The following is a 55974-nucleotide window of genomic DNA, read 5'->3' as shown; positions in this document are numbered from 1 at the left end:
TGAGGATATCGCTGATGTCGCCCATGCGGTGACCGCGCACAGCTTCTCGGCGAACGTGCCGCCGGAAACGCTGGAGGCGAAAATCCTGCAGGATGCCGACCGGCTGGATGCCATCGGCATGGTCGGCGCGGCGCGCTGTTTCTATATTGCAGGTCGGCTCGGATCGGGCCTCTACGATCCTTTCGATCCGGCTTCCGAGGACCGGCCGCTCGATGACAAGCGTTATGCGATTGACCATTTCCAGACGAAGCTGTTCAAACTGGCGGATGGTTTCCAGACCCGGACCGGCCGCGAACTGGCCGCAGCCCGCGACAGGAGCCTGCGCGACTTCCTCGCGGCATTTATGGATGAAATCTAGGAGCCTATGATGCGTGTCAGCGATCTCTTCATCTACCCGCTCAAGAGCGCCCGCGGCATCGCCCTGCCCTTTACCGAGATCGATGCCTATGGCCTGCCCGGCGACCGGCGCGCCATGGTGACGGACGCGGACGGACATTTCATTACGCAGCGCGAGCTCCCGACCCTTGCCCGCATCGACGTACGGCCCGAGGCCGGCGCCTTCCGGTTGATGATGCAGGGCGAGCCTGACATCGCCGTACCGCCGCCGCATCCGGACCGGCGGCTCGATGTCACGGTCTGGAAATCGGTCGTCAGCGCTGCCGTTGCCGACGATGACAGCAATGCCAGACTTTCGGAATGGCTCGGCCGCGCGGTGAAACTCGTCTTCTTCGACGGTGCTGCCAAACGAACGGCCAATGCCGAATGGGCAGGCGAAAACACACCGGTCACCTTTACCGACGGCTACCAGATCCTGGTGACGACGACGGGATCGCTGACGGCGCTGAACGCCGATCTCTCGGCCCATGCCGAAGGCGGCATCGGCATGGAGCGCTTCCGGCCGAATATCGTCATAGACACGGACGAGGCCTGGGCCGAGGACCGCTGGGCTGCGATCGAGATCGCGGGCATCCGCTTCGACCTCGTCAAGCCCTGCGCCCGCTGCATCATGACGACACAGGACCAGTTGACGGGTTCACGCGAGGTGGCGAACCCCATGCCCGCCATGGGCCGCATCCGCATGTCGGGAGACCGGCGCGTGCCTGGTCCGCTTTTCGGCTGGAACGTGACCCCGCGCGGTACCGGCAGGGTCGCGATCGGCGACGAGGTGAAGATCATCGATGCGCGGCCGGAAGGCTGGACCTTCAAGGTTCGTGCCCGAGCCTGAACCCGGTCTCAGACACCGGCAAGTGCCGCGTCGATCTCCGCCATCACATCGGCCGGCAATGGACCCTTTTCCAGTGCGCCGGCATTTTCCTCGACCTGGGCCACGGTCCGGAAACCGGGAATGGGCAGGGTGCGCAGCGAGCGCGCCCAGAGCCAGGCGAGCGCGCCCTGCGTCAGCGTGCGTCCCTCAGATGTGAGCAGACTGCGCACGGCGTCGAGCCTTGCGGCGAATTCGGGCGCGATACGCCCATCCTTGAAATAGATCATCCATTCGAGTGCTGCGCCGCGCACGTCCTTGGCGCCCACGGCCTTGTCCGGCGTGAACTTGCCTGTCAGCAGGCCCATGGCCAGCGGACCGCGATTGATGGAGATGAGGCCGTTCTTCTCGACGACATCGATCATCTGGGGCACGGGCTCGAAGACGTTCATCGTATGCTGGATCGAGACGAAGCCGGGGCGGCGGGCATGGCGGGCAGCGCGATCGGGGAAATCCGTGCTCCAGCCGAATGCATCGATCTTGCCCTCCGTCCGCAGGGCCTGCAGCGTATCGAAGACCTCGTCGGACTGATCCAGCGGAAAATCATTGATGTGGAATTGCAGGAGGTCGAGGCGCTCCCGTGTCAGCCGGCGGAGCGACGTCTCGACGGACTGGCGGATGAAGGCCGGATCGGCAAAGGCACCGGTCGCCTGCTTCGTCTCCGGATTGGTGGCAAAGCCGAACTTGGTGGCGATGACGATGTCGGCGCGATTGCCGATCGCCTGTCCCAGAACCTCTTCCGAATGGCCGGCGCCGTAATTCGAGGCCGTATCGAAAAAGCGAATGCCAAGGTCGATCGCGCGGTTGATCGCGGCGATGGATTCATTGTCGTCCACCTCGCCCCAGCCGAGCGGCGTATCGCCCGCGAAGAACGGACCGCCGATCGCCCAGCAGCCCATGCCGAGGCGGGGAACCTCCTGCCCGTTCCAGAGCGTGATGGTGGTCGATGTATCGGGCCTGGTCAGCATGGCTTCCTCCTTGAGCGCATAGACTTTCCGTTGCCGGAGAGATAGGGATGCGGCGCGTGGGGGTAAACCGCCAAAACTGAAGACCGTTTTGCAGGGATGAAAAGCCGTTCAGGCAGAAAGTTCATCCGGCCGTAGAAGCGTCCGCGCAGCCGGATTCAGCGCTTTGAGTGCCGCTTGAACGAAACCTTCACGCGCTGCCGAAGCCTCCAGACCACGCGGTTCATAGACATGGCGATGCAGAAAGAATCCAGTCAGACGGAATGCTGCCGTGAGGCTTTCGAAATCGGCCGCATGGTTTTCCTGCACACTCAGGAATGCCGGCAAAACCAGCATCTTGTCGGCCCAAGGCTCTCCGGCACCACGGCTCACGGCACGGCCGGATTTCGGCGAGACATAGGCGAGATCGGCGCGGGTCCCTGTCGCCGCACATTCGGTAAGATCGAGCCCGAAGCCGAGGTCGTTCAGCACCGCAAGCTCGAAACGTACGAAAAGCTCACCGGCATCGGTGGGATTGTGGAGATGATCGAGGATGACTTCCAAAGCCTCGAAGAGATGCGGATGCGGATCGCGCTCCGGCAGCAGGCGCAGAAGGGCGCCCATGGCCTGCACGCCGTAAACGGCGGTCGCCGTCTCCATCAGCCGTGCGGCGCGCAGCTTTACCGGTTCGAGGCGGAATTCACCGAGATGTTCATCCAGCCGGGCACGCCAGGTGACTTCCACCTCATTGCCGGGCTGCAGCACCGGCTGCATGGTGCGCGAACGGCCGGAGCGAACGAGACCGAGATGACGGCCGCGCTCACGTGTCATCACCTCGGCGATGACACTCGTCTCGCCGTGGCGCTTGACGCCAAGAATGATCGCCTGGTCCTGCCATTGCATCGGAAAACCGTCCTTCAGCCTGCCGATCCATTTTAAACCACGGCTCGAACTATGTCATTCCGCCGGCGACGGGAAAAGCTTCTGGAGGAAGTCGCGCATCGCATTCTCATCGAAAGGCTTGACGAGAAGGGGCACATCCTGAAGGTCGGTCGGGAAATCCTGCGTATCGGAATAGCCGCTAACGAAGCCGAACGGAATATTGGCCAGCGACAGATCGCGCGCGAAATCGAAGCTCATCGCCTCTCCCAGATTCACGTCGAGAAGCGCGAAATCGTAATCCGCGACCTGGATTGCGTCCCTGGCCTGATCGACGCTATTGGCAATATCGATGGTATCAGCACCAACGAGGCGCAGGATGTCCTCCGCCTCCATCGCGATGATCAGACTGTCTTCCAGGACCAGAACACGGGTTCTTGCGTTCATGATCTCCATGCCCCTCGTGAAGCGCAAACATTGCAGCGCTTCGGCCTTTTTGCAAACATCATTCCGTCGGTACCCCGCCTGGACCGTTGACGGTGGTTGCCCACCATAACTGAATAGCCACATTTTTGTCTCCGGTCGATAAAAACGAAAGTCGGAGGAAAGATGACGTGACTCTAGTTTCCCTGACGCCAATTTGCATTTAAAAAAGACATCAAGGTTGACCAATCCGACCGGGAGAGATTCTAAAGCGTGTCGCGATCTTTCAGATCCGCTCGCAACGCTTTAAGTTATTGTTTGGCGCATGTCGTTGTCGCAAAACCGCTGCACAGTTTTGTGCGACATGCTTTAGATGAAAGGGCGCTTTCCTTCGCGCAGTCCTTCCCAGCCGGCCATCTGCATCAGCCCCTCCCCGTCCAGCACGTCGCAGCCGCGCTCCTGCCAACGGATCAGGTTGCGTCCTGCAAGCTTTTTCAGGGTCTTGTTGGTGTGAACGATCGAAAGACCAAGCGTGTCGGCAATATGCTGCTGCGTGATCGGGATAACATTGCGGCCGTTGAAAAGGTTGAGCTTCCTTGCGCGTTCAAACAGGAAGGCGATGAGATAGGCGGCTCTTTCGAGTGCCGTACGACGGCCGATGCTCAACAGGTGCTCGTCGAGAATGCGCTCCTCCTGCGCCGCGATCCAGGTAATATCGAAGGCAAGCGAAGGGTGCTTGTTATAAAGGGTCATCAGCTTGTCGCGCTCGAAGACGCAGAGCGTCACCGGCGACAGGGCCTCCACCGAATGCTGCATCTCGCCCATGATCGTACCCTGCAAGCCGATCAGGTCGCCCGGCATGATGTAGTTCAGGATCTGCCGGCGGCCATCCTCCAACATCTTGTAGCGGAAGCCCCAGCCTGAGAGCACTGTAAAGAGATGGGCGCTGTGGGCACCTTCGACCAGGACGGTCGCACCGGCATCGACGGCCAGTTCGCCCCTTTTGAATGTCGAAACGAATTCCAGCTCGTCGCGGCTGAACTCCCGGAAATGCGGCAATGGCCGCAACGGACACTGCTCGCAGGGCGTCTTGAAGGAATGGGTGGGTTTTGCCGTCGCCATCTTGTCCCTGCTGTCGCAAAAACCGGCGCTGCAGGGTGCAGCGCCGTTGGCAGATCAATGCGCAGGCAGGCCGATTTGTTCCTTGGAACAGGCAGCGATTTTTATAGAAAAACAAAGGACTGAGTGCCCCTTGTCAGTTTTCTCGTCAAACTAAAGCGCGTCGCGATCTTTCAGATTCGCTTGTCGCGCTCCAGGTTCTTGTTTTCGCATGTTGTTATCGCAAAACCGCTGTACACTTTGCGCGATATGCCTTAGCGCGGAAATTCGAGGCCCATTTCACGGAAGCGCTCGGGATCATCGCCCCAGTTCTCACGCACCTTGACGAACAGGAAGAGATGGACTGGCTGTTCAAGGATTTCCGCCAGCTCGCGGCGCGACGCCGATGAGATCGCCTTGATCGTTTCGCCGCCCTTGCCGAGTGCGATCTTCTTCTGGCTGTCGCGCTCGACATAAATGACCTGTTCGATGCGCACGGAGCCATCCTTGCGCTCTTCCCATTTTTCCGTCTCGACATGCGAGGAATAGGGAAGCTCCTGATGCAGGCGCAGGAAAAGCTTCTCGCGGGTGATTTCGGCGGCGAGCTGGCGCATCGGCAGATCGGAGATCTGGTCTTCCGGATAATACCAGGGGCCTTCCGGCAGGGTCTTTGCCAGATAATCCATCACATCGTCGCAGCCTGAACCGTTCTCTGCCGAGATCATGAAGGTCTGCTCGAACTCAACCTTCTGGTTTGCAGTTGCGGCAATCGCCAGAAGCAGCTCGCGATTGACGCGGTCGATCTTGTTGAGAACGAGGATCTTCCTCTGGGGAACATCCTTCAGGCCTTCGAGAATCGCTTCGGCATCACCACGCAGACCGCGTTCGCTGTCGATCAGCAGCATGATGAGATCGGCATCCTTGGCACCACCCCAAGCGGATGTGACCATGGCGCGATCGAGGCGGCGGCGCGGCTTGAAGATGCCGGGCGTGTCCATAAAGACGATCTGCGCGTTGTTGTGGATGGCAATGCCACGCACGATGGCGCGCGTCGTCTGCACCTTGTGGCTGACGATCGACACCTTGGCGCCGACGAGGCGGTTGACCAGCGTCGACTTGCCGGCGTTGGTCGGGCCGATCAGGGCGACGAAGCCGGAATGCGTCGGATTGCTTTCAGCGGAGCTTTCGGCCGCCATTTCGTTTTCTTCTGTCATTGATCCCGTCAATTTCCGGCAGATGTCGACTGCCAAATGCCTTCGCGCTCGAGCATTCTCGTCGCGGCGACCTGTTCTGCGGCGCGCTTAGAGCGCTCTATGCCTGTTTCCGGTGCAACGCCAGCGACTTCTACAGTCACCTTGAAGCGCGGATCATGATCCGGTCCGCTGCGTTCTTCAACCCGGTAGACGGGCGTGACGCCATATTTGGCGTGCGACCATTCCTGCAACTCGGTCTTCGCATCACGGCGGGCGCCATCGGCACGCACCGCCCTGCCCTCCCAATAGCGCAGAATGAAGCGGCGGGCGACCTCCAGGCCGCCATCAAGATAGAGCGCGGCGATCAGGCTTTCGACGACATCGGCGCGCACGTTCATCATGCGCTTGCCGGTCAGTTTCTTTACGTCGGCACCGGTGCGGATATAGAGGTGGAGATTGAGTTCGTCGGCAACTGCCGCGCAGGTTTCGGCGCTGACGAGCTGGTTCAGGCGCACCGAAAGCTCGCCTTCGGTCGCGGCACCGAAGGTGCGAAACAACAACTCGGCGATACAGAGCCCGAGAACCCTGTCGCCGAGAAATTCAAGCCGCTCGTAATTGCCCTTGTCGGTGCGCGCGCTGGCGTGGGTCAGCGCGCGGTCAAGACGTTCCTTCTCGGCAAATTCATGCCCGATCAGGGTTTCAAGCTTTGCGCGGTCCGCCGCTGAGAGCGCCTGCGCCTTGCTCATTCAACAACCTTGAAGAGACGGTCCCAGCGCATGTTGGTCGGCCATTTCCAGATTTCGCGGAAGGACGTATCGTTGCCCAGCGAGAAGAAGATGACGCTGGCGCGGCCGACAAGGTTTTCCGCCGGGACAAAGCCGACGTCGAAGCGGCTGTCGAGCGAGTTGTCGCGATTATCGCCCATCATGAAGTAATGGCCTTCCGGAACGATGAACTCGCGGGTGTTGTCGCCGCGAGAAACCGGCGACTGGTCGAGCGTATCATAGGTCTTGCCATCATCCAGCGTCTCGCGGAACACCGGCACGTCCTGGCCCGGATCGAGCTTGTAGTCGGAGTTGAAAGTGCCATCGGGCACCTTCGGAACCGGCTTGCCGTTGATGTAGAGAATACCCTCGGTGACCTGGATATGATCGCCCGGAAGGCCGACGACGCGCTTGATGTAATCGACCTCAGGATTCGGCGGGAAACGGAAAACGACGATATCGCCGCGCTTCGGATCGGAACCAAAAATGCGGCCGCTGAAAATGTCAGGCGAGAAAGGCAGCGAATATTTCGAATAGCCGTAAGCAAATTTGTTGACGAAGATATAGTCACCGACCAGCAAGGTCGGCATCATCGAGCCTGAGGGAATGGTAAAGGGCTGGAACAGGACAGTTCTGATAATCATTGCCAGGACGAGAGCCTGGATGATGACCTTGATATTTTCCCAGAGGGCATTCGGCTTGGCTTCGACTTTTTCGGACACGCAGTCTTATTCCTTCAAGACGCCATGAAGGCGCATTTCTTTCTGATGTTCTCTCTAGCGGCTTCGGCCGGTGGCGGCAATAACGACAGCATTAAAAGCGACGAGACGTCGCTATCATACGGCATTCGGCAGCGCTTCGATGATCACAAAAGCCTGAGCCAAGGGATAATCATCCGTTATTGTCAAATGAATGGCGGCCTTATGGCCGGCCGGCAGCATGGCCTCAAGGACGGTGGCGGCACCGCCCGTCAACTGCATCGTTGGCTTACCGCTCGGCAGGTTGACGACGCCCATATCCTTCCAGAAAACGCCCTGCGAAAGCCCGGTGCCGAGTGCCTTGGAGCAGGCCTCCTTGGCGGCGAAGCGCTTGGCATAGGATTCGGCGCGGTTGGCGCGGCGATCCGAGCGCGCACGCTCGATCTCGGTGAAACAGCGATGCGTGAAGCGCTCACCAAAGCGCTCGATGGATTTCTCCACGCGCCTGATGTCGATGAGGTCGCTGCCAATGCCGATGATCATGCGAGAGGCCTTTCGGGATAGAACTGCTTCGGGCTCAGACGGTCGGCATCTCGGTGGCGGGATCGCCGAGCCTGAGACGCGCACGTTCCATCAGCCGGGCGCGGCGACGCGCCTGAAAGCCCCTCACGGTGTAGAATGTCAGTACATAAAGCGCAACCGAGGTGATAGCCGCCGGCGGGATGGCGCCGATCAGCATCGGCTCCAGCACCGGTTTCCAGAGTTCCGTGAATTGCAGCTTGTGGAAGAGCTCAGCAAGATCGATCGTCTGTCCGGCCATCTGGTCCTGCCGGCTGAGCAGCAGGTGGCCGACTTCCCAGGTAATGCCCCAGATGAAGGGATAGGTCAGCGGATTACCGAAGGCCGCGCAGCCAAGTGCCGCCGCCACCATATTGCCCGACAGGAAATAGGTGATCACGAAGGCCATGACGAAATGCACGCCGATAAAGGGTGTCCACGAAACGAAGACACCCGCAGCGACGCCCACCGCAACGGCATGCGGCGAGGCAGTCAGGCGCAGGACGCGCATCATGAGATATTTTGGCGGGCGCAGAAAACCCTTGCGAGGCCATACGAGCTCTCGCAGCTTTTCCTTAAATCCCGCAGGCTTGCGACGGCGAAACAACATGGCGCGTATTTAGTGCAGTGCACACCGCCATGACAAGAGCGGCAAATGGAACCGCTTCACAAACAGGCCGTCTATTCTTCTTTTCTTCCAAGGGGCGTGGACCATGCATAACGCCCCCTTCCTTACGTCAAGTATATCTCAGTGATTAGCGATTACGGAAGATGCCGCGATCGACCTGACGCTGACGATATTCAAGATCAATACGGTCATGCGAGCCATTGAGATATGCCATTTCACGTTCCTGAGCGGTCGGAGCGCGAAGGGCGCGGGCGAATTTCCTGATCGGTTCAAACATTGCTTTGCCTCATCTTCGTTTCATTTCTTGATGACCAGAAGATAGTCGCGGCAACGGTTAATTACTACCGCTGTAACCGGAGCACAGCCATGCAGAGGGCGCATGGCTTGCCTTTTCAATATGCCGATTCGGCCATTAAATGATCACAAAATATGCAAAGCGCAATTTTGCGATCGGCAAAACTTTAATAAATTCCTACTCGTAGAGGCGCCGGACCGTCGCGATGCAGTCCAGGTCCTTGAGCTGAGAGAGAAGCTGGTTCAGCTGACGCAGGTCCCAGACTTCCACTTCCAGCACCATTTCGGTGAAGTCGGCGGCCACACGTACCGTGTTCAGCATGCGGATATTGACGTCGAGGCTTGCGACCGTCTGCGCCACCTTAGCCAGCGTGCCGGGCTCGTTCAGCGCGTTGACCATGATGCGAGCCATGAACCGGGATTTGTTGGCCTCATCGAGATCCCAGCGTACGTCGATCCAGCGATCCGGCTGATCATCGAAGCGCTGCAGCGATGGCGACTGGATGGGATAGATGGTGATGCCCTTGCCCTTTTCCATGATGCCGACGATGCGATCGCCGGGCACGGCGCCGGTCGGCGAGAACTTGACGTCGACATTGCCGGAGAGGCCGCGGATCGGCACGATATCGGGATCGCTCTCGGTGGAGGCGCGCTCGCCATCGAGATCGGCCTTGGTCTTGCCGGGGATCTTGAAGATCATGCCCGCGGCGCTGCGGACATTGAACCAGCCCTCGTCGCCGGCCGGCTTGACGGTGACGCGCTCGTCCTGATGATCGGGATAGACGGCGCGCAGCACGTCGAGCGAAGACATTTCGCCGCGGCCGACGGCAGCGATCGCATCTTCCACATCCTTCTGCCCCAGCCGGTGGAGGGCCGGCTTCATGGCGTCACGCGAGAAGATCTTGCCGGCGCGCTCGAAGGTGCGCTCCAGGATGCGGTGGCCGAGACCGGCATATTGTTTGCGGATCGCCATGCGCGTCGCGCGGCGGATGGCTGCGCGCGCCTTGCCTGTCACGACGATCTCTTCCCAGGCGGCCGGCGGCACCTGCACGCCGGAGCGGATGATCTCCACTTCGTCGCCATTGTTGAGGCGGGTCACCAGCGGCATGATGCGGCCATTGATCTTGGCGCCGACGGTCGTGTCGCCGATGTTGGTATGAACGGCATAGGCAAAGTCGATCGGTGTCGCACCGCGCGGCAGGGCAATCAGCTTGCCCTTCGGCGTGAAACAGAAGACCTGATCCTGAAACAGCTCGAGCTTGGTGTGCTCGAGGAACTCTTCGGGGCTGTCACCTTCGGCGAGCGCCTCGATCGTGTGCCGGAGCCAGGAATAGGCATTGCTTTCGCGCGAGAGGATATCGCCATCGGCATTGGTGGCGCCGTCCTTATAGAGCGTATGAGCGGCAATACCGAACTCGGCGATCTCATGCATGCGCTTGGTGCGGATCTGCAGTTCGATGCGCTGCATCGACGGGCCGACGATGGTGGTGTGCAGCGACCGGTAGTCGTTCTGCTTCGGGGTCGAGATATAATCCTTGAAGCGGCCGGGCACGACGCGCCAGCGCGTATGCACGATGCCGAGCGCACGGTAGCAGGAGGGAATATCCTCGACGATGAGGCGGAAACCGTAGACATCGGAAAGCTGCTCGAAGGAGAGCGACTTCGACTGCATCTTGCGGAACACCGAATAGGGCTTCTTCTGCCGACCCTTGACATAGGCAGTCGCCAATCCATTGGCGATCAGCAGGTCGCGCAGTTCGGCCTCGATCTTCTTGACCAGACCTTCATTGCGCTTCGACAGTTCCTCGAGGCGCTTGGTGACAGTCTCGTAGGCTTCCGGGTTCATGTGCCGGAAGGAGAGCTCCTCCAGCTCCTCGCGCATGTCCTGCATACCCATGCGGCCGGCGAGCGGCGCATAGATTTCCATCGTCTCTTCAGAAATGCGCGCGCGCTTTTCCTGGGACATATGGTCGAGAGTGCGCATGTTGTGGAGACGATCGGCAAGCTTGACCAGCAGGACGCGTACATCATCGGAAATGGCAAGCAGCAGCTTACGCAGATTTTCCGCCTGCTTGGCCTTCTTGGTGACGAGATCGAGCTTCTTGATCTTCGTCAGGCCCTCGACCAAGCGGCCGATATCCTCGCCGAAGAGTTCGTCGATCTCGGCGCGGGTCGCCGTCGTATCCTCGATCGTGTCATGCAGAAGGGCGACTGCAATCGTCGATTCATCGAGATGCATGTCGGTCAGGATGGCGGCCACTTCGAGCGGATGCGAGATGTAAGGGTCGCCGCTCGCTCGCTTCTGCTGCCCATGCTTCTGCATGGCGTAGACATAGGCTTTGTTCAGCAGAGCTTCGTTGGCATCGGGCTTGTATTTCTGAACCCGCTCCACGAGCTCGTACTGCCGCATCATTCCAAAGCCACTCCAATAAAATAAAAGCGCGCCAATCGCAGATTGGCGCACACATGGGCAATATTATGCCTAAGCTTTACAGGCGCAAGATTGATGATTGGTAATCGTCGATCTTTTGCCGCGCAGGAAGCCCCGGCCGTTCAAGGGCCAGGGATGCGCTTAGTAATCGTCGCTCTTTTCCGGCGGGACGAGACCTTCGATACCGGCCAGAAGCTCCTCTTCCGACATCTGGTCGAAGGTGATCGTTTCCGGCAGGTCGTCCTGCTCTTCGCTGTCGGCATTAGCCGTTGCACCGGCGGCGATCAGGCTTGCCGGATCGGGCTCGGGCTCGTCCACTTCCACATGCTTCTGCAGCGAATGGATCAGGTCTTCCTTCAGATCGTCAGGAGACAGGGTCTCATCAGCGATTTCTCGCAGAGCCACAACCGGATTCTTGTCGTTGTCGCGGTCGATGGTAATCGACGCACCCTGGGAAATCAGCCGGGCGCGATGGCTGGCGAGCAGAACCAGCTCGAAGCGGTTCTCTACCTTGTCAATGCAATCTTCTACTGTGACACGGGCCATTGCCTGTCCTTTGCGGTCGTCTTTTCGGGATTAACACGCCCGATACAATTAAAACCGGGCAAATTCAAGTTTTTCGTTAGGGTCCCCTCGCCTTTATCCGCAGCCGGTCTAAATTTCCATGCACAATATGACATTTCCACCGGGGGTTGCTTGGAATATCCCGAATCGTGCCCTAAATCTTTCATATATGAATAATTCATAAAGTACGGAACAGCTCGACGCCACATCCGCAAGCCGCTGTTTTTATTAGGCTTAGTGGCTTATGGATTTCGATTACTCTCTTTGGATTGGTAAGCGATGTTTGACCCACGCGAAAAAATTGCACTATTCATAGACGGCGCCAACCTTTACGCTGCATCCAAGAGTCTGGGCTTTGATATCGATTACCGCAAGCTATTGAAAGCATTTCAGAAACGTGGATATCTGCTGCGCGCATACTACTATACCGCGCTTATCGAAGACCAGGAATATTCCTCGATCCGTCCTCTCATCGACTGGCTTGATTATAACGGCTACAAGGTCGTGACGAAGCCCGCCAAGGAGTTTACCGACTCCATGGGACGGCGCAAGATCAAGGGCAATATGGATATCGAGCTCGCAATCGATGCCATGGAACAGTCCGAAACGGTCGACCATCTCGTCATCTTCTCCGGCGACGGCGATTTCACCAATCTGGTCGAAGCGCTGCAACGCAAGGGACGCAAGGTTTCGGTCATTTCGACCATGTCGACCCAGCCGCCGATGATCGCCGACGATCTGCGCCGCCAGGCCGATCACTTCATCGATCTTCTGTCGCTGAAAGCCGAGATCGGCCGAGATCCTTCCGAACGCCCGCCGCGTCCTGCCGAAGTAGCACCGGCCAGCGATTTCGAAGACTGAATCTTCATTCACGAATAGCATGATGCTGCAGGCAAAGAGTCAGCCGTTGTCTTTCAACAGACGACTCTTCTGCCTGTTCCAATCGCGCTCCTTCTCGGATTCGCGCTTGTCGTGAAGCTTCTTGCCCTTCGCGAGCGCCAGCTCGATCTTGGCGCGGCCCTGATCGTTGAAGTAGATCTTCATCGGGATCAGTGTCATGCCTTCGCGATTGATGCCCGCGCGCAAACGGTTAATCTCACGCCCGGACAAAAGCAGCTTGCGGCGGCGACGCGGCTCATGGTTGAAGCGGTTCGCCTGCAGATATTCCGGCAGATAGGAATTGATCAGCCAGATCTCACCATCCTCATCGGAAGCGTAGGATTCGGCGATATTGGCCTTGCCTTCGCGCAATGACTTGACCTCGGTGCCCATCAGCACCAAGCCCGCCTCATAGGTATCGATGATCTCGTAGTTGAAGCGGGCCTTGCGGTTTTCCGCAACGACCTTCTTCACGATACGCTGGCTGCCTTTGGGGGCCATGACGATAATTCCATTAGAGGGGCGCGAATGCCGCGCCCTCATTTCCTGTTATCTATGTAGGAGAACGGCCCGGTCTTGTGAAGACGGGCCGGGTTTACGCTTAAGGCATGTCGTTATCGCAAAACCGCTGCACAGTTTTGCGCGACATGCTTTAGTTCAGCAGGCCGGCGTGACGCATAGCGGCGTCGATCGCCGCTTCCGTCGAGGGCTCGAGCGATGACATCAGCGGCGAGCGCACGCTGCGGCTCATGCGGCCGAGCTTTGCGAGGCCGTATTTCGCGCCACAGACGCCGGGTTCCATGAAGACTGCCTTATGCAGCGGCATCAGCCGGTCCTGCAGCTCCAGCGCCTTGGTGTAATTTCCTGCGGTCGTCGCTGCCTGGAACTCGGCACAAAGGCGCGGCGCGATGTTGGCCGTCACCGAGATGCAGCCAACGCCGCCATGGGCGTTGAAGCCGAGAGCCGTCGCGTCCTCGCCGGAAAGCTGCTGGAACTCCTTGCCGCAGGTGATGCGCTGCTCGGAGACACGCTCGATCTTGCCGGTCGCATCCTTGACGCCGACGATATTCTTGTGCGCCTTGGCAAGCGCACCCATCGTCTCCGGCGTCATGTCGACGACCGAACGGCCGGGGATGTTGTAGATATAGATCGGCAGCTTCACGGCCTCGGCGATCGCCGAATAGTGAGCGATCAGCCCCTTTTGCGTCGGCTTGTTGTAATAGGGCGTGACGACCAGAACGGCGTCCGCCCCGACCTTCTCGGCATGCTGGGCAAGTTCGATCGCTTCACGCGTATTGTTCGAGCCGGCGCCGGCCATGACGGGCACGCGTTTGCCGGCAACTTCGATGCAGAGCTCCACCACACGTTTGTGCTCGGCATGCGACAGCGTCGGCGACTCACCAGTCGTGCCGACCGGAACGAGGCCGCTGCTGCCCTCCCCGATCTGCCAGGCGACATGGGCGGCGAAGCTGTCTTCGTCGATCAGGCCGGCATCGGTGAAGGGGGTTACGAGCGCGGGGATGGACCCATTGAACATGCAAAGCTCCTCACGGCCGATATCCTTGCTTCAGCCGCATTCCATGAATAAGAGTTGCGCACCATAGAGCGGCGAAAAGGCTGCGACAAGCGCGCATAGGTCGGTTAGGGCAAATTCCGATAGCAAATGTGAATGAATTTTACCCGAGACGGTAAGGTTTCATTAAGATGCCTCCAGCCAAATGGAGGGGCATGGTTTCGTTGCGAGTAATCCGGATGAAGAGAGCCGTTCTGATCCTGTCCGTCTTCGGCCTGGTGGCCGCGGCATGGGGCAGCGTTGCATCGCCGCTCCCCGGCGAGGGCGCCCCTGCGCCGGCCGTCAAGCCGCTGGGTTTCGTGCCGGAAACCGCGTCTTTCCCCGAAGCGATCACGACCGGGTCCATTCCGCGCAATGCGGCGATCGCCCCCGTCAACAGCGATCTGAAGGCTGGCCTCGATGCGCTCTCCAACAAGGATCCGCAACAGGCGCTTGCCATCCGCAATACGATGGCGGCAGGTACACTCGACCGCCATATCCTGACCTGGGCAATCGCCACTTCCGGCCTGAAAGGCGTTCCCTCCTATGAGATCGCCAGTGCTTCGGACGAGCTGAATGGCTGGCCAGGTCTGGAACGTCTACGCGGCAATTCCGAGCGTGCGCTTTATGACGAGAACCCAGCCCCAGCCGCCGTGCTGAACGCCTTCGGCGATACGGCGCCCGAGACGTGGCAGGGCGCGATCATTATGTCGCGCGCGCTCGTAGCAACCGGCAAGTCTGCGCAGGCGGCAAAATATATCGGCAAGATCTGGCACGGACAGGCGCTCGACAAAGCAACCGAAGACAAGATCCTGGCCGAATTTGCCGGCCTGCTGACCGCCGCCGACCACAAGACGCGGATGGACTACCTGATGTATCGCGGCCGCGTGGCACAGGCCAAGCGCTTCGGCGACATGGGCCAGGCGCAATCGCTCTACAAGGCCTGGGCTGCCGTCGACAACAATGCTGGCAATGCCGGCGCATTGCTGAATGGGATCGATGCGAAATGGCGCAGCGATCCGGGCTTTCTCTTCGCGCGCATCGAATATCTGCGCAAGCAGGACAAGTATCTCGACGCCGCCAAGCTCTTGCAGCAGATACCGCGCGACCGAAGCGAGCTGATGAACTCGGGCGAGTGGTGGAACGAGCAGCGGATCATCAGCCGCGGCCTCGTGGACCAGGGACAGTTCAAGGCGGCTTATCAGATCGTCGCCGCCTCCGTCGCGACGGTGCCGACGGATATCGTCGAAGCGCAGTTCCATGCCGGCTGGTATGCGCTGCGCGGACTGCAGGACCCGACGACGGCCGAGACGCATTTCCACAAGATCCTGCAGGTTTCGAACGGCCCGCTTTCCGTTTCCCGTGCCTGGTACTGGCTCGGGCGATCGGCGGAAGCCGGCGGGCCGGGCAAGGCCAGCGAATTTTTCACCAAGGCTGCGAATTTTCCGGGCACCTTCTACGGCCAGCTTGCGGCCGAGCGGCTTGGACGGAAGACACTGAATGTCACCTATCCGTCGCCGACGGCGGCCGACCGACAGAGCCTGCAGCAGCGCGAGGCCGTGCAGGCGATCGGGCGGCTCGAATCGGCCGGTCATGGCTGGCGTGCGGCAGCCATTTACCTGGCACTGGCCGAGCAGCTTCAAAGCCCTGGCGAGCTCGCAATCCTGACGGCCAAAGCCGAGCAGGCGGGCGACCATCATCTTTCACTGCAGATCGGCAAGATCGCCTATGGGCGCGGTATCGATGTCGCGGCGCTGGCCTTTCCGGTTGGCGTCATTCCCGCCAACGCCAATATATCCGGCTCCGGCAAGGCGCTCGCCTATGCGATCGCTCGACAGGAAAGCGCCTTCAATCCGGCCGCCGTTTCGGCCGCCAATGCCCGTGGCCTGCTGCAGCTCCTGCCGGGCACGGCCCAGGCCGTCGCCAAGCGGAACAACATCACCTATTCCAAGGACAAGCTGACAGCCGATGCCGGCTACAACGCAACGCTCGGCGCGCATTATCTCGGCGAGCAGATCGACGCCTTCGGCGGCTCCTATATCCTGACTTTCATCGCCTATAATGCGGGACCGAAGCGCGTGCCAGAATGGATCGGCCGCTATGGTGACCCTCGCGGCAAGCCTATCGACGAAATCGTCGACTGGATCGAGCGCATCCCCTTCCCCGAGACGCGCAACTATGTGCAGCGGGTGATGGAGAATTACGAGGTCTACAAGGCCCGCCTGGGTCAGACACCGGACATCGAGCGCGACCTCATCGGTGGCCGCGGCGCGACCTGAGGCCGATTGGCAGACTTGCCGAAAGCACGCTACATCTCGTTCTGGCGGACGGGATGGAGATGTCATGGCTGACGCAGTCACGAACGGGTTTACCGAAAAATTCTATGGATCAACCGATGGGCTGAGGCTTTACGCCCGTAACTACCAGCCGACCGGCGGAGATACCGACCGGTTGCCGGTCGTCTGCCTGCCGGGCCTTACGCGCAATGTCCGCGATTTCCACGAACTTGCATTGATTCTGTCGCGCGACGCAGCTTTCCCACGGCGTGTCATGGCATTGGACTATCGCGGACGTGGCCTGTCTGATCGGGATGATAACAAGGCGAATTACAATCTCGCTGTCGAATGCGGCGATGTGATTGCCGCCTGCGCTGCGTTCGGCATCGACCGCGCCATCTTCATTGGGACCTCGCGCGGCGGGCTAATCCTGCATCTGGTGGCGGCAATAAAGCCGGAACTGCTCGCAGGCGTCATCTTGAACGATATCGGCCCAGTCATCGAGCCCGCCGGGCTGATGGCGATCAGGGACTATCTCAACCGTCCTCGCAAACCTCAAAGCTGGAGTGAGGCGGTCGATATCCTCAAGGAGAATCACGGTGCTGCCTTTCCCGCACTTGGTCTCACCGACTGGGAGGGCATGGCGCACGCCATCTATCGGGAACAGAATGGCGTACCTGTCGCCGACTATGATCCGGCCATTGCCGAGCAGTTGAAAACAGTCGATTTCAGCAATCCCCTGCCCGACCTCTGGCAGCAATTCGAGGGGCTGCGATCTATACCGCTGCTGGTGATTAAAGGAGAGACCTCCAATCTGCTATCGCGGGAGACGATGGATGAAATGGCGAAGCGGCATCCGGGAATGGTGCAGACCTTGGCACAAGGCCAAGGCCACGCACCGCTTCTGCATCTCGGGGACATTCCGACGGTGATCCGAACGTTTATCAGTGAACTCGGCTAATTCCGCTCCAGCTCCCCACCTAAGTTTTCACCGACTTCCAGATCGCCCATATGCGTCGGCCTTCCGGCAGAAACGAAAAAGCCCGGCTCGAAAGCCGGGCTTCTCTGAATGACCGAAGTCAGATCAGATTAGAAAGCGCGCTGCAGGCGGAAGTAGCCCGAGGTAACGTCGTCAGCATGTTCCGGATCGAGGTACTGAACCGAAACCTTGGCAGAGAGGTTGTCGACGATCTGGTAATCGATCGTTACGCCAGCCTTCCAGGCATTGTTGTCCGAGAAATCAGCATCGGTCGCGGCGTTAACTACGCCGTAGTTGCCGTAGTACTGGACGCCCGGGGTGATCTTCAGCTTGTCGGTCGCCTTGATAGCGTACTCGGCAGCAACAGCCCATTCAGACTTGTTGTAGTAGGCGTTCGGGCCGCTGGAGTAGACAGCTGCGAGGCCGAGCGTGCCCGGGCCGATAGCAACGGTACCCATAGCGCGAACAGCGCCTTCTTCGTTGTCGGTGTCGTAACCAGCGGTGATCTGGTAGGTGAAGGCGCCAGCCTTGCCACCGAGGCCGATTGCTACGCCGAAGTTGTTCGGCTGTTCGCCGTTGTAGAACGGGCCGTCTTCCAGTTCGTCAACGCTGATGCCAGCGTAGAAGTCGCCGGTTTCGTACTGATAACGGATGGAGTTATGCAGCGTGACCGGGGAGCCGATGTCGTCCGTTTCGCCGGAGAGACCATCGTCCCACCAAGAGTAGAAGAGACCAGCGCGGAAGCCAGCGATGTCGAGGTAAGCAGAGTCAAGCTGCGTCTTCTGAGCCGAAGCGTTGTCAGCATTGGCCTGGATAACGATCACGCCGGTGAGCGGGCCGTATTCGGTGTCGCTCTTAGCCGTGAACTGAACCTGACCACGCGTACGAGCGTCCCAGTCCGAGTCGTTCGGAACAGAACCGCCGCCGCTGGCGCCGATCGAGCTTGCGTTCGGAGCAACGTCAACCTGGAAACGGATGTAACCGTTGATCTTCAGGCAGGTTTCCGTGCCCGGGATGTAGAAGTAGCCGGTGCCGTAAGCGTCGCAGACGCGAACGTATTCAACCGGTTCCGGCTCGGCAGCAACGATTGCGTCAGCTGCCTGAGCGCCGGATACTACTGCCATAGCAGCAGCGGAGCCGAGAAGAAGGCTCTTGATGTTCATAATGACCTCCAATTCAAGTTTCGATCGGAGATAGGATCACGCCTGGACAGCGTTTCCCTGCCCCATCTCCGGTGTTTGAAGAAGTCGGGCGGTCAAGCCCTTGCTTCCGAGAGTGAAAATACAAGACGAAAGCTGTCACGCAATCACCAACTTGTGTTCGGAAGGGGTTTACGAAAGCCTTACCGAAACCCTGTTGCTGAAAGGCCACAAGTTGGGCAACGGGGCCGCCGCTTGTTTAGGCTTTATTAAGAAAGTGCTTATTTTCCCGGTATTTATTGGGCTTTGTAAGAGGGCAGCGCGTCCCGCTGTGCCAAATCGGCACCATTTTTCTGCCAGATTCGGCCTTTTTGCGATAACCGGCTAGCGACTGGCGAAACTCGCCAATGCGAAAATCGAAACCGATTTCAGCTTTGGCCGACGAGAGACGATTGATTTCCGTATGCGATTCGCCCGGCGACCATCGCGATTCGGGAACGAGGCATGCGACAGGGAGAATTTCGAGCGGAGAAAATAGGCGGCGGAAACGAGAAGCCGCGCGCAAAGACCATAACACTATCAATGACGGAAAATGGCCCTCCAACACTGTGGCCGGCTGGCCGGCGATTCCAGGCCGCTCGATCGCTGAAGCCGTTCATCGGAGGTTCACGCCTGGGGGCTCAAGCTGAAAACCTGAGAGGATACGTCGATGAGAAAGCTATTATCAGCACTCGCAGCCGTGGTCCTGGCTGCATCTTTCGCCCCACCGCTAAACGCGGCTCCGATCTTCGTGCCGAGAGCAGAGCAAGTGCAGATCGGCAATGTCGAGCAGGTCAGACATCGGAGCTATCGGCATTGGCGTGCGGATCGCTACCGGAACCACCGGTACGCCTACCGTTCCTGCGGATATTATGGCAGATGCTACGGATATCCGCGCTACGGTTATAGATACCCGCGGTATTACGATCGCGATTATTACGGCTACCGCGATTATTACGGCTACCGTCCGCGGTCAGGAGTGACTTTGTATTTTCGTTTCTAGCCGGCGACACTTGTCCGCCATATCGCAGGGCGCGGCATTCAACGGCCGTCGCCCAGCCCGATTAAGGCAAGCGAAAATCGCGTTGCGGGTGGATTGCCACCGCTGCCATCTATCTGATTTCATTTAACAGAAAATAGATGGCGGAGAAGATGGGATTCGAACCCACGATACCCTCTCGGGTATACTCCCTTAGCAGGGGAGCGCCTTCGACCACTCGGCCACCTCTCCGGTGGGAGCCCTGATATGGGTATTCACCGGTGCGATCAAGCTTTTTTTGAAGTTTTCACACCTCCTTTATTTAGGCGGCAAGCGCGGTGGCGACAGTTCAAAACTGAAACTGCCTGCAGAGCCGGGCGAGCCGGCTCCACTTCAGCCCAGCAACTGCTTCAGGTCGGCCGCAGGATCGGCCAGAACTGCCCGGTCGGGGTTGATACCTGATTCCAGCATTTTCTTGCCCGTCACATAGGCTTTTGCATCGTTGATGGCGTCGACGGCGATCAGCCTGCCCTCGCGGAAATACCAGACGGAGCTCGCTCCTTCGCGGGTGCCGGGGCGCAGCAGCGTGTCGTCATAGCCCATATTGAAGCCGGCAATCTGCAGCTTCACATCATACTGATCCGACCAGAACCAGGGCTTCGGATCATAGGGTTCGTTGCCGCCGGCGATGACGGCGGCGGCGGCGTCCGCCTGATCGACGGCGTTCTGAACCGATTCGAGCCGGATGCGGCCGCCCTGCCAAGGCAGGCTCGCGCAATCGCCGGCCGCAAAGATCGACGGGTCGGATGTGCGGGCGAATTCGTCGACGATGATTCCATTGCCGACTTCAAGCTCTGCCTCTTTCGCCAGAAGGTCGTTCGGCACGACGCCGATGCCGACAATGACGAAATCCACGTCGATGGTGCTGCCATCAGAGAGTTCGGCGCCGGTCACGCGACCATCCTTGCCGATCAGATGCTTCAGGCCGGTCTTTTCACGAATCGACACATCATGGCTCTTATGGATCGCGCGCATGATGTCGGCGGTTTCCCTGGCAGCGACGCGCTGCAGGATCCGGTCGGCCATTTCGATGACGGTCACCTCTAGGCCGAGATGGCGAGCGACGGCTGCGGCCTCGAGGCCGATATAACCGCCGCCGATGATGAGCACACGACGGCCGGGTCGCATTTCCCCTGCCAGCAGGTCGGCGTCGCGCTTGTCGCGGGCGACATAGACGCCTTCCAGATCGCCGCCGATCGCCGCCGGTAGGCGGCGGGGCGTGGAGCCCGTCACAAGCGCCAGCGTGCCATAGTCGAGAACGGAGCCATCCTGCAGCAGGACCTGTTTCGTGTCGCGCTTGATCTGCTCGGCCCAGGTCGAGAGACGGATCTCGACATTATTGTCAGGGTACCAATACTCGGGACGGAACAGCAGGCGGTCGAAGGCCATCTCCCCAAGCAGGTACTTCTTCGACAGCGGCGGGCGCTGGTAGGGAAGCACGTCTTCGGCGCCAATCAGCGTGATCGGACGCGCATCCTTCAGCGCACGCAGCTTGGCTGCCAATGCGAAGCCTGCCTGCCCCGCGCCGATGATCACCAGTCTATCCGTCACGATGTCACTCCCGAATATCAGCTTTTCCACAGGGACAAGGCCTATCCCCTGCCCCAAACGCCGTCAACGGAAGCGAGGCCATTGCCTCAGCCGATCTCGATCCAGCGGCGCTCATGGAAGGACTGTGCCATGGCATGAACCGACTTCTCTATCCTGAGACCGTCTTCGAATGTCACGATAGACGCCGGCTCTCCGGAAATCGCCCGGATCAGCTCGCGGCATTCGATGATCTTGAGATCGTTGAAGCCGAGGCCATGGCCGGGCGCCGGAATGAAGCGATCATAGGGCTGGTGGGCGGGAGCCGCCAGTATCTTGCGGAAGCCCTGTTCGGAGCCTCGTCCTTCGGCCTGATAGAGTTCGAATTCGTTCATGCGCTCCTGATCGTAGAGGATCGAGCCTTTCGAGCCATAGATCTGCAGTGCGATGCGGCCCTTGCGGCCCCAGGCGGCGCGGTTTGCCATCAGCACCGCGGAAATACCGCCGCCAAGGCGCATCAAGACATTGGCCGCATCGTGATTCTCAACAGCGCGGCGGCCGCCTTCCTTCAGAGGACGGTCAGCATAGGGTTTGACCATATCCGTGGTGACGGCCTCGACATGGCCGAAGAGATACCAGAGCAGCGACAGCGGATGGACGGCGAAATCGTCGAGTGCGCCGTAACCGGCCGACAGCTCGCTCTTCCAATAGAAGAGGACGTCAGGATCGGCCATGAAATCCTCGTCCATTTCGACGCGGATATGATTGACGGAGCCGACCGCGCCTTCGCCGATCAGCGTCTTGATATGCCGCATGATCGGGTTCTGGATATAATTATAGCCGAGTACAGCGACCTTGCCGCACTGCCTGGCGATCTGAAGCATACGCTCGGCATCGGCATAGGCAGGCGCCATCGGCTTTTCACACCAGACATGTTTGCCGGCCTGAAGGGCGGCGATCGCCATTTCGGCATGGAACTGGTTGGGTGTGGTGACGGAAACGACATCCACTTCAGGATCGGCAATCAGCGCCCGCCAATCGGCCGTCGCTTTCTCGAAACCGAATTCGGCAGCGCGGGCGGTTGCGAGCCCTGCATTCGCCTCTGCAAGATGCACGAGGCGCGGGCGCTCGACATCGCCGAAGACCGTTTTCACCGCATTCCATGCCAGTGCGTGGCACTTGCCCATATAACCGGTGCCGATCAAACCTATGCCGAGTGGCTTCATGTCAGGGTCTCCTCCTCAAATCCGGAGAATTTTTGGAATATTTGGACCATTTTGACAAGCACGTCCTGATGCATCATTTCGCCTCGCCTTGTCGAAGACTGTCTAAAACCCTTCATTTTCAGCCTATTAAAAACAATTAGGCGGCTTCGAGGAAATCGTTTATGCTCCGAAATATGGAATATTTGTTTCATCTTCTGAGCCGTCAGCATGGATAGTGACCCCCAAAGAGCGCGTGTGCCGCGCGATTTCGAAAGCCTGCGCAGTACGATCATCGAGCGGAAGGCGAGCATGCCGAAACGGTTGGCACAGGTCGCCGCCTTTGCACTCGGCAATCCCGACGAGATCGCCTTCGGCACGACGGCGAGCATTGCCGCGGCGTCCGATGTGCAGCCGTCCACGCTGGTGCGCCTCGCCCATCACCTCGGCTATGAGGGCTTCTCCGATCTCCAGAGCATTTTTCGCGAGCGGTTGCGCGACCGGACGCTGAGCTATGAGGAACGCCTCGTCACGCTGGAACAGTCCGGCGGGGATGACGAGGATGCGACCTTGCTTTCCGGCTTCATTTCGGCGGCGAGCCAGTCCGTGAACCGGCTTGCGGCGACGGTGCAGACGGACACTTTTGCCAAGGCCGTCGATATCCTCGCGGCAGCGGAGACCATCTATCTTATCGCCAAGCGGCGCTCCTATCCGCTGACCGCGCATATGACCTATGCTTTTTCCAAGCTGAACATCCGTCATCAGATCGTTGCCTCACCGAACGGCGTCGATCCGGAGATGGTGCAATTCGCCACGCCGCGCGATGCGGCGATTGCGGCAAGCTTTTCGCCCTATGCCGCCGACAGCCTCACCCAGAGCCAGGAACTTGCTGATCGCGGCGTGCCAGTCATTGCGATCACCGATTCGGCCTTTTCGCCGCTGGCGGCCTGCGCGACACATTGGTTCGAGGTAGCGGAGGCTGATTTCGGCGGTTTTCGTTCACTCTCGGCTTCGATGGCGCTCACCATGGCACTGCCGGTTGCCATTGCCGAGCGACGGCGCAAACTGCAGCATTCAAAACCCGTAAAGACCAAAATGGAATAAACATTCCGAATTGACAAAGAGACGGAACCGATGTTTCATTATTCAAAATTCGCGGGCGTTCCAGGCCGCGTAAAAATCTAGCGGGAGGACATCATGGTACAATCGAATCCGGGCTCACAGCCGGAGCCGACACTCGACGTGATCACCATCGGCCGCTCTTCCGTCGATCTCTATGGCCAGCAGATCGGCTCGCGGCTGGAAGACATCGGCTCGTTTGCGAAGTCCGTCGGCGGCTGCCCGGCCAATATTGCGATCGGTACGGCGCGGCTCGGGCTGAAATCGGCGCTGATTACCCGCGTCGGCGACGAGCAGATGGGTCGGTTCATCATTGAGCAATCGGCGCGTGAAGGTGTCGAGACCAAGGGCATAAAGACCGACAACGATCGGCTGACGGCGCTGGTGCTGCTGGCGGTAGAGGCTGAGGGCGTCTCGCCGATGATCTTCTATCGTTCCGACTGCGCCGACATGGCGCTCGAAGAAGGCGACATCGATGAGGATTTCATCAAGTCCTCGCGCGCCGTGCTCGTCTCGGGGACGCATTTCTCCCGGCCCAATACCGAGGCCGCGCAGCGCAAGGCGATCCGGATTGCCAAGGCCAACGGCCGCAAGGTGATTTTCGATATCGACTACCGACCGAATCTCTGGGGCCTTGCCGGCCATGCCGAAGGCTTCGAGCGTTATGTGAAGTCCGACCGCGTCTCCTCGAAGATGAAAGAGACGTTGCCGGATTGCGACCTGATCGTCGGCACGGAAGAGGAAATCCTGATTGCATCGGGTGCCGATGACGTACTCGGCGCATTGAAAGAAATTCGCCGCCTTTCGCCTGCGACCATCGTGCTGAAGCGTGGCGCCATGGGCTGCATCGTCTATGACGGCCCGATCAGCGACAATCTGGAAGACGGCATTGTCGGCCAGGGTTTCCCGATCGAGGTATTCAACGTGCTCGGCGCAGGCGATGCCTTCATGTCCGGCCTGCTGCGCGGCTGGCTGAAGGATGAGCCGCTGAAGACCTGTGCCACATGGGCGAACGCCTGCGGCGCCTTTGCAGTTTCCCGCCTGCTCTGCTCGCCGGAATATCCGACCTGGGCCGAGCTCGACTTCTTCCTGAAGAACGGCAGTAAACACCGCGCGCTGCGCAAGGACGAGGCGATCAACCACATTCACTGGGCCTCCACCCGCAAGGGCGCAATCCCGCTTCTGATGGCGCTCGCCATCGATCACCGTTCGCAATTGACCAGCGTCTGCGACGAGCTCGGCGTCGACTACAAGCAGATCGTCGCCTTCAAGCGGCTGGCGGTGGAAGCAGCCTCCCGCGTCGCAGGTGGGCGGCAGGGCTATGGCATGCTGATCGACGAGCGCTTCGGACGCGATGCCTTCTTCGATGCCGCCAAGAAGAATTTCACCTGGATCGGCCGGCCGGTCGAGCTTCCGGGCTCCAAGCCGCTACGCTTCGAGTTCAGCCAGGATATCGGCTCGCAACTGGTGGAATGGCCGCTCGACCATTGCATCAAGTGCCTGTGCTTCTACCATCCCGACGATCCGGCAGCGCTGAAGAGCGAGCAGCAGGAGAAGCTGCGCACGCTCTTTGAAGCCGCGCGCAAGGTCGGCCGCGAACTGCTGGTGGAGATCATCTCCAGCAAGAACGGGCCGCTGACCGACGATACGGTCTCGACGGCGCTGGAGGAACTCTATGCGCTCGGCATCAAGCCGGACTGGTGGAAGCTGGAGCCGCAGGCCTCAACCGGCGCCTGGAAGAAGATCGATGCAGTGATTGCCAAAAATGATCCATGGTGCCGCGGTATCGTGCTGCTGGGGCTCGAAGCTCCCGCCGACGAACTGTTGAAGGGTTTCGAGGCCACACTGGCTGCTCCCTCGGTCAAGGGCTTTGCGGTTGGCCGCACGATCTTTGCCGATGCCGCGCGCGGCTGGCTTTCGGGCAAGATCAACGACGAGCAAGCGATCGGCGATATGGCAGGCCGCTTCAAACAATTGACAGAGGCATGGCTGAAAACGCGTGGCCTCAATTAAGAGAGTGAATTTGGGAGGCGCCTGATGGGCAAGACGGTAAGATTGACGATGGCGCAGGCCGTCGCGCATTTCCTTAAAGTACAGATGACCATCGTCGACGGCAAAAAGGTGCCGATCTTCGGCGGCGTCTGGGCAATCTTTGGCCACGGCAATGTCGCCGGCATGGGTGAAGCGCTCTACCAGGTGCGCCAGGAACTGCCGACCTACCGCGCCCATAACGAACAGGGCATGGCGCATGCTGCGATCGCCTATGCCAAGGCGAGCTTCCGCCAGCGCTTCATGGCCTGCACGACCTCGATCGGTCCCGGCGCGCTGAACATGGTGACGGCGGCCGGTGTGGCGCATGTCAACCGCATCCCGGTGCTCTTCCTGCCTGGCGATATCTTCGCCAATCGCGCGCCCGATCCGGTGCTGCAGCAGATCGAGGATTTCGGCGACGGCACGGTTTCGGCCAATGATGCCTTCCGCCCGGTCTCGCGCTATTTCGACCGTATCACCCGGCCGGAGCAGATCATCACGGCGCTGAAGCGTGCCATGCAGGTGCTGACCGATCCGCTCGATTGCGGCCCGGTGACGCTGTCGCTCTGCCAGGACGTTCAGGCGGAAGCCTTCGACTATCCGGAGAGCCTGTTTGAGGAAAAGGTCTGGACGGTGCGTCGTCCGCAGCCGGATGCCGACGAGCTTACCAATGCGATTGCGCTGATCAAGGCCTCGCAGAAGCCCGTCATCGTTGCCGGCGGCGGCGTTCTCTATTCGCAGGCGACCAAGGAGCTTGCAGCCTTTGCGGAAGCGCATGGCGTTCCCGTCGTCGTCACACAGGCCGGCAAGTCGGCGATCGACGAGCGTCATCCTCTGGCGCTCGGTTCCGTCGGCGTGACAGGCACATCGGCTGCCAATGCGATTGCCGAGGAAACCGACCTGGTGATTGCCGTCGGTACGCGCTGCCAGGATTTCACGACCGGCTCCTGGGCGCTCTTCAAGAATGAAGGCTTCAAACTGCTCAGCCTGAACATCGCAGCCTATGACGCGCTGAAGCATGACAGCCATCCGCTCGTCGCCGATGCGCGCGAGGGACTGAAGGCACTCTCGGCCGGTCTCTCAGGCTGGAAGGCGCCTACGGCGCTTGCCGAAAAGGCAACCAAGGAAAAGAAGGTCTGGATGGAGGCTGCCGCCAAAGCGATGGGCGCCACCAATGCCGCCCTGCCCTCCGATGCGCAGGTTATCGGCGCGGTTGTCCGTTCGATCGGCGGCGAGAAGACCACGCTGCTTTGCGCGGCCGGCGGCCTTCCGGGCGAGCTGCACAAACTGTGGCCGGCCACCGTTCCCGGCAGCTACCACATGGAATACGGCTTCTCCTGCATGGGCTATGAGATTGCCGGCGGCCTCGGCGCCAAGATGGCGCATCCGGAAAAGGATGTCGTCGTCATGGTCGGCGACGGTTCCTACATGATGATGAACTCCGAGCTTGCGACCTCGGTCATGCTCGGCCTCAAGCTCAATATCGTGCTGCTCGACAACAGAGGCTATGGCTGCATCAACCGCCTGCAGATGGCGACCGGTGGCGCCAACTTCAACAACCTGTTGAAGGACTCCTATCATGAGGTGATGCCCGAGATCGATTTCCGCGCGCATGCGGAAGCGATGGGCGCCATTGCGGTGAAGGTTTCCTCCATCGCCGAGCTCGAACAGGCGATCGCCGATTCGAAGAAGAACGACCGTACTTCGGTCTTCGTCATCGATACCGACCCGCTTGTTACCACCGATGCCGGCGGCCACTGGTGGGATGTCGCGGTGCCGGAAGTCAGCCCGCGCGGCGAGGTCAACAAGGCCCATGAGGCCTATGTCAAGGCACGCGCCGCCCAGCGCGTCGGTTGATCGGATTGCTGTCATTTTCTGGAGGAGCGGAAGCGCTCCTCCGCGCTATTTTTAAGGAGACTATCGATGAAGGCCAAACTCGGCATGTCGCCCATCGCCTGGTGGAACGACGATCTTCCTGAACTCAGCGACGACGTGTCCCTCGAAGAATGCCTGCGGCAATCCCGCACCGCCGGGTTTACCGGCATGGAGCAGGGTCGCCGGTTCCCTAGCAATCCCCAGGAAATGCTGCCCATCCTGCGTGCTGCCGACGTGACGCTCTGCGGCGGCTGGTTCTCGGGTACGCTGGTCAATGAGGAGCTTGCGGCCAACAAGGACCGCATTGCGCCGATGATTGAACTCTTCAAGGCGGTCAATGCGCCCTGCATCGTCTATGGCGAAGTCGGTCGCTCGATCCAGGGCGATCGCTCCAAGCCGCTCGCGACCAAGCCGCGTCTTGGAGATGACGAGATGAAAGCCTATGCGCGCCGCGTCACCGAATTCGGCGAATGGTGCGCGGACCAGGGCATGCCGCTTTCCTATCACCACCACATGGCGGCCGTCGTCGAGACCGAGCCGGAACTCGATGCCTTCATGAAGAATTCGGGTGCCGGCATTCCGCTGCTGCTTGATGCCGGCCATCTGGCCTTTGCCGGCGGCGACGTGCTGCGTGCCATCGACAATCACCACGCCCGCATCAACCATGTGCACGTGAAGGACATCCGGAAGTCCGTCGTCGACGGGCTGGATCGCAGCAAGCAATCCTTCCTCGATGCTGTGGCGCTCGGCGCCTTCACCGTGCCGGGCGACGGCTCGCTCGATTTCGGCGCCATCGTCAAGCGGTTCGCCGAATACGGCTATGAGGGCTGGTTCGTTGTCGAGGCCGAGCAGGATCCGCGCAAGGCGCCGCCGCAGAAGATGGCGGAGATCGGCCATGCGGAATTGATGCGCGTCATGACGGCGGCCGGTTATACGGTGGAGACGGAAGGTTTCCCGAAGGGATAACGGAGGAGAAACACCAATGCCAAACCTCAAGGTAAAACCGTCGGGCAAGACCGGCCGCGTCACGCATGTGACGCCCGAAAGCGCCGGCTGGACCTATGTCGGCTTCGACATGTACCGCCTGAAGCCGGGCGAGACGACCGCTGGAGAGACGGGCGAGCGGGAAGTCTGCCTCGTCTGGGTGAGCGGCAAGGGCAAGGCTTCGGCCGGCACCAGGGATTTCGGCACGCTCGGCGAGCGCATGAGCCCCTTCGACGGCGCGCCGCACGCTCTCTATATACCGATGGAATCGACATGGTCGGTGACGGCCGAGACCGATCTCGAGCTTGCCGTGTGCTCCGCACCCGGCGGCGGTACCTATGAGGCGAAGGCCATTCCGCCCGGCACCCACCCGCCGGTGACGCGCGGCAAGGGCACGAATGTGCGCCACGTCAACAACATCATGCCTGAGGATGACAGCTCGGCGCATTCGCTGCTCGTCGTCGAGGTCATCACGCCCGGCGGTCACACCTCTTCCTATCCGCCGCACAAGCATGATCAGGACAACCTTCCGCATGAGAGCATGCTGGAAGAGACCTATTACCACCGCCTCAATCCGCCGCAGGGTTTCGGCTTCCAGCGTGTCTATACGGACGACCGCTCACTCGATGAGGCGATGGCCATCGAAGACGGCGACGTGACGCTTGTGCCGAAGGGGTATCATCCCTGTGCGGCGACGCATGGCTATGATCTCTATTATCTCAATGTCATGGCCGGGCCGAAGCGCGTTTGGAAATTCTACAATGCGCCGGAACATGAGTGGCTGCTGAAAGCCTGAACGGGCCGCAGATCGCTAAATAATCTGACAGCGGGCGGGCCGCGCAAATGGTTCAATCCTCCCATTCAAACGCAATGGATGGAGGAACACCATGCGCGGCTCAAGCCTTACCGTTTACTCTCAGACCACTCGCCGGACAGAAATCAGGCAATCCCGTCTTCTTGCCAAACTCCTTGATGGTTTGCGCTGGCTGGCGCGCAAGATTGCCGAGCGGCGCAATCGCAGCGCCGTCATGGAATTGTCCGACGATCAGCTCAAAGATATCGGTCTTTCCCGCGGCCAGATCGAAAGCGACGTGCATATCTCAAGCCACTACTGGAACAACAAAGGATTGTGATAGGCTGGTGCGGCGGGCGATGCTCGCCGCCCGAATTCCGGAAAGACCGATGTCGCAATTTTCGACCGCATTGCTCCTGAAGACGAAGACCGTCACGATCCGTGACATCGTCTGCAATGGCGAATGCCGTCACAAGAGCGACGAGGAATGCGCCCACAAGACCAGTCTCGTCTATCCCTATCGCGGCGTCTTCATGCGCCATGTCGGGCGCAACGACACCGTGGCGGAAGCCAATCAGGTACTGTTCTTCAATGTCGGGCAAGGCTACCGCATCAGCCATCCGGTCGATGGCGGCGATGCCTGCATCGATCTGTCTATCGACGAATCCCTGCTTGCCGAGCTTGCGCCTAGGGATCAGGTACAGGCCGGCGAGTTGTTCGGCTTCAAACGCCAGCGCCGGCGTGTCGATCCGCGCGCGCAGGCGCTTGTCGCCCTTCTGCGCCATGGCCTTCGCCGCAACGTTGCCGAGACATTGGAGGCGGAAACGCTGGCGCTGACGCTCGTACGCCGCTCGCTCGGCGAGCGCACCTCGCATGCGGCGGGTGCCAGTGCCGGACGGCAGAAACTTGTCGACCGGGCAAAGCTCGTGCTCTCCTCTGATCTGGCGCGGCGGTGGACGCTGGCGGAAATCGCGACCGAAGTCGGCGTTTCGCCTGTCTATCTCACGCAGGTCTTCCAGCAGGTGGAGGCGACGCCGCTCTATCGCTACCAGCTTCGGCTTCGCCTTGCCCGTGCGCTCGATCTGCTCGGTGAGTATGAGGATCTGACTGCGCTCGGCCTCGATCTCGGCTTTTCCAGCCACAGCCATTTCACCTCATCCTTCCGCCAGGCCTATGGCCAGACGCCGGCGGAATTCCAGCGCGCGACGCGGCTGCGGGCGTAAAGTCGCTAAAGAATTCGACAGCGACGAAAGGGCCAGCAGTGGTCTTATGATCCTACCCCAGACGGGGACCCAACCGGAGGATGACAAGATGAAGAAGACCACATGCGCTGCCTGCGACTGCGAACTCGGACCTGATGCCATCAGCGTCAAGCTTGGCGGGAAGACCGTCGAGGTCTGCTGCGAGGAATGCGCTCAGGCGCTCGGAGAAGCGGAGGCGGCTGTGGCATCCGCACCTGCAGCAGGTCAGAATTGAAAGCAAGGCCGCGCCGAAAAAGGCGCGGCCTTGTTTCTTTGTTTTACGCAATTCCGGACGCAAAACCGCTGCACACTTTTGCTGGAATTGCTTGCCTTCAGGCAGGCAACAGCCCGTAGCGCCAGCCAAGCCGTTTCGCATTGCGCGCAAGTACGGAAAAGGCCAGCAGGAACATGCAGGCCTCGGCAAAGACCGGCACCATCCAGATGCCCATCTCCCCGAAAGCATACGGCAGCAGAAAAGTCAGCGGCAGCGTGAAGAGATAGGCACGCGACAGACCGAAGATCGCCGCACGTTTGGCATCGCCGATCGCCTGGAAATAGCCTGACAGCACGATCATCTGACCGAACAGGAAATAAGCGCCGACCGTCCAGGGCAGGATGCGCGAGACCTCGGCGATGACGATCGGATCAGCAACGAAGATGTGGCCGATGCGAGTTGCCAGCAGCTCCACCGTAATCTCGACGCCAGTGCAGTAGACGAGCGCTGCGATCAAGGCGATCTGCAGGCTGCGGCCGACCCGCTCTGAAAGACCCGCTCCGTAATTGTTGCCGCAAATCGTCTGGGAAGCGATGTTGAGGCCAAGCAGCGGCAGATAGGCGAGCGTCATGACGCGGGTGATGATGCCGTAAGCGCCGATGGTTGCGACATAGTCGCCCTCGCCCCAGATCGACAGGTTGAAGATCACGGCTGCCGAGCAGAGCGAGATGCCGATGAAGCCGAGGCTCATCGGCGCACCAAGCGCCAGGATCGGCCGCCAATCCGAAAGCGGAAAGCGGGATGCCGGACGGAGTGCGCGCTCATTGCGCCAACGGTAGATCAGCACGGCAACGAGGCAGATCGCCTGCGCCAGCACGGAGCCCAGCGCTGAGCCGGCCACACCCCATTGCAGAATCGCCATGAAGAACCAGTTGGCGACGATGTTGAGTGCCGTGGCAGCGAGCATCACCATGGTCATGAAGCCGATCCGGCCTTCACTGCGCAGGGCGTCGATATTGAGCGACAGGAAGAAGGCGATTGGCGCGGCACCGATCATGATACCCATGAAGGTGCGGGCATTTTCGGCTACTGTGAGGTCACCACCTGCCGCATTTGCGACGACGTTCCAGCCGACGGTCCAGTAAATCACGTTGATGACAAGCACCACCACGATTGCCAGCACATGGGCAGCCGCGAAGGTGCGCCGGGCGGCATCGCGATTGCCGCCGCCAAGCTCGCGGGCAAGGATGCTTGCCATGCCGTTCGAGACGAGCGACTGCAGGGCGACGAGCATCATCAGGCCAGGGAAAATCAGGGTAACGGCCGACAGTGCGCCAGCCCCAACATAGGCGCCGAGGAAATAGGCGTCCACCACGGCGAACAGGCCGTTGATGGTAGTGATCAGAATGATCGGCAGCGCCGTGCGGGCAAAAACGGCAAGCAGCGGGCCGGTCAGAAAAGTATTGGTTTCAGAACGTGAGGTCATGGACGGAATCCGGGTGTTGCGGGCAACGATTTGGCGATCAGATATCGAGAACGAGATGCGGCAGACCGTTCGAGGTCTTGCGCGGTGAAACGCCATTCTCGTCGATCTGGGCGTGGATGCGCTGGCGGAAGGCCGAGAAGCTCTCGAAGGACACGACATCGACAGGCTCATCGAAATGGATGGTGACCCTGTAGAACTCGCTGCCGGGCACCGCCGAAAGCGCCAGAACCTTGCCGGTGAAGGGCTGGTTCAGGTAACGCCCGCGAATATGAGCGCCGACGAAGATCGGCGAGGTGGGCTTGTCATTGGGCTTGGCTGCAAGGGCCGACAGCGTGTTCCAGTCGCGGGCGCCATATTGGCGGGCGATCAGTTCGAGGGCGGCGGCATGGCTCACCTCGCTGCCGCGTTCAGTCATGGCCTGGCGCAGGCGCTTTGCCTGGGCCTTCAGTTCGTCGACCGGTGGATAGGTCCCAGTCATGGGTATACGAGTCACGGGTTCAGCCTTTCAACGGCATGCCATTCGACTGTCAGGGGGGCTCGCATTGCCGTCAGTCAGCATGCACAGGGGCTGTGACCATGATCGCGAGGGCTTCACCATGGATCTTCATCCGCGAGCGGCTGGTGCCTCGAACCGGCTTTTTTATGCGCGACGACAGACGCCAAGTCAAGATCGGCACACATCTGGTGAAAAAATGGGCAGATTCTGGACAGTATTGCCGACAATAAAATCGCTATGCCGTTAGATTTTGCACAAGCTTTTAATTTTAAAGATATTGTTCAGCAGATGTGAGCAATCCTGCGTTAAAGTCTGATCATACAACAAGCGGAGGCTGACATGGCCTTTCAGATGCACCTCGACACAGAACATCCCAAGCCCGAACAGGCTTACAGAGAATTCAACCTCGATCGGCCCGGCAACATCATCTTCGTCGGCCATCACCTCAGCACCGGAACGCAAGTCCGCTGCCTGATCCGCACCATCACGCTCGCCGGGGCGCTGCTGGAAGTCAGCCCCAGCCTGGAAATGCCGCAGAATTTCTTCCTGGAAATCCTCGGCATCCATGACGAGATCGGCGCGACCGTGGTCAAGCGCGAAGACGAGTTCGTGACCATCAGCTTCAACATGCTGCTGAACCCCGAATTCCTGCACCACGTGCTGCGGCTGAGCTTCGAAACCAGCCTCTGATTTCAGCCCTCTCCCCATAAGGAAACGCGGGCCATACGACCCGCGTTTCGAACAGCGATGACTTATCGCGATCAAGCGGCGAGGTGCCGCTCGATCTGGTCGATTGGCAGATTGGTGTAATCCTTCGCCACTTCGGCCGAGATCGCGGCCTGCGCATCGGCGCTGAGATTGGGCCGTAGCGTGCCGAGCGCGCGCGGCGGCGCCACCAGAACGATGCGGCTTGCCTCCTTCTCATGCACGAGCTCGTCGAGCTTTACGGCAACTTCCTTCAGGAAGTCGGCTTCGGCCTGGTCCTGCCAGTTGGTCTCCTCCATGGCGCTGCCGCTCAGTCCGTCAGGCGCGTAAGAGCGCCCGGGCTTGTCGGTGCCGAGTTCACGGTCAGGTTGGTTGGGCTGCGTGAGCGTTTCGCGGACCTGGAGATTCATCAGTTCCGCATCGCCGGCATTCTGCAGGATCAGGGCCTTCGCCCCATCGCAGACAACGACCCAGGATTCCCAGGGGACTTTGACGTCAGTCATTTGATTTCCTCGCTTTCATGATTGGAAGCAGCGTACCGCTTGAGGAAAAACGCCCGGCAACTGAAAGAGTTCGGGAAAAATCTGCGCAAAGAGAATCAACGGCGATCCGGAGGGCATGCCATGGCGTAGAAGGACAAAGCGGGAGATCAAAGACGATGAAGACAGCGCTTGTCGCCTATGCCGGTTGCCTTCTCACCCTTGCCGTCATCGACGCAATATGGCTCGGCATCGTCGCCCGCACCTTCTACCGCGATCAGCTCGGCGAGCTGATGCTGCCCTCGCCGAACCTTGGCATCGCCGCCCTTTTCTACCTGCTCTTCACAGTTGCAATTGTCATACTTGCGGTTTTGCCCGGGCTTTCCAGCGGCTCGCTCGGCACGACGCTGCTCTATGGTGCCATTTTGGGACTGGCGGCTTATGGCACCTACGACATCACTAATTTGTCGACACTGAAGAACTGGCCGCTCGCTATGAGCTTTATAGATATGGTCTGGGGAACCTTTCTGACGGCACTTAGCGCTGCTGGAGGCTATTGCGCGGCAAGATTGCTGGCCTGAGCGCGAATGGTTTATTCCCAAGAGGGCACAATAGATGTGCCGCTAACGCACAAATTTCAAACTCGCTAAAATTGTAGTTTTATATTTGACGAATGTGAAAAACATTCGTGTGAGCCTCTCCGTCGAACAGCCTGAAATTTGAACTGCCCCAAATTTTGAACTGCCTGACGGAGAATGCGAAATGGAAATGCTCCGCGCAACGCACCTCGCCACGGTGAAGTCGGCTGTCTACGACATTCGCTGGGAGGAGTTCAACGTCAAACGACCGGCTCGTATCGTCGCCGTTCGCCCCTGTCTGACCGGGATTTCGATGCGCAGCGCCGAAATCCTCGATATTTCCCAGGGCGGCGCGACCTTCGTCGTGTCGACCACGGCGGGCCTGCCCAAACATTATTATCTCAACATCTTGGGGCTTGCCTACCGCATCGGCTGTGCCGAGGTCTACCGCCATCATGAGCGTATCGGCGTTCGTTTCATCAACCTGATAGAGCCGGATGTTCTACGCAAGGTAGTGCGCGCCGACTTCATGATCGGCAACACGGAAGCGATCGACGCTCGCCGCAACGGCAGCCGCGTCTGAGCCGTCACGAACGAGAAATAATCTTGCTTGCCTTGGCAAAGTGAGAGCCTATTGTTGCGCGGCATTTTCAATAATTCCGGGAAATTGCCCTCGCATGTCTGCCTTTTTGCGCTTCACGCCGCTTGCCAGCGCCCTGCCCTCCACCGTTCCTTTCGTTGGCCCCGAGGCCATCGAGCGCCAGCGCGGCGTTAAAGTCGAAGCGCGCATCGGCGCCAATGAAAACGGCTTCGGCCCGGCTCCCTCGGTCATTGCCGCCATGCAGGAGCAGGCTGGCGATATCTGGAAGTACAACGATCCGGAAAATTATGCACTGCGCGAGGCGCTCGCCACCCATCTCGGCGTGAAACCGGCCAATATCGCCGTCGGCGGCGGCATTGACGAACTGCTCGGGCAAATCGTGCGGCTGGTAATCGAGCCCGGCGGCACCGTCGTGACCTCCTTCGGTGCCTATCCGACCTTCAATTTCCACGTGAACGGTTTTGGCGGCCGACTAGTCACCGTTCCCTATGCCGGCGACCGTGAAAATCTCGACGCGTTGCTCGATGCAGTCAAGCGCGAGAATGCGCCACTCGTCTATTTCGCCAACCCTGACAATCCGATGGGAAGCTGGTGGGATGCCGACAAGATCGTCGCCTTCGCGCGCGCCCTGCCGGAAACCTGCCTGATGATCCTGGATGAAGCCTATAGCGAGACCGGCCCGGCCTCTGCCTTACCGTCGATCCAATCGCTCATCGACCTGCCGAACATCGTGCGGACCCGCACCTTCTCCAAGGCCTACGGACTTGCCGGCGCCCGCGTCGGCTATGCCATCTCGACGCCGGGCACGGCGCAGGCCTTCGACAAGATCCGCAACCATTTCGGCATGAACCGGCTTGCGACGGTTGCAGCCCTCGCAGCCCTCAAGGATCAGGCCTATCTTTCCGAAGTGATCGGGAAAATCCATGCCGCGCGCGACAGGATCGCTGATATTGCCAGGGCCAACGGCTTGCAGCCGCTGGCATCGGCCACCAATTTCGTGGCTGTTGATGCCGGGCGCGACGGCGCTCACGCGCGGGCCATCGTCGACGGGCTGATGGAGCACGGCGTCTTCATCCGCATGCCGGGTGTCGCACCGCTCAACCGCTGCATCCGCGTCAGCGTCGGGCCGGAAGCCGACATGGCGCTGCTCGAAGAAGCGCTCCCGCTGGTCTTAAAAAAACTCGCCTGACAATGGGAAACCAAAACGGGTAAACCGCGGCCGGCGGGAGGGCGCCGGTCGCGGTTTCCTTCTCCCGGCGTCGGCCCCGTCCAAAGCGCCCCGCCAGCTCCCCTCTTTTGAGGTTGTTATTTCGAATTATCTTGTTGGAGACGGTCCTTACAGCGTGTCGCGCCAAGCGACGACATGCTTTAGTGGATCGTCATCCATTCGCGGGCGGCGCGGAGCGCTTCGGCAAGCTGCATTTTGCTCATCGAAGCGGCCACATCGGCGCGCAGCTCGGCGGCGCGGTCGTTGCCCTTGATTGCGGCGATGTTCAGCCACTTGTGAGCGGAGACGAGATCGATCTCGCAACCACGGCCGGTCGCATACATCAGACCCATTTCGCAGAAGACATCGGCGCTGTTGTTTTCGCCACCCATGGTGGCCATTTCAGCATTGTGCATTTCAAAGCGTGCCATCGGTTTCTATCCCTGTTTAGCCTGTTAAGACGTACCCTGTTTTACCTTTGGGCCTTGCCATCTTCTGCGGCTTTCGGCCTCTCCGGTCCGGCGGGTTTGCCCCGCTCGTTTGATGGGTTCACTATGCCAAACTGCTTTCAAAAAACGCCTAAAATGCATGATTAATTTGACGCAAACAAAGTGCAAATGCTTGGTAAACTTGGGTTTTTGTTAAACATCGGAATCCCTGCAAATTAAGGATTTTTGCGCGCCTTTTACGAAAAATTCAGATTTGGAAATTGAGGATTTGTTCACTATGAAATCAGCATCGATCCGGCGATCATCAGAAAAAACCTGACGGGAAGGCCGGAATTCGGGCTCTTCGGAGGCGTATTTACCTTTACGTTCGCGTCAGTTATTTTCGCGCCATTTCATATCTTATGGAGGAAGAGATGATCCGTACCCTCGTTCTCGCCGGCGCGCTGGCACTTGTTGCAGGCCTTGCACAGGCGGATGAACCGATCGTCGGCAACTGGAAGACCCGCGCCGGCGACACGGCGGCGATTGCGCCCTGCGGCGGCGCTTACTGCATCACGCTGAAGACGGGCAAATATGCAGGCAAGAAGATCGGCAGACTATCCGGCACCGGCGGCAGCTATAGCGGCGAGATCACCGATCCTGCCGACGACAAGACCTATAGCGGCTCGGGCAGCATCTCCGGCGGCTCGCTCAAGATGCAGGGCTGCGTGATGCAGGTCTTCTGCAAAACGCAAACCTGGACCCGTCTCTGAGACGTTCAGGCAGGCTCTGAGAACCTTAGCCGGCCTCAGAAACTGAACGCAAAATGAACCGCCATCTCAGCACCCGTTCAGCCACATCATGGCAAAACAGCACCATGAAGGGCGTATATCGGGGTAAGGACGTGGACGTGTTCATTCTGGCGAGACGGTTTACAATCATAACGCTGTTTGCGGCGATCTTCGCGATCTCTTTTTCGGCAGTCGTCGTGCGCACCGGCGGCGGCGGCGCACAGCAGTCGCATTTCGGCGCGAACTATACCTGCCTGGAAAGCAGCGGCGGTTACTGCACCACCATCCGCTGAGACCTGGAAAAATCTGGGTCTCAGCCTTCGCGCGTCGTTTGCTTGTTAAAAACAACCCCCTATAATGCGCCATGAGCAAACGAATCTATCCCCTGTCCGCTTTCGACATCTCGTCCCCTCCCCCTTTCGAGCCGCAAGCCTTCGATGATCCGGCAAAAGCCGTCGAAGCTTTGACGGAGCTCTACGAGCGCAATACCTCGTTCCTGATCGACAGCTTCACGAAGCTCGCGCAAGGGGCGCCAGTCACCTCCCGCTACCGCGCTTTCTACCCGCAGGTCAGCATCGAGACGACGAGCTTCGGTCATGTCGACTCCCGCCTTTCCTATGGTCATGTGACCGCACCGGGCGTCTATACGACGACGGTCACGCGGCCGAAGCTCTTCAAACATTATCTGAAGGAGCAGCTGCTGCTCCTGATGAAGAGCCACAATGTGCCTGTCGTCGTCTCGGAATCCTCCACGCCGATCCCGCTGCACTTCGCTTTCGGCGAAGGCGCGCATGTGGAAGCGTCTGCGGCGGCTTTCGTCGATATTCCGCTGCGCGATCTCTTCGATACGCCTGACCTCAACACGACGGATGACGAGATCGCCAACGGAGAGTATCTGCCGCCTCCGGGCGAGCCCTCACCGCTGGCACCCTTTACCGCACAGCGCATCGACTATTCGCTCGCCCGTCTGTCGCACTATACTGCCACCGGTGCCGAGCATTTCCAGAACTTCGTGCTTTTCACGAACTACCAGTTCTATATCGACGAGTTCTGCTCCTGGGCGCGCAAGATGATGGCCGAAGGCGGCGACGGCTACACGGCCTTCGTGGAGCCCGGAAACATCGTCACGCTCGCAGGATCAAGCGTTCCGGAAACGGATGTGACGCTTGCCCGCCTGCCGCAAATGCCGGCCTATCACCTTAAGAAGAAGGGCCATGCCGGGATCACCATGATCAATATCGGCGTCGGTCCTTCCAACGCCAAGACGATCACCGACCACGTGGCCGTGCTTCGCCCGCATGCCTGGCTGATGCTCGGCCATTGCGCCGGCCTGCGCAACAGCCAGCGGCTCGGCGATTATGTTCTGGCACATGCCTATATGCGCGAAGACCATGTGCTCGACGACGATCTGCCGGTCTGGGTGCCGATCCCCGCACTTGCCGAAGTGCAGGTGGCGCTCGAGGCTGCCGTTGCCGAGATCACCGGTTACGAAGGCTTCGAGCTGAAACGCATCATGCGTACCGGCACGGTCGGCACGATCGACAACCGCAACTGGGAACTGCGCGATCAGGCAGGCCCGGTTAAGCGCCTGTCGCAGGCTCGCGCCATCGCGCTTGACATGGAATCGGCAACGATCGCCGCCAACGGCTTCCGCTTCCGCGTACCCTATGGGACGCTGCTCTGCGTTTCCGACAAGCCGCTGCATGGCGAACTGAAGCTGCCGGGTATGGCGACCGCCTTCTACCGTACACAGGTGAACCAGCATCTGCAGATCGGTATCCGGGCGATCCAGAAGCTTGCCGCCATGCCGCCGGAAGCCCTGCATTCGCGCAAGCTGCGCAGCTTCTTCGAAACGGCGTTTCAATAAGATATCAGGCGCGGCCCGGCCTTGTCCGTCGGGCCGCGCACTGTTCTCAAGCGCTTGCGGCAAGCTGCAGCGCTGCGATCAGGCCGGCAAACGCCGCCAGCGCAATCACGGTCCTGACCAGCACCTTTATCACCTCGACATTCTCAAGCGGCGGCATCTTGCATGCGCCGCGTGTGACGATCAGGTGTGCTATTCCGATTTCAAGCATGCTCATTGCTCCATCTCCTCGATGTTGTCAGATGAAGCTTTGTCGAGCGCTGCCTCGGCTGTTCGACATTCAGACCGCTTAAAAGATACTTTTCTTCCCTGTCGAAAAGCGCCTAGGCTGTTCGTCCAAGGGCTGTGAAAGCACAGCGTGGAGGATAAGCAATGAAATATCTTTGCCAGGTCTGGTTCGACGGCACGGTGCTGTCGGCCATGTCGCAGGAAGAGAAGAACAAGCTCGACCGGGACTCGCTCGCCTATGACCGCGATCTTGCCGACAGCGGTCATATGATCGTTGCCCAGGCGCTGCAGTCGCCGCAATCGGCGGTCACGGTGCGGGTGCGCGGCGGCGAGATGTCGGTCACAGATGGCCCCTTCATCGAGACGAAGGAGGCGCTCGGCGGCTTCATCCTGATCGACGCCAAGGACCTCAACGATGCGATCCGTGTTGCCGCCGGCATTCCGCTGGCGAAGCTCGGCGCGATCGAGGTTCGCCCCATCCATGAATTCGGCTGAGGAGGTGACGCCATGAAGTTTCTGGGCCAGATCTGGTTCGATACCGAAAAGAGCAAGCGGGTTACGCCAGAGGAATGGGAGGCTGTCACCCAAGAATGCATCGTCAGCGACGACAGCTGGCGCGAAAGCGGCCATATGCTGAGCGCGCTGGCGCTCTACGAGCCGGAGCAGGCCGTGACGCTCAGGGTTCGCAATGGCACCGTCGCTGCAACGGATGGTCCTTTCGCAGAGATCAAGGAGCATCTCGGCGGCTTCGTCGTGATCGAGGCTGGAGATATGGAGGAAGCGAAAGCGATCATCTCCACCTTCCCGATCCTCAAATATGCATCGATCGAAATCCGGCCCGGCTATTCGATCAAGGATGGGAGATAGCCATGCGCTTCGTCTGCCTCATCTATAATTCCGCCCATACGGACGGCACACTCAGCCAGGCCGAGGGCGACGAGCTCGTCAGGGCACATTTCCAGTATGACGAGGAACTTCAGCGCAAAGGCATCATGATCCATTCCGATGCGTTGGAAGGTCCTGACTGTGCCTCTGTATTGAGGGTGCGCGATGGCACTCTGTCTTCGACCGACGGCCCCTATGTCGAGACCAAGGAACATCTGGCCGGCATCTACATCATCGACGCGACCGATCTGGAAGATGCACGCAAGGTCGTTGCGGGCATTCCGAGCGTCCGGGTCGGGTCGATCGAATTGCGCCCGGTGAGACTGCTCACCCTGCCGCAGTGAGGGTCGGCCCTTGGGACAGGTGATTGGGGAACAGGCAATCGAGGATATCTACCGACAACATTCGCGCCGGGTTCTGGCGACGCTGATCCGCCTGCTCGGCGATTTCGACCGGGCGGAGGAAGCGCTGCACGATGCCTTTGCGGCGGCGGCGCGGACGTGGCCGGTTGACGGCATGCCCAACAATCCCGTCGCCTGGCTGGTTTCGACCGGCCGCTTCAAGGCGATCGATCACCTCAGGCGGCGGGCGCGCTTCAACGCCTCGCTGCAGCATATCGAGGACGGCCTTTACCCTGATGGCACAGAAACGGAGATCGGCGATATGGAACCGATCGAGGACGACATGCTGCGGCTGATCTTCATCTGCTGCCATCCGGCTCTTGCCGCCGATGCACAGACTGCGATGGCGCTGCGCGAGGTCTGCGGATTGACGACGGAAGAGATTGCCCATGCCTTCCTGGTGCCGGCGCCGACCGTCGCGCAGCGCATCGTGCGCGCCAAGAACCGCATCAGGACGGAGAATATCCCTTATGAAGTGCCTGTCGGGGCGGAGCTTCCGGAGCGGCTCGACCGGGTGCTGCATGTCATCTACCTCGTCTTCAACGAGGGCTATTCGGCATCCTCAGGCAACACGATCGTCCGCGCCGACCTGACGGCCGAGGCGATCCGGCTGGCGCGGCTGCTGGCGACCCTGCTGCCGCATCCGGATGTCGCAGGCCTGCTTTCGCTGCTGCTCCTGCAGGAGTCGCGCCGTGCTGCCCGGCAGGATGTCGACGGCGCGCTGGTGCTGCTTGCCGATCAGGATCGCTCGCGTTGGGACCGAAGCAAGATTTCAGAGGGGCTCTCGCTGCTCGCAAGCGCCATGCGCACGCCTGATATCGGCATCTATACGGTTCAGGCGGCGATCGCGGCGGAGCACGCGAAGACCGGCAGCGTCGAGGAAACGGACTGGCGGCGCATCGCCTTCTATTACGACCTGCTGATAGCTGCCCACCCTTCAGCAATTGCAGAGCTCAACCGCGCCGTGGCGATCGCCATGTCCGAGGGGCCGGAAAAAGGATTGGCACTTGTCGACGCCATTCTCGGCAAGGGGGAGCTGACGACCTATCACCTCGCCCATTCGGCGCGGGCCGATTTCCTGCGCCGGCTCGAACGCCGGGCCGAAGCGATTCAAGCTTATGAGACGGCGCTGACATTCTGCCGGCAGGAACCGGAACAGGTCTTTCTGCGCAAGCGCATTCTGGAGCTTACGACCTAGCCTTGCGCCGGCGGCCAAGGGGAAGCGAGATGGCGGTCCCGGTCAGGGCCGAGACGATGATGAGCAGGTGGGCGTTGACGCTTGCCTGGGCCAGCGCACCCAGCGCAGCGCGTTCGCTTGAAGCACCGAAGGCGATCGCGCCGGCAGTGATGCCGGCCGGATAGGTGCCAACGCCACCGGGCGCATGGACCGGAAGGACGGAGGAAAGCTCACCGCCCAGCGCGCCCCCGAAGCTCGCGGCCATCGGCATTACGCCCATCAGACCGAGCGCCCAGGCGAGCACCAGCACCTTCACCAGCCAGTTGACGATGGTCATCGCCCAGGCACGGCTAAAGGCGACGGCATCGAAAGGCAGTCCATTCTCGATTTCATGAAGCAGTGCCTGCGCCTTGCGCGGCAGAAGTTTTGCACCGAGGCGCAGCAGCGGCTTGCGGGCAGCGAAGGCGAAGACCGGCAGGAACAGGAAGATGACCCAGACAAGCCATGCAAGGGCCGCGTTCGGGGCGACCACAGCAAAGCCGAGGCCGGCGGCGGCCAGCAGCGCATGCAGGTCCAACAGCCGCATGACCAGCAGGGCGGAGGTGCCGCGTGTCAGGGGAATGCCGAATTCCGTGCGCATCAGCACCGGAAAGCTGGTCTCGCCGGCTCGGAAGGGCAGCATGATGTTTAAAAGGTTATGGATCTGGGTCACCCGGAAGAGCGTTGCGAAACGGCCCCCCGTCTCCCGTGGAAAATAATCGTAGATGCGCCATGTACGCAGGAAATAGGTGCTGGTCAGGAGTATCAGCGCGCCGATGACCGGACGTGGACCGACGGCGGCCCATTGTTCCAGTATGACCGACCAGCCCCAGAACCATTCGATGAAAAGTGCATAGGCTGCGACGATCGCGACCGTCAGGAGGCTCATGCGATTGCGCAGAAACCAGGATTGCCCGCTTTCAACACTCGGGGTCTTCATGTATCAGGCTTCCTAAGTTTGGCTGCGGCGGCTGGCTTCCATTGGCTTCCATTGCCGCGCCTTTTAGGAGAAATGAAAGTTGCAGACAACGGTAGAGTCCATTCGCGATGCGAATGATCAGGTGCAACCGCTCGAACTGTCGCTGGTCGTTCCTGTCTTCAACGAGGAAGAAAGCATCGGCCCGCTCGTCGAGCGCATTGCCGCGGCGATGGTAGACTATCCGCATCGCTGGGAACTGATCCTCGTCGACGACGGCAGCACGGACGCAACGCTCGTCAATGCCCGCAAGTTCGTCAACCGCGAAGAGCTGACGCTGCGCATCGTCGAGCTGCAGCGCAATTTCGGCCAGACCGCCGCCATGCAGGCCGGCATCGATACGGCGCGAGGCCGGCTGATCGCCACGATGGACGGCGACCTGCAGAACGACCCGAAGGATATCCCTTCGATGGTCTCGGAGCTGGAACGGCGCGAACTCGACCTGCTCGTCGGCTGGCGCAAGAACCGCCAGGACGGGTTGCTGCTGCGCAAAATCCCCTCCTGGTGCGCGAATTACCTCATCGGCCGCATCACCGGCGTGAAGCTGCACGACTATGGCTGCAGCCTGAAGATCTACCGTGCCTCGATCATCAAGCAGGTGAAGCTGATGGGCGAAATGCACCGCTTCATCCCGGCCTGGGTTGCCGGCGTCGTGCCGAGCTCGCGCATCGGCGAAATGGCTGTAACCCATCACGCACGCCAGCACGGCACGTCGAAATACGGCATCTCGCGTACCTTCCGCGTTATCCTCGACCTGCTGTCGGTGATGTTCTTCATGCGCTACAAGGCGCGTCCCGGCCATTTCTTCGGCTCGCTCGGCCTCGGCCTCGGCGGCCTCGCAGCGCTGATTCTCATCTATCTCGGCTTCGACAAGTTCATCATGGGCAACGATATCGGCACGCGACCGATGCTGATGGTCGGCGTCGTGCTGCTGCTCTCGTCCGTGCAGATGATCACGACCGGCATCCTGGCGGAGATGATCGCCCGCACCTACTACCGCGACGACGCCTCGCCGAATTATATCGTGCGCCAGATCTTCTCCCGAGAAAGCTGACGTGCAGAGCCTTTTCAGCCGCCGGCCACATCTGATCCTGGCGGTGCTCGGAACCTATTTTCTGCTCCACCTGATCGTACGGCTCAGCATTCCCAATGCGCTGGAGCTGGACGAGGCGGAGCAGATCCTGCTCTCGCAGTGGTTCGCCTTCGGCTATAATTCGCAGCCGCCTTTCTACAACTGGGTGCAGTATGGGGTGACATCGCTGCTTGGCGTGTCGCTCTTTTCGCTGTCGCTCCTCAAATGCAGCATGCTGTTCCTCTCCTACACCTTCTACTGGCTGGCGGCACGGCTGACATTGAAGAACAGCAGCTTGGTGGTGGTGGCGACGCTTGGCCTGCTCACCGTGCCGCAGATCGTCTTCGAGGCGCAGCGGGATCTCACCCATTCCGTGGCGACGATCTTTGCCGGCTCGCTGTTTCTCTATGGTTTCTTCCGCACGCTGAAGACGCCTTCGGCAATCTCTTATGCCATCGTCGGCATTGCGACCGGCATCGGCATGATATCGAAGTATAATTTTGCGCTTCTTCCTGCCGCCGCTCTGGTCGCTGCCCTCATCGACACCGATTTCCGCAAGCGGATTTTCGACTGGCGGCTCGCACTGACGATCGTCTTGTCGATCGCAATCGTGCTGCCGCATGCGCTCTGGTTCCTCCAGCATCTGGACCTTGCCGTCGATCGCACGCTGCACAAGATGACCGGTGCGGGTGAAGGCTTTCTGTCGCAGGTATCGACCGGCTTTTTCCGCTTCATCTCCGCGATGGTCGGCATCGCCGGCGTCTCGGTCGTCATTTTTCTGGCGCTCTTTGCCAAATCGCTGCGGGCAATGTGGCGCGCTTCCAGCCGCTGGACACGAATTGCCGGGCGCATCCTGCTGATCGAGATCGGCGCCATTGCGCTGATGATCCTGCTTGCCGGTGTCGACAACGTCGCCGACCGATGGCTGACGCCACTCTTCCTCATCCTGCCGCTCTATATCTGCATGAAGGCCGACAGTGCCGAAGTCGATGCAGGCGTGCCCTTACGGGCATCGCTTGCGGTAAGTGGCGTCATCATGGGCGCGGTGCTCGCCGTGCTTGCCATGCGGGCCTATTGGGGGCCGCTCATCGGCGATTATCAGCGCCTGAACATTCCCTACGACAGTTTTGCCGAGATCATCCGCAGGGATATCGGCGGCGAGCCCGGGCTGATCGTCGGCTATGATCCGCATCTCGACGGCAATATGCGCCTGCAAATGCCGGGCACCCCGGTGCAGTCCTATTTCTATCCGGAGTTCAAGCCGAAATTCCAGCTGGATGCGAAACATCCCGTCGTCTTCGTCTGGCGCGACGACAAGGGCGGGACCCCGCCGGCCTGGCCGAATGAATATTTTGGGGATGTGCTGGCGCAGACCGGCTTGAAACAGCCGGAGACGCATATCGTCGCCCTGCCCTATATCTACGGCCGGCCGGGTGATACCTATCAATTCGCCTACGCGGTCGCCTATCCTTAGGAGCGCAACTCCTTCCAGGCAGCATCCAACGCAATCTTGGTGATGCGTGCCATCTCATCGACTTCCTCGTGGCTGATGACGAGCGGTGGCGAGGCCAGCATGCGGTCGCCGGTGGCGCGCAGCACGAGGCCGTTTGCGAGCGCGTGATTGCGCACCAGCGAGCCGATCGGATCAGGCTTTTCGAAGCGGGTGCGGGTTTTCTTGTCGGCGGCAAGCTGCAGGCCGCCCATCAGGCCGACGCTTTCCGCCTGTCCTACGAAATCATGCTCGGCAAGGGCGCCCCATTTCTTGGCGAAATAGGGGCCGATATCGTCGCGAACGCGCTCGACCAGCTTCTCCTCCTCGATAATGCGCAGGTTTTCGAGGGCCGCGGCAGCGCAGACCGGGTGGCCGGAATAGGTGAAACCGTGATTGAAATCGCCGACCTCGTTGATCAGAACGTCGGCGATGCGATCGCTGACGAGCACGCCGCCGATCGGCAGATAGCCTGACGACAGCCCCTTGGCGATCGGTGCAAAATCCGGCTCGACGCCGAAATACTGATGGCCGAACCATTCACCGAGGCGACCGAAGCCGCAAATGACTTCATCGGTGACGAGCAGGATGTTGCGCGCCTTGCAGATACGGTCGATCTCCGGCCAGTAGGTCTCCGGCGGTATGATGACGCCGGCTGCCCCCTGGATCGGCTCGGCGACGAAGGCGGCGACGTTCTCCTCGCCGAGCTCATCGATCTTGGCTTCCAGCTCGCGGGCGACCTTCAGACCGAATTCGGCCGGCGTGAGATCCCCTCCCTCCCCATACCAGTAGGGTTGGCCGATATGGACGATGCCCGGGATCGGCAGATCGCCCTGTTCATGCATGTATTTCATGCCGCCGAGGCTGGCGCCAGCGACCGTCGAGCCGTGATAGCCATTGCGCCGGGCGATGACCGTCTTCTTCGACGGCTGGCCGACCGCCGCCCAATAGACGCGGGCCATGCGGAACCAGGTGTCGTTCGCCTCCGAGCCTGAGCCGGTGAAGAAGATGTGGTTGAAGCGCGGCCCGGCCTTGGACGTCACCTTCTGAGCCAGCAGGGTCGTCGGCGGCGAGGTCGTGCCGAAGAAGGCGTTGTAATAGGGGAGCTCGTTCATCTGCCTGACGACGGCATCGGCGATTTCCTTGCGGCCGTAGCCGATATTGACGCACCAGAGGCCGGCGAAACCATCGAGATATTTTTTGCCGTTGGCATCGAAGATATGCACGCCCTCGCCGCGCTGGATGATGCGCGTGCCGTCGGCATTCAGTTTCTTCATGTCGGAGAAGGGATGCAGATGATGGGCGGCATCGATCGCGGCAAGGTTCGACAACGGATAAGTATCGGACATGATTAGACCTTCGGATTGAAAGGCTTTCGGTGATAGTTTACGACCTTGGCCTTCTGCGAGAGGATTTTCAAGGTCATGGCGAGCAAGGGCAAAGAGGCTGGAGAGGGCGATCCGCGTTTCGAGATCCTGGTTGTCGGCATGAATGGCGATCTGCGCGGCAAGCAACTGCCGCTTTCGGCCGAAAAGAAAGTCTGGGCTGGCGACATCCGCCTGCCGACCTCCACGCAGTCGCTCGATATCTGGGGCGATGACAATGACGACATCACCGGCCTGTCGCTGACAATCGGCGACCCCGACGGCAATGTCATTCCCGACAAGCGCAGCCTGACGCCGATGCCCTGGGCGCCCGAGGGATCGATGCAGGTGCTTGCCATGATGCATGAATTCGACGGCAGCCGCAGCTTCATGGATCCGCGCAGCATTCTCGCTTCCGTGCTTGAACGCTATGCCGAACGCGGGCTGACGCCCGTCGTCGCGACCGAGCTGGAATTTTATGTGGTTGAGGAGAACTGGCGCGAGACGGGCATTCCCTCCCCGCCTGCAAGCCTCACCTATCGCGGCAATCCGAACGGCTTCCAGCTCTACGACATGAGCGCCGTCGATGCACTCGACGACTACCTGCAGACGCTGCGCGCCTACGCCAAGGCGATGAACCTGCCGGCGGAGGCAACGACGGCGGAATTCGGGCCCGGCCAGTTCGAGGTCAACCTGCTGCACCGGCCCGATGCGCTGGCTGCGGCCGACGACTGCCTCTACCTGAAACGCGTTGCCGAACAGGCGGCGCGCAAGCACGGGCTGAAATCGACCTGCATGGCCAAGCCCTATTCGGACCAGGCGGGATCGGGTCTGCATGTGCATGCCAGCATCATCGACAGGGATGGCAACAATATCCTCGATGCCAAGGGCGGCGAGCCGACACTTCTGAAATCGGTGACGGCAGGCATGCTGCAGACCATGCAGGAGGCGCAGCTCGTCTTCGCCCCCTTTGCCAATTCCTATCGCCGCTTCCAGCCGGGCTCGTTTGCGCCGACCGATCTGACCTGGGGTAGCGGGCATCGCGGCACGGCAATCCGCATTCCTGATAGCAACGGGCCGGCGGCGCGCATCGAGCACCGCGTGGCGGGTGCAGATGCCAATCCCTATCTGCTGCTGGCGACGATCCTCGGCGGCATGCTGCTCGGCCTCGACGGAGATCTCGATCCCGGCGAGGAAACGACGCCCGCCTATACGCCACCGGGCGCGAAGCGTCTGACGCATGATTTCCTGACGGCGGTCGAGGCCTTCCGGCAGTCGGCATTTATCGCCAATATCTTCAGCGATAAGTATCGAAAGTTGTATGGTGATACGAAGTACAAGGAAGCAATAGCGTACCTGCGCACCGTGTCGGATTTCGACTATCGCACCTATCTTGCGCGCCTCTAGTTAATAGAGCCCGTCACATAACTTTCACTTAGACGCTTTTCTTAACCCTGTTGGCATTATCGATTATCTATACTCGAAATCGGTAATATATGCCCGATATCAGCATATTCAATAAACCGGCAACGGCGCCGGATTGGATGACGAGTTGAAAGGGATCGGTTTGATGAACCGCATCACTCTTGAGGGAAAGCTGCTCTTTGCGACCGTCATCGTGGCGTTTCTGACCCTCATTCTGACAGCCAGCGCTCTCATTCCGACTTATGAAAGCTACCGCTCCACCAATAACAATCTGCTGGCTGTAGAGCGCTTCCGCCAGGTTCTGGAAGCGGCGAGCCGCATGTCGGCGGAGCGCGGACCGGCCAACGACATCATGGCGATAGAGCCAAATAGCAGCGCGCCCGCAACAGAGCGTTTAAAGGTCTTCCGGCGCATCAGCGATCTCTCGCTCGAGGCGCTCGATGAGCCGCCCGAAGTCGATCTATCCTCCTCGCTTCCCGATCTCCAGGGGGCGCTCTCTGAGACAAGGGCGCAGCTTCGCAGGGCTCGCCAAGCCGTCGACCGCGTTGCCGCAACACCGCTCGCCGACCGCGAGCCCGGCGATGTGCAAAACGCGATCGGCGAAATGATCGAGGTGATCGAAACATTCCAGCATGTCGTCGACTGGCACATAGCCGCTTTCACCACCCGCCGGTCGGAACTGACCGCGCCATTCCTGACGGGGCGGATGATCAGCGACATGCGCGAATATGGGGGCCGGGCCGCCTCGCAGATCATGGGTCCGATTGCCACCCGCCAGCCTTTACGCGACAGCCATATCACCGACGCGAACCGCACCATTGGCCGGCTTCTGGAACTGCGTGCGCTGATGCAGGGCCAGAAAATCGTCAGCGATCACGAGGCGCTCTCTGCGCAGCTCATGAAGGATGTCGATACGATCTTTTTCGGGTCTGGCCTCGAACTCGTCAAGATATTGATCGAGCAAGGCAAGATCTCGGGGGACTATTCGGTTTCCGCAGTTGACCTGACACGCGACTATGTTCCGACGCTGCAGCCGCTGGAGCGGCTGCGTACGGTCTTTCTCGACGATGTGGTGAAGCGCTACCGGACCCAGCACTACGCCGCTTCCTATCGCCTGGCGGTCATCGCTGTGATCACGGCCTCCGCTCTTGCGGTGCTGTTTACGCTCTTCCGCTCCATCCGCCTGCACATGCTCGGTCCGCTGCTGACGGCACGACGCCAGATCATCGCGCTCGCAGACGGCAGTCCCGCGACCGACCTGGAGACGATCTCCAAGGCGCCGGAGATGCGCAGCCTGTTCGAGGCGCTGGAATTGCTGCGCGGCAAGCTGGACGAACGGGCCGAATATGAGGCCCGCCTGAAGATGCAGGCCGAAAAGGACGGGCTGACCGGTGTCTGGAACCGCCGGGCGCTGGAAGGCTTCGGCAATGCCCCTTCGGAGCGCGAGGAAGATGTCTGCCTGATGCTGATCGATATCGATCACTTCAAGACGGTGAACGACACCTATGGCCATCTGACGGGCGACGCCGTGCTCATCGAAATCGCCACCCTGCTGCAGGGCGCGATGCGTCCGACGGACATCGTCGCGCGCTATGGGGGCGAGGAATTCGCCGTTCTCGTTTCCACATCCGATCTTTCGAACACCTTGGATTTTGCCGAAGAACTTCGCAGCCGCATTCAGGCGCATGTCATCCGTGACGCGGAAACCGGCGTCGCTCTCTCGATCACTGTCAGCATCGGCGTCGCCTCCGGCGCCTGTGGTGCTGAAGGCTGGCGACAGCTCATCGCATCAGCCGACGAAGCGCTGTACTGCGCCAAGAAGAAGGGGCGCAATCGCACCTGTGTTTTCGGCGACGAGGCGGACCGGGATATCGTCGAAAGCGCTCTCATTCCTTTCAGGGCCAGACGCTCCGCTTCGTTCTGAAAATCACGCGGCCGGTTCGCGCCGCTCCCTCTCGCCTTCCTGCGCGGCCAATCCCTGCTTGACCAGCACCTTCAATTCGCCCGGATGCAGCTTGACGGTGACATCGCGCTCCAGCGGCAGAAGCTCGCCATCCATCACGCAGTTCGCCTTGGCGCGCAACTTCGGGAAGTGCAGATGCACCTCGGCCGGATGCAGGACCATGACCGCATCGTTTTCCCGGAATCTGCCGCGCAGCATGTCGATCGCCAACCGTGCGACGCCGAGCGGTTTCAGCGGTTTTGCCGTGTAGAAGCCGAGTTCGCCGCTGCGCAGATTGTCGGCATAGAGCAGCGCGTTTTCGCCGAAGGGGTTGTTGGAGACTGATATCGCCGAGACGCGTCGGGTCTCCTTCATGCCGGCCGCCTCGAACTCGACCTCGAATTCCGGCGGGTTGAAGACGACGCCGAAGGCAGCGCGAGTGCTGGCGCCCATCTTTCCGAGGCGGGAGCGGTAGCTGTAGGAATTGCGGTAGCGCACCATGCGCGCATGCAGGCCGGCGGAGAACTGGTGGATGAACGGCCTTCCGTTGGCGCTGGCAATATCGATATTGTCGACTTCGCCGAAAGCCAGCACATCGAGCGCCTGCCAGATATCGAGCGGCACTTTCAGGGAGCGGGCAAAGAGGTTCATGGTGCCGGCCGGCACGACGCCGAGCGCCACGCCGTTCTTCCAGGCAATCGATGCGGCCGCCGAAATGGTGCCGTCGCCGCCGCCGGCGACGATGCCGTCGATGTCGTCGCGCCGTGCGGCCCGTTCCATGGCGGGAACGATCTCGTTGCCGGAGAAGACGATGGCATCGAAATCATGGCCGGCTTCGCGGAAGACTTCTTCCGCGCGTTTCTCATAAGCCTGCATGTCCGTCGTTCTGAAGGTACCGCCGTCGCGATTGAAAAAACCGACGAGCTTCATGAGGTGCCTGTTCCTATCCCGCTATCCATGCCCTCAAGAAATGGTTGACGCACCTGCGATTTCAAGCCGGATGGTTTTCCGGGTCACATCGCCGAAACGCAAATATTGCAATGGACGTATGCAGATAGCAGGACGCTGCACTGCAAAAAAAGCACTCGACGCTTCCGGTTTCCCGTTCAATAGATGGGATATTGGAGATCATATCTCCGCCCCCCGCCATTTCTGCCCACCAATTGCAAATGACCGGCCCTGCGCGTCCCGCCAGCGGCCGTCGCCAAGCTTAGATCCTCCGAGGACCGCCCGTGAGCCAGGTTGCCGTCAACGATTCTATCGATGCTTCTATCGATTCCGGGCCGGAGGCAGCGCTTCCCTCGGCCATGACCGTTGCCCTGGTCCAACTCGCACTTGCCGCTGGCGGCTTCGGCATCGGCACCGGTGAATTCGCGATCATGGGCCTACTGCCGAATGTGGCCGATACTTTCTCGGTCACGACCCCGCAGGCAGGTTATGTCATCAGCGCCTATGCGCTCGGCGTCGTCATCGGCGCACCGGTCATTGCCGTGCTCGCCGCCAAGATGGCGCGGCGCACGCTGCTGCTCTGCCTCATGCTGCTCTTTGCCGTCGGCAACATCCTGAGCGCCGTCGCACCGACCTTTGAGAGCTTCGCGGTGCTGCGCTTCATCACCGGCCTGCCGCATGGCGCCTATTTCGGCGTGGCAGCGCTCGTCGCCGCCTCCATGGTGCCGGTGCATCGCCGCGCACGGGCCGTCGGCCGGGTCATGCTCGGCCTGACGGTCGCAACTCTGCTCGGCACGCCGCTGACGACCTTCTTCGGCCAGGCGCTCGACTGGCAGGTCGCCTTCCTCACCGTCGGCATCATCGGTCTGTTGACGGTCGCCCTCATCTGGTTCTACGTGCCGCATGACAAGGTCGCCGAAGGGGCGAGTGCGCTGCGCGAACTCAGCGCCTTCCGTCGTCCGCAAATCCTGCTGACGCTCGCCATCGCCGCTGTCGGTTATGGCGGCATGTTTGCCATGTTCAGCTATATCGCCTCGACGACGACGCAGGTGGCGATGCTGCCGGAGACGGCCGTTGCGCTCATGCTCGTGCTGTTCGGTGTCGGTATGAATGCCGGCAATGTCATCGGCTCGTGGCTGGCGGACAAATCGCTGCTCGGCACGATCGGCGGTTCGCTGGTCTATAATATCGTCGTGCTGACGATGTTCTCGCTGACTGCCGCCAACCCCTACATGCTCGGGCTTTGCGTCTTCCTCGTCGGCTGCGGTTTTGCGGCGGGCCCGGCGCTGCAGACGCGCCTGATGGATGTTGCGGCCGATGCGCAGACGCTGGCCGCCGCTTCCAACCACTCTGCCTTCAACATCGCCAACGCACTCGGCGCCTGGCTCGGCGGTCTCGTCATTGCCTGGGGTTACGGTTTTGCGGCGACCGGCTATGTCGGCGCCGTCCTGTCCTTCCTCGGCCTCTTCGTCTTTGCGGCGTCGCTACGCTTGGAGCTCCGCAGCCGGAACGCTTAGAGCCTTTCCCGGTTATATTGCAGCATTCTGCCGGAGCAGGTTTTCGTCAGGGCAGAAGCGATTGGCGAAGGGCATACCCTGGGGTATGTCCGAGCCGATCGCTTCTGATCCTGGCGGAAAGATGCCCGGCCCTTCGGGTTGGCTGAAACGGGCCGGCTGATCGACCGGCCGGCTTGGCCGTAGATCTGGGCTACGACGCGCGCCGGCCGGTCGATCATCCGACTCCGTTTGAGCCAACAGAATGCTGCAATATAACCGGGAAAGGCTCTAACGCCTTTGCGATACGCAGCTCCCGTCCCTCCGGGCTGCAGAAGACGAATTCATCGCCCCAGGCGGCAAGCGCCCGGATGACCGGTTTCAGCGTGGAGCCGAGCGGTGTCAGCGCATATTCGACGCGCGGCGGCACGACCGGGTAAACAGTTCGTGAGATCACGCCGGATTCTTCCAGCTCGCGCAGCTGCTTCGTCAGCATGCGCTGGGTGATGGCAGGCAGATGGCGTCTCAGCTCGTTGAAGCGCAAAGTCTTGTCCATCAGGTGGAAAAGGATCACGCCCTTCCACTTTCCATCGAGATAAGTCAGCGTCGCTTCCACCGGGCAACCCGGGAAATTCTCGATCAGTTTGGCGCGCGGGCGTGACATTTACAGTATCCTTTTTGGTACTACGTACAGAATTTGTGCATTCTTGCGTTGCCGGAACATAGGTCGCATCTAGCTCTCGTACAACAGACACAGGAGTTACCAAGATGCGCGCCGTCGCCTACAAGACCCCACAGCCAATTGCCGCCGAAACCTCGCTGATCGATGTCGAACTGCCCACACCCGAGGCCAAGGGCCACGACCTGCTCGTCGAGATCAGGGCGGTCTCCGTCAACCCCGTCGATGTGAAGGTGCGCGCCAACATGGCGCCGCCCGCCGATGAGCTGAAAGTGCTCGGCTTCGATGCCGCCGGCATCGTCAAGGCCGTCGGTTCCGATGTGACGCTGTTTACGCCAGGCGATGAAGTCTTCTATTCCGGCGTCATCAATCGCCCCGGCTCGAATGCCGAGTTCCAGCTCGTCGACGAACGCATCGTCGGCAGGAAACCGAAGACTCTCGACTTCGCCGCTGCGGCCGCCCTGCCGCTGACATCCATCACCGCTTACGAAGCCTTGTTCGACCGCCTGCGCGTCACCGATCCGGTCCCAGGTGCTGCCCCTGCCGTGCTCATCATCGGTGGTGCGGGCGGTGTCGGCTCGATCGCTATCCAGGTCGCCCGCGCGCTGACGGACCTCACCGTTATCGCCACAGCCTCGCGTCCGGAAACGCAGAACTGGGTGAAGGAGCTTGGCGCCCATCACGTCATCGATCATTCGCAGCCGATCGCGCCGCAGGTCGCAGCACTCGGCATCGGCGCGCCGGGCTTCATCTTCTCGACGACGAATACGGACAAGCATGTCGCCGATATTGTCGAAGCGCTCGCGCCGCAAGGCCGGTTCGCACTGATCGACGACCCTAAGACCTTCGATATCGTTCCCTTCAAGCGCAAGGCCGCTTCGGTCCACTGGGAACTGATGTTCACCCGCCCACTCTTCGGCACGCCCGACATGATCGAGCAGCACAAGATCCTGAACAGGATTTCCGAGCTTGTCGATGCCGGCAAAATCCGCACGACGCTGTCGGAAACCGTCGGTGCGATCAACGCCACGAACCTGAAAAAGGCGCATGCCATGGTCGAAAGCGGCAGGATGAAGGGCAAGGTCGTTCTCGCCGGATTCTGAGGTTTTCGAGGTCGAAAATCCGCCTTTTCCGACGCTCGAAATATTGCGTAAAGGATGCTGACCTATAATGCCGCGCCGAGGGTGCGGCATTCTGGCGTTAAGCATTTAAGCAGCTTGACTTTTTCCGCATTCGAGACCACCTAGTGTGACACGTGGATGACGTACGTCGTGCACGGATATCAACGGAGCCATCATCACGATGCCAAGCGACAGTAGCAGTCGATTGCCTTTGCCGTACGCGGCCTTCGTGCGCTGACCTGGTTGCTCCGGGCTCGCCCGATCGGACGCTACGGCGGATCGACGGAAAGGCGAGCCAATGAATATCAATCGCTTCCCTCTGCGGGCCGGCTATGCCGCCCGTGCGTTCATGAATAACAGCCGTGTTGCGTCCATCGCCGAGCGCGTGGAATCTCTGAACGGGCTTGCCCCGGCTGAAGCCGGCCGCATCCTCTCGCGGATGCCGCAGGAATATGCCGTCAACATTCTCGACCGTCCGGAGCTGCGCAACGCACCGGCCATTCTGGCGCTGATGGACAGTGCGGATTCGGCCCGGCTGCTGCACGGCATGTCGAACGACCGCGTCGCCGACGTCCTGCTGGAACTCGACATCGATGACCGCGTACGCCTGTTCTCCAGCCTGGAAGAACCCGTCCGCGTCGCCATCCAGCATCTGATGGGCTATCCGCCGCGCACGGCCGGCAGCATCATGACGACGGAATTCGTCAGCGTGCCCGATGACTGGACGATCGCCCAGACATTGGACCATGTCCGGCAGGTCGAACGCTCGCGCGAAACCGTCTATGCGATCTATGTGCTGGATCATAATTCCGGCGTGCTGCTGCATGTCGTCACGCTGCGCCGCCTGATCACCGGCGAGCCCGATGCCTCGATCCTGTCTGTTGCCCAGAAGGGCACGCCGGTTTCGGCCAATGCGCTGATGAAGCAGGAAGATGTCGCGCGGCTGATCCGCAAGCATGACCTCCTGGCACTGCCCGTCGTCGACGATCACGGCATGGTGCTCGGCATCGTCACGGTCGATGACGTGATCGACACGATGATAGCTGATACGACCGAAGCCGCGCAGAAATTCGGCGGTATGGAAGCGCTCGGCAAGCCCTATATGAAGATCAGCTTCGGCGGCATGATCCGCAAGCGTGCAGGCTGGCTCTGCGCCCTCTTCCTCGGCGAAATGCTGACGGCAAGCGCCATGCAGCATTTCGAAGGCGAGCTGGAAAAGGCCGTCGTGCTGACGCTCTTCATTCCGCTGATCATGAGCTCCGGCGGTAATTCCGGTTCGCAGGCAACCTCGCTCATCATCCGGGCGCTTGCCGTCGGCGAGTTGAAGCTGACGGACTGGTGGCGAGTGCTGCTGCGCGAACTGCCGACAGGCATCGTGCTCGGCGCCATTCTCGGGCTTGTCGGCCTGCTGCGCGTGATCTTCTGGCAGACTGCCGGGCTCTATGATTACGGCCCGCATTGGCAGCTGGTCGGCCT

58 protein-coding genes and 1 tRNA gene (2 of these 59 running past the window's edge) are annotated in these 55974 nt (G+C 60.3%); 32 read left to right on the top strand and 27 right to left on the bottom strand.

Translation table 11 applies throughout. The annotated features are described in order from the left end of the window. Positions 1–358 carry the 3' portion of an HD domain-containing protein gene (locus tag AB8B33_RS04480; protein ID WP_113324897.1) on the top strand. Its footprint begins 287 nt before the window's first position, so 358 of the gene's 645 nt are visible here — the last part of the coding sequence; its start codon lies off the left edge, out of view; it ends in the stop codon at positions 356–358. A 9-nt stretch (positions 359–367) separates the two neighbouring features. Then, a complete protein-coding gene (locus AB8B33_RS04475) occupies positions 368–1225 on the top strand; it encodes an MOSC domain-containing protein (protein ID WP_439014493.1) in 858 nt (285 codons plus the stop codon). A gap of 8 nt (positions 1226–1233) precedes the next feature. Here the strand turns inward: AB8B33_RS04475 and AB8B33_RS04470 are convergent, their stop codons facing one another. The 12 genes from AB8B33_RS04470 to rpoZ all read right to left on the bottom strand — a co-directional run bounded on the left by AB8B33_RS04470 (position 1234) and on the right by rpoZ (position 11717). Continuing rightward, the gene (locus tag AB8B33_RS04470) at positions 1234–2229 is read right to left on the bottom strand and encodes an aldo/keto reductase (RefSeq protein ID WP_439014492.1); all 996 of its coding nucleotides are present in this window, start codon (positions 2227–2229) and stop codon (positions 1234–1236) included. Between the two features lie 108 nt (positions 2230–2337). Next, positions 2338–3108: a DNA repair protein RecO gene (gene recO, locus AB8B33_RS04465; RefSeq protein ID WP_439014491.1), complete on the bottom strand. Its 771-nt coding sequence runs from the start codon at positions 3106–3108 to the stop codon at positions 2338–2340. A gap of 54 nt (positions 3109–3162) precedes the next feature. After that, positions 3163–3654, bottom strand: coding sequence for a chemotaxis protein CheY (locus AB8B33_RS04460; protein WP_439014490.1), 492 nt, complete (start codon positions 3652–3654; stop codon positions 3163–3165). A gap of 222 nt (positions 3655–3876) precedes the next feature. Then, positions 3877–4629 carry a Crp/Fnr family transcriptional regulator gene (locus AB8B33_RS04455; RefSeq protein WP_439014489.1) on the bottom strand — a complete coding sequence of 251 codons (753 nt, stop codon included), beginning with the start codon at positions 4627–4629 and terminating at the stop codon, positions 3877–3879. 251 nt (positions 4630–4880) lie between these two features. Then, the gene (gene era, locus AB8B33_RS04450) at positions 4881–5819 is read right to left on the bottom strand and encodes a GTPase Era (RefSeq protein WP_310382807.1); all 939 of its coding nucleotides are present in this window, start codon (positions 5817–5819) and stop codon (positions 4881–4883) included. A gap of 8 nt (positions 5820–5827) precedes the next feature. After that, a complete protein-coding gene (gene rnc / locus AB8B33_RS04445; RefSeq protein ID WP_113325270.1) occupies positions 5828–6544 on the bottom strand; it encodes a ribonuclease III in 717 nt (238 codons plus the stop codon). Further along, positions 6541–7284: a signal peptidase I gene (gene lepB / locus AB8B33_RS04440; protein WP_113325277.1), complete on the bottom strand. Its 744-nt coding sequence runs from the start codon at positions 7282–7284 to the stop codon at positions 6541–6543. Before lepB ends, rnc begins: the two co-directional genes overlap by 4 nt. A gap of 114 nt (positions 7285–7398) precedes the next feature. Next, positions 7399–7803, bottom strand: a complete 405-nt coding sequence (gene acpS, locus AB8B33_RS04435) for a holo-ACP synthase (protein WP_439014488.1) — start codon at positions 7801–7803, stop codon at positions 7399–7401. Positions 7804–7837: 34 nt separating this feature from the next. Further along, on the bottom strand, positions 7838–8428 hold the full coding sequence (locus tag AB8B33_RS04430) for a DUF2062 domain-containing protein (RefSeq protein ID WP_439014487.1): 591 nt from the start codon (positions 8426–8428) through the stop codon (positions 7838–7840). Positions 8429–8573: 145 nt separating this feature from the next. Further along, positions 8574–8723, bottom strand: a complete 150-nt coding sequence (locus AB8B33_RS04425; protein ID WP_018115599.1) for a DUF3563 family protein — start codon at positions 8721–8723, stop codon at positions 8574–8576. A 195-nt stretch (positions 8724–8918) separates the two neighbouring features. Continuing rightward, entirely contained in the window at positions 8919–11153 is a 2235-nt protein-coding gene (locus tag AB8B33_RS04420; RefSeq protein WP_113325272.1) for a RelA/SpoT family protein, read from the bottom strand. Between the two features lie 159 nt (positions 11154–11312). Continuing rightward, entirely contained in the window at positions 11313–11717 is a 405-nt protein-coding gene (gene rpoZ / locus AB8B33_RS04415; protein ID WP_007820129.1) for a DNA-directed RNA polymerase subunit omega, read from the bottom strand. A 297-nt stretch (positions 11718–12014) separates the two neighbouring features. On the opposite strand from rpoZ, the gene AB8B33_RS04410 reads away from it, so the two are divergent. Beyond that, positions 12015–12596, top strand: coding sequence for a LabA-like NYN domain-containing protein (locus AB8B33_RS04410; RefSeq protein WP_007820126.1), 582 nt, complete (start codon positions 12015–12017; stop codon positions 12594–12596). 39 nt (positions 12597–12635) lie between these two features. On the opposite strand, the gene smpB is transcribed toward AB8B33_RS04410, so the two are convergent. Together smpB and dapA are read right to left on the bottom strand one after the other, a co-directional pair. Further along, on the bottom strand, positions 12636–13115 hold the full coding sequence (gene smpB, locus AB8B33_RS04405; protein WP_007820124.1) for an SsrA-binding protein SmpB: 480 nt from the start codon (positions 13113–13115) through the stop codon (positions 12636–12638). Positions 13116–13266: 151 nt separating this feature from the next. Then, positions 13267–14151, bottom strand: coding sequence for a 4-hydroxy-tetrahydrodipicolinate synthase (dapA, locus tag AB8B33_RS04400; protein WP_439014486.1), 885 nt, complete (start codon positions 14149–14151; stop codon positions 13267–13269). 215 nt (positions 14152–14366) lie between these two features. Between dapA and AB8B33_RS04395 the strand changes: the two genes are divergently transcribed. Both AB8B33_RS04395 and AB8B33_RS04390 read left to right on the top strand, forming a co-directional pair. Beyond that, complete coding sequence (locus AB8B33_RS04395) at positions 14367–16445, top strand: transglycosylase SLT domain-containing protein (RefSeq protein WP_439014485.1); 2079 nt, start codon at positions 14367–14369, stop codon at positions 16443–16445. A gap of 64 nt (positions 16446–16509) precedes the next feature. After that, positions 16510–17403, top strand: coding sequence for an alpha/beta fold hydrolase (locus tag AB8B33_RS04390; RefSeq protein ID WP_439014484.1), 894 nt, complete (start codon positions 16510–16512; stop codon positions 17401–17403). Between the two features lie 128 nt (positions 17404–17531). On the opposite strand, the gene AB8B33_RS04385 is transcribed toward AB8B33_RS04390, so the two are convergent. Continuing rightward, the gene (locus tag AB8B33_RS04385) at positions 17532–18584 is read right to left on the bottom strand and encodes a porin (protein WP_439014483.1); all 1053 of its coding nucleotides are present in this window, start codon (positions 18582–18584) and stop codon (positions 17532–17534) included. A gap of 685 nt (positions 18585–19269) precedes the next feature. Between AB8B33_RS04385 and AB8B33_RS04380 the strand changes: the two genes are divergently transcribed. Further along, positions 19270–19602 (top strand): hypothetical protein, encoded by a 333-nt coding sequence (locus tag AB8B33_RS04380; protein ID WP_113324158.1) that lies wholly within the window; start codon positions 19270–19272, stop codon positions 19600–19602. 138 nt (positions 19603–19740) lie between these two features. Here the strand turns inward: AB8B33_RS04380 and AB8B33_RS04375 are convergent. From AB8B33_RS04375 to AB8B33_RS04365, 3 genes are all read right to left on the bottom strand, one after another. Further along, a tRNA-Ser gene (locus tag AB8B33_RS04375) sits at positions 19741–19830 on the bottom strand. Positions 19831–19971: 141 nt separating this feature from the next. Then, entirely contained in the window at positions 19972–21189 is a 1218-nt protein-coding gene (locus AB8B33_RS04370) for an NAD(P)/FAD-dependent oxidoreductase (RefSeq protein ID WP_439014482.1), read from the bottom strand. Positions 21190–21275: 86 nt separating this feature from the next. Next, complete coding sequence (locus tag AB8B33_RS04365; RefSeq protein ID WP_439014481.1) at positions 21276–22391, bottom strand: Gfo/Idh/MocA family protein; 1116 nt, start codon at positions 22389–22391, stop codon at positions 21276–21278. 207 nt (positions 22392–22598) lie between these two features. Here AB8B33_RS04365 and AB8B33_RS04360 point away from each other — a divergent pair, with 207 nt between their 5' ends. The 8 genes from AB8B33_RS04360 to AB8B33_RS04325 all read left to right on the top strand — a co-directional run bounded on the left by AB8B33_RS04360 (position 22599) and on the right by AB8B33_RS04325 (position 30645). Further along, on the top strand, positions 22599–23471 hold the full coding sequence (locus AB8B33_RS04360) for a MurR/RpiR family transcriptional regulator (RefSeq protein WP_439014480.1): 873 nt from the start codon (positions 22599–22601) through the stop codon (positions 23469–23471). 93 nt (positions 23472–23564) lie between these two features. Continuing rightward, the gene (locus AB8B33_RS04355) at positions 23565–25499 is read left to right on the top strand and encodes a bifunctional 5-dehydro-2-deoxygluconokinase/5-dehydro-2-deoxyphosphogluconate aldolase (protein WP_439014479.1); all 1935 of its coding nucleotides are present in this window, start codon (positions 23565–23567) and stop codon (positions 25497–25499) included. Between the two features lie 24 nt (positions 25500–25523). Then, positions 25524–27374 carry a 3D-(3,5/4)-trihydroxycyclohexane-1,2-dione acylhydrolase (decyclizing) gene (gene iolD / locus AB8B33_RS04350; protein WP_113324162.1) on the top strand — a complete coding sequence of 617 codons (1851 nt, stop codon included), beginning with the start codon at positions 25524–25526 and terminating at the stop codon, positions 27372–27374. 66 nt (positions 27375–27440) lie between these two features. After that, positions 27441–28358 (top strand): myo-inosose-2 dehydratase, encoded by a 918-nt coding sequence (gene iolE, locus AB8B33_RS04345; RefSeq protein WP_439014478.1) that lies wholly within the window; start codon positions 27441–27443, stop codon positions 28356–28358. A 16-nt stretch (positions 28359–28374) separates the two neighbouring features. Then, the gene (iolB, locus tag AB8B33_RS04340) at positions 28375–29172 is read left to right on the top strand and encodes a 5-deoxy-glucuronate isomerase (protein WP_310382793.1); all 798 of its coding nucleotides are present in this window, start codon (positions 28375–28377) and stop codon (positions 29170–29172) included. 91 nt (positions 29173–29263) lie between these two features. After that, on the top strand, positions 29264–29509 hold the full coding sequence (locus AB8B33_RS04335) for a DUF1127 domain-containing protein (RefSeq protein WP_113324165.1): 246 nt from the start codon (positions 29264–29266) through the stop codon (positions 29507–29509). Between the two features lie 49 nt (positions 29510–29558). After that, positions 29559–30392, top strand: a complete 834-nt coding sequence (locus AB8B33_RS04330) for a helix-turn-helix domain-containing protein (RefSeq protein ID WP_113324166.1) — start codon at positions 29559–29561, stop codon at positions 30390–30392. Positions 30393–30480: 88 nt separating this feature from the next. Beyond that, entirely contained in the window at positions 30481–30645 is a 165-nt protein-coding gene (locus tag AB8B33_RS04325) for a hypothetical protein (protein ID WP_439014477.1), read from the top strand. A 97-nt stretch (positions 30646–30742) separates the two neighbouring features. On the opposite strand, the gene AB8B33_RS04320 is transcribed toward AB8B33_RS04325, so the two are convergent. Together AB8B33_RS04320 and AB8B33_RS04315 are read right to left on the bottom strand one after the other, a co-directional pair. Then, positions 30743–32110: an MATE family efflux transporter gene (locus AB8B33_RS04320; RefSeq protein WP_439014476.1), complete on the bottom strand. Its 1368-nt coding sequence runs from the start codon at positions 32108–32110 to the stop codon at positions 30743–30745. 37 nt (positions 32111–32147) lie between these two features. Next, positions 32148–32588, bottom strand: a complete 441-nt coding sequence (locus AB8B33_RS04315; RefSeq protein WP_439017186.1) for a glyoxalase superfamily protein — start codon at positions 32586–32588, stop codon at positions 32148–32150. A 369-nt stretch (positions 32589–32957) separates the two neighbouring features. Between AB8B33_RS04315 and AB8B33_RS04310 the strand changes: the two genes are divergently transcribed. Continuing rightward, positions 32958–33296, top strand: coding sequence for a hypothetical protein (locus AB8B33_RS04310; protein WP_112544807.1), 339 nt, complete (start codon positions 32958–32960; stop codon positions 33294–33296). A gap of 71 nt (positions 33297–33367) precedes the next feature. Here AB8B33_RS04310 and AB8B33_RS04305 read toward each other — a convergent pair whose 3' ends face one another. Next, a complete protein-coding gene (locus tag AB8B33_RS04305) occupies positions 33368–33814 on the bottom strand; it encodes a baeRF12 domain-containing protein (protein ID WP_007821673.1) in 447 nt (148 codons plus the stop codon). Between the two features lie 155 nt (positions 33815–33969). Here AB8B33_RS04305 and AB8B33_RS04300 point away from each other — a divergent pair, with 155 nt between their 5' ends. The 3 genes from AB8B33_RS04300 (at position 33970) to AB8B33_RS04290 (ending at position 36158) form a co-directional block, all read left to right on the top strand. Further along, positions 33970–34371 (top strand): DUF2177 family protein, encoded by a 402-nt coding sequence (locus tag AB8B33_RS04300; protein WP_439014475.1) that lies wholly within the window; start codon positions 33970–33972, stop codon positions 34369–34371. 181 nt (positions 34372–34552) lie between these two features. Next, a complete protein-coding gene (locus tag AB8B33_RS04295; protein WP_007821677.1) occupies positions 34553–34951 on the top strand; it encodes a hypothetical protein in 399 nt (132 codons plus the stop codon). 94 nt (positions 34952–35045) lie between these two features. Then, entirely contained in the window at positions 35046–36158 is a 1113-nt protein-coding gene (locus AB8B33_RS04290) for a pyridoxal phosphate-dependent aminotransferase (protein ID WP_439014474.1), read from the top strand. A 179-nt stretch (positions 36159–36337) separates the two neighbouring features. Here the strand turns inward: AB8B33_RS04290 and AB8B33_RS04285 are convergent, their stop codons facing one another. Then, complete coding sequence (locus AB8B33_RS04285) at positions 36338–36607, bottom strand: SEL1-like repeat protein (protein ID WP_007821684.1); 270 nt, start codon at positions 36605–36607, stop codon at positions 36338–36340. A 431-nt stretch (positions 36608–37038) separates the two neighbouring features. Here AB8B33_RS04285 and AB8B33_RS04280 point away from each other — a divergent pair, with 431 nt between their 5' ends. From AB8B33_RS04280 to amn, 3 genes are all read left to right on the top strand, one after another. Further along, a complete protein-coding gene (locus tag AB8B33_RS04280) occupies positions 37039–37377 on the top strand; it encodes a DUF2147 domain-containing protein (protein WP_113324171.1) in 339 nt (112 codons plus the stop codon). A gap of 131 nt (positions 37378–37508) precedes the next feature. Further along, positions 37509–37688, top strand: a complete 180-nt coding sequence (locus tag AB8B33_RS04275) for a hypothetical protein (protein ID WP_113324199.1) — start codon at positions 37509–37511, stop codon at positions 37686–37688. A 71-nt stretch (positions 37689–37759) separates the two neighbouring features. After that, entirely contained in the window at positions 37760–39262 is a 1503-nt protein-coding gene (gene amn / locus AB8B33_RS04270; RefSeq protein WP_113324172.1) for an AMP nucleosidase, read from the top strand. A gap of 46 nt (positions 39263–39308) precedes the next feature. Here amn and AB8B33_RS04265 read toward each other — a convergent pair whose 3' ends face one another. Next, positions 39309–39476, bottom strand: coding sequence for a hypothetical protein (locus tag AB8B33_RS04265; protein WP_439014473.1), 168 nt, complete (start codon positions 39474–39476; stop codon positions 39309–39311). A gap of 155 nt (positions 39477–39631) precedes the next feature. Between AB8B33_RS04265 and AB8B33_RS04260 the strand changes: the two genes are divergently transcribed. Genes AB8B33_RS04260 through AB8B33_RS04245 form a run of 4 tightly spaced genes read left to right on the top strand, consistent with a single transcriptional unit; the run spans position 39632 to position 41971 of the window. Continuing rightward, complete coding sequence (locus AB8B33_RS04260) at positions 39632–39982, top strand: YciI family protein (protein WP_007821693.1); 351 nt, start codon at positions 39632–39634, stop codon at positions 39980–39982. Positions 39983–39994: 12 nt separating this feature from the next. Beyond that, a complete protein-coding gene (locus tag AB8B33_RS04255; protein WP_439014472.1) occupies positions 39995–40354 on the top strand; it encodes a YciI family protein in 360 nt (119 codons plus the stop codon). Between the two features lie 2 nt (positions 40355–40356). Next, positions 40357–40716 carry a YciI family protein gene (locus AB8B33_RS04250; protein WP_439014471.1) on the top strand — a complete coding sequence of 120 codons (360 nt, stop codon included), beginning with the start codon at positions 40357–40359 and terminating at the stop codon, positions 40714–40716. A gap of 19 nt (positions 40717–40735) precedes the next feature. Next, positions 40736–41971, top strand: coding sequence for an RNA polymerase sigma factor (locus tag AB8B33_RS04245; protein WP_439017185.1), 1236 nt, complete (start codon positions 40736–40738; stop codon positions 41969–41971). Here AB8B33_RS04245 and AB8B33_RS04240 read toward each other — a convergent pair. Continuing rightward, positions 41961–42929, bottom strand: coding sequence for a lysylphosphatidylglycerol synthase domain-containing protein (locus AB8B33_RS04240; RefSeq protein ID WP_439014470.1), 969 nt, complete (start codon positions 42927–42929; stop codon positions 41961–41963). The genes AB8B33_RS04245 and AB8B33_RS04240 overlap by 11 nt on opposite strands. Positions 42930–43008: 79 nt before the next feature. On the opposite strand from AB8B33_RS04240, the gene AB8B33_RS04235 reads away from it, so the two are divergent. Next, positions 43009–44019 (top strand): glycosyltransferase family 2 protein, encoded by a 1011-nt coding sequence (locus AB8B33_RS04235; RefSeq protein ID WP_439014469.1) that lies wholly within the window; start codon positions 43009–43011, stop codon positions 44017–44019. A 1-nt stretch (position 44020) separates the two neighbouring features. Continuing rightward, the gene (locus AB8B33_RS04230; protein ID WP_439014468.1) at positions 44021–45511 is read left to right on the top strand and encodes an ArnT family glycosyltransferase; all 1491 of its coding nucleotides are present in this window, start codon (positions 44021–44023) and stop codon (positions 45509–45511) included. On the opposite strand, the gene AB8B33_RS04225 is transcribed toward AB8B33_RS04230, so the two are convergent. Further along, positions 45508–46875, bottom strand: a complete 1368-nt coding sequence (locus tag AB8B33_RS04225; protein ID WP_439014467.1) for an aspartate aminotransferase family protein — start codon at positions 46873–46875, stop codon at positions 45508–45510. The genes AB8B33_RS04230 and AB8B33_RS04225 overlap by 4 nt on opposite strands. Positions 46876–46920: 45 nt before the next feature. On the opposite strand from AB8B33_RS04225, the gene AB8B33_RS04220 reads away from it, so the two are divergent. Beyond that, positions 46921–48297 carry a glutamine synthetase family protein gene (locus AB8B33_RS04220; RefSeq protein WP_439014466.1) on the top strand — a complete coding sequence of 459 codons (1377 nt, stop codon included), beginning with the start codon at positions 46921–46923 and terminating at the stop codon, positions 48295–48297. A 163-nt stretch (positions 48298–48460) separates the two neighbouring features. Then, positions 48461–50239 carry a diguanylate cyclase gene (locus AB8B33_RS04215; protein ID WP_439014465.1) on the top strand — a complete coding sequence of 593 codons (1779 nt, stop codon included), beginning with the start codon at positions 48461–48463 and terminating at the stop codon, positions 50237–50239. 3 nt (positions 50240–50242) lie between these two features. Here the strand turns inward: AB8B33_RS04215 and AB8B33_RS04210 are convergent, their stop codons facing one another. Continuing rightward, positions 50243–51187: a diacylglycerol/lipid kinase family protein gene (locus AB8B33_RS04210; RefSeq protein ID WP_439014464.1), complete on the bottom strand. Its 945-nt coding sequence runs from the start codon at positions 51185–51187 to the stop codon at positions 50243–50245. 302 nt (positions 51188–51489) lie between these two features. Between AB8B33_RS04210 and AB8B33_RS04205 the strand changes: the two genes are divergently transcribed. Continuing rightward, positions 51490–52722, top strand: coding sequence for an MFS transporter (locus tag AB8B33_RS04205; protein ID WP_439014463.1), 1233 nt, complete (start codon positions 51490–51492; stop codon positions 52720–52722). A 214-nt stretch (positions 52723–52936) separates the two neighbouring features. On the opposite strand, the gene AB8B33_RS04200 is transcribed toward AB8B33_RS04205, so the two are convergent. Continuing rightward, positions 52937–53362 carry a winged helix-turn-helix transcriptional regulator gene (locus AB8B33_RS04200; protein WP_439014462.1) on the bottom strand — a complete coding sequence of 142 codons (426 nt, stop codon included), beginning with the start codon at positions 53360–53362 and terminating at the stop codon, positions 52937–52939. Positions 53363–53466: 104 nt separating this feature from the next. On the opposite strand from AB8B33_RS04200, the gene AB8B33_RS04195 reads away from it, so the two are divergent. Further along, entirely contained in the window at positions 53467–54480 is a 1014-nt protein-coding gene (locus AB8B33_RS04195; protein ID WP_439014460.1) for a zinc-binding alcohol dehydrogenase family protein, read from the top strand. Between the two features lie 316 nt (positions 54481–54796). Then, positions 54797–55974 carry the 5' portion of a magnesium transporter gene (gene mgtE, locus AB8B33_RS04190; protein ID WP_113324186.1) on the top strand. The gene runs 196 nt beyond the window's last position, so the window shows 1178 of its 1374 coding nt (coding positions 1–1178); the start codon lies at positions 54797–54799; the stop codon falls past the right edge of the window.

It is taken from the genome of Rhizobium sp. 768_B6_N1_8 (assembly GCF_051811225.1).
Taxonomy (GTDB): Bacteria; Pseudomonadota; Alphaproteobacteria; order Rhizobiales; family Rhizobiaceae; genus Rhizobium.
The sequence above is the reverse complement of the archived record's forward strand: the minus strand, read 5'-3'. Positions and strand labels throughout refer to the sequence as shown.

Coding starts and splice junctions, on each gene's coding strand:
- AB8B33_RS04395 (WP_439014485.1), top strand. CDS start 14,367: ATGAAGAGAGCCGTTCTGATCCTGTCCGTCTTCGGCCTGGTGGCCGCG.
- AB8B33_RS04260 (WP_007821693.1), top strand. CDS start 39,632: ATGAAATATCTTTGCCAGGTCTGGTTCGACGGCACGGTGCTGTCGGCC.
- AB8B33_RS04455 (WP_439014489.1), bottom strand. CDS start 4,629: ATGGCGACGGCAAAACCCACCCATTCCTTCAAGACGCCCTGCGAGCAG.
- AB8B33_RS04380 (WP_113324158.1), top strand. CDS start 19,270: ATGAGAAAGCTATTATCAGCACTCGCAGCCGTGGTCCTGGCTGCATCT.
- iolB (WP_310382793.1), top strand. CDS start 28,375: ATGCCAAACCTCAAGGTAAAACCGTCGGGCAAGACCGGCCGCGTCACG.
- AB8B33_RS04365 (WP_439014481.1), bottom strand. CDS start 22,391: ATGAAGCCACTCGGCATAGGTTTGATCGGCACCGGTTATATGGGCAAG.
- AB8B33_RS04355 (WP_439014479.1), top strand. CDS start 23,565: ATGGTACAATCGAATCCGGGCTCACAGCCGGAGCCGACACTCGACGTG.
- AB8B33_RS04420 (WP_113325272.1), bottom strand. CDS start 11,153: ATGATGCGGCAGTACGAGCTCGTGGAGCGGGTTCAGAAATACAAGCCC.
- iolD (WP_113324162.1), top strand. CDS start 25,524: ATGGGCAAGACGGTAAGATTGACGATGGCGCAGGCCGTCGCGCATTTC.
- AB8B33_RS04300 (WP_439014475.1), top strand. CDS start 33,970: ATGAAGACAGCGCTTGTCGCCTATGCCGGTTGCCTTCTCACCCTTGCC.
- AB8B33_RS04360 (WP_439014480.1), top strand. CDS start 22,599: ATGGATAGTGACCCCCAAAGAGCGCGTGTGCCGCGCGATTTCGAAAGC.
- AB8B33_RS04425 (WP_018115599.1), bottom strand. CDS start 8,723: ATGTTTGAACCGATCAGGAAATTCGCCCGCGCCCTTCGCGCTCCGACC.
- AB8B33_RS04385 (WP_439014483.1), bottom strand. CDS start 18,584: ATGAACATCAAGAGCCTTCTTCTCGGCTCCGCTGCTGCTATGGCAGTA.
- AB8B33_RS04315 (WP_439017186.1), bottom strand. CDS start 32,588: ATGACTGGGACCTATCCACCGGTCGACGAACTGAAGGCCCAGGCAAAG.
- AB8B33_RS04280 (WP_113324171.1), top strand. CDS start 37,039: ATGATCCGTACCCTCGTTCTCGCCGGCGCGCTGGCACTTGTTGCAGGC.
- AB8B33_RS04295 (WP_007821677.1), top strand. CDS start 34,553: ATGGAAATGCTCCGCGCAACGCACCTCGCCACGGTGAAGTCGGCTGTC.
- amn (WP_113324172.1), top strand. CDS start 37,760: ATGAGCAAACGAATCTATCCCCTGTCCGCTTTCGACATCTCGTCCCCT.
- rpoZ (WP_007820129.1), bottom strand. CDS start 11,717: ATGGCCCGTGTCACAGTAGAAGATTGCATTGACAAGGTAGAGAACCGC.
- AB8B33_RS04255 (WP_439014472.1), top strand. CDS start 39,995: ATGAAGTTTCTGGGCCAGATCTGGTTCGATACCGAAAAGAGCAAGCGG.
- AB8B33_RS04460 (WP_439014490.1), bottom strand. CDS start 3,654: ATGTGGCTATTCAGTTATGGTGGGCAACCACCGTCAACGGTCCAGGCG.
- AB8B33_RS04195 (WP_439014460.1), top strand. CDS start 53,467: ATGCGCGCCGTCGCCTACAAGACCCCACAGCCAATTGCCGCCGAAACC.
- AB8B33_RS04475 (WP_439014493.1), top strand. CDS start 368: ATGCGTGTCAGCGATCTCTTCATCTACCCGCTCAAGAGCGCCCGCGGC.
- AB8B33_RS04305 (WP_007821673.1), bottom strand. CDS start 33,814: ATGACTGACGTCAAAGTCCCCTGGGAATCCTGGGTCGTTGTCTGCGAT.
- AB8B33_RS04240 (WP_439014470.1), bottom strand. CDS start 42,929: ATGAAGACCCCGAGTGTTGAAAGCGGGCAATCCTGGTTTCTGCGCAAT.
- rnc (WP_113325270.1), bottom strand. CDS start 6,544: ATGAGCAAGGCGCAGGCGCTCTCAGCGGCGGACCGCGCAAAGCTTGAA.
- AB8B33_RS04330 (WP_113324166.1), top strand. CDS start 29,559: ATGTCGCAATTTTCGACCGCATTGCTCCTGAAGACGAAGACCGTCACG.
- AB8B33_RS04310 (WP_112544807.1), top strand. CDS start 32,958: ATGCACCTCGACACAGAACATCCCAAGCCCGAACAGGCTTACAGAGAA.
- AB8B33_RS04225 (WP_439014467.1), bottom strand. CDS start 46,875: ATGTCCGATACTTATCCGTTGTCGAACCTTGCCGCGATCGATGCCGCC.
- AB8B33_RS04210 (WP_439014464.1), bottom strand. CDS start 51,187: ATGAAGCTCGTCGGTTTTTTCAATCGCGACGGCGGTACCTTCAGAACG.
- AB8B33_RS04250 (WP_439014471.1), top strand. CDS start 40,357: ATGCGCTTCGTCTGCCTCATCTATAATTCCGCCCATACGGACGGCACA.
- AB8B33_RS04320 (WP_439014476.1), bottom strand. CDS start 32,110: ATGACCTCACGTTCTGAAACCAATACTTTTCTGACCGGCCCGCTGCTT.
- AB8B33_RS04265 (WP_439014473.1), bottom strand. CDS start 39,476: ATGAGCATGCTTGAAATCGGAATAGCACACCTGATCGTCACACGCGGC.
- AB8B33_RS04325 (WP_439014477.1), top strand. CDS start 30,481: ATGAAGAAGACCACATGCGCTGCCTGCGACTGCGAACTCGGACCTGAT.
- iolE (WP_439014478.1), top strand. CDS start 27,441: ATGAAGGCCAAACTCGGCATGTCGCCCATCGCCTGGTGGAACGACGAT.
- era (WP_310382807.1), bottom strand. CDS start 5,819: ATGACAGAAGAAAACGAAATGGCGGCCGAAAGCTCCGCTGAAAGCAAT.
- acpS (WP_439014488.1), bottom strand. CDS start 7,803: ATGATCATCGGCATTGGCAGCGACCTCATCGACATCAGGCGCGTGGAG.
- AB8B33_RS04470 (WP_439014492.1), bottom strand. CDS start 2,229: ATGCTGACCAGGCCCGATACATCGACCACCATCACGCTCTGGAACGGG.
- dapA (WP_439014486.1), bottom strand. CDS start 14,151: ATGTTCAATGGGTCCATCCCCGCGCTCGTAACCCCCTTCACCGATGCC.
- AB8B33_RS04410 (WP_007820126.1), top strand. CDS start 12,015: ATGTTTGACCCACGCGAAAAAATTGCACTATTCATAGACGGCGCCAAC.
- AB8B33_RS04335 (WP_113324165.1), top strand. CDS start 29,264: ATGCGCGGCTCAAGCCTTACCGTTTACTCTCAGACCACTCGCCGGACA.
- AB8B33_RS04215 (WP_439014465.1), top strand. CDS start 48,461: ATGAACCGCATCACTCTTGAGGGAAAGCTGCTCTTTGCGACCGTCATC.
- AB8B33_RS04290 (WP_439014474.1), top strand. CDS start 35,046: ATGTCTGCCTTTTTGCGCTTCACGCCGCTTGCCAGCGCCCTGCCCTCC.
- smpB (WP_007820124.1), bottom strand. CDS start 13,115: ATGGCCCCCAAAGGCAGCCAGCGTATCGTGAAGAAGGTCGTTGCGGAA.
- AB8B33_RS04200 (WP_439014462.1), bottom strand. CDS start 53,362: ATGTCACGCCCGCGCGCCAAACTGATCGAGAATTTCCCGGGTTGCCCG.
- AB8B33_RS04390 (WP_439014484.1), top strand. CDS start 16,510: ATGGCTGACGCAGTCACGAACGGGTTTACCGAAAAATTCTATGGATCA.
- recO (WP_439014491.1), bottom strand. CDS start 3,108: ATGCAATGGCAGGACCAGGCGATCATTCTTGGCGTCAAGCGCCACGGC.
- AB8B33_RS04430 (WP_439014487.1), bottom strand. CDS start 8,428: ATGTTGTTTCGCCGTCGCAAGCCTGCGGGATTTAAGGAAAAGCTGCGA.
- AB8B33_RS04285 (WP_007821684.1), bottom strand. CDS start 36,607: ATGGCACGCTTTGAAATGCACAATGCTGAAATGGCCACCATGGGTGGC.